The organism is Polyangium sp. y55x31, from assembly GCF_029946505.1.
In the GTDB taxonomy this organism is placed as follows: Bacteria; Myxococcota_A; Polyangia; order Polyangiales; family Polyangiaceae; genus Polyangium.
On the sequence record NZ_JARZHG010000040.1, the window covers coordinates 57,672 to 104,991 of the forward strand.

The 47,320-nt window shown below is 68.4% G+C and carries 39 protein-coding genes and 29 tRNA genes (1 of these 68 running past the window's edge); 56 read left to right on the forward strand and 12 right to left on the reverse strand.

Features of this window, described 5'->3' with window-relative positions:
• Together QHF84_RS41380 and QHF84_RS41385 are read right to left on the reverse strand one after the other, a co-directional pair.
• Positions 1 to 493 carry the 5' end (the start) of a translocation/assembly module TamB domain-containing protein gene (locus QHF84_RS41380; RefSeq protein ID WP_281319105.1) on the reverse strand. Its footprint begins 4,400 nt before the window's first position, so the window shows 493 of its 4,893 coding nt (coding positions 1–493); the start codon lies at positions 491 to 493; the stop codon falls past the left edge of the window.
• Positions 494 to 604: 111 nt separating this feature from the next.
• Positions 605 to 1,735 carry a phosphatidylinositol transfer protein gene (locus QHF84_RS41385; protein ID WP_281319106.1) on the reverse strand — a complete coding sequence of 377 codons (1,131 nt, stop codon included), beginning with the start codon at positions 1,733 to 1,735 and terminating at the stop codon, positions 605 to 607.
• Positions 1,736 to 1,865: 130 nt separating this feature from the next.
• On the opposite strand from QHF84_RS41385, the gene QHF84_RS41390 reads away from it, so the two are divergent.
• The 3 genes from QHF84_RS41390 to QHF84_RS41400 all read left to right on the forward strand — a co-directional run bounded on the left by QHF84_RS41390 (position 1,866) and on the right by QHF84_RS41400 (position 6,435).
• Entirely contained in the window at positions 1,866 to 2,525 is a 660-nt protein-coding gene (locus QHF84_RS41390; protein ID WP_281319107.1) for a hypothetical protein, read from the forward strand.
• A gap of 15 nt (positions 2,526 to 2,540) precedes the next feature.
• Entirely contained in the window at positions 2,541 to 4,847 is a 2,307-nt protein-coding gene (locus QHF84_RS41395) for a serine/threonine-protein kinase (protein ID WP_281319108.1), read from the forward strand.
• A 64-nt stretch (positions 4,848 to 4,911) separates the two neighbouring features.
• Positions 4,912 to 6,435 (forward strand): tetratricopeptide repeat protein, encoded by a 1,524-nt coding sequence (locus QHF84_RS41400; protein ID WP_281319109.1) that lies wholly within the window; start codon positions 4,912 to 4,914, stop codon positions 6,433 to 6,435.
• Between the two features lie 82 nt (positions 6,436 to 6,517).
• Here the strand turns inward: QHF84_RS41400 and QHF84_RS41405 are convergent, their stop codons facing one another.
• The 4 genes from QHF84_RS41405 to QHF84_RS41420 form a co-directional block, all read right to left on the reverse strand.
• Positions 6,518 to 6,994, reverse strand: coding sequence for a hypothetical protein (locus QHF84_RS41405; protein ID WP_281319110.1), 477 nt, complete (start codon positions 6,992 to 6,994; stop codon positions 6,518 to 6,520).
• Between the two features lie 276 nt (positions 6,995 to 7,270).
• A complete protein-coding gene (locus QHF84_RS41410; RefSeq protein ID WP_281319111.1) occupies positions 7,271 to 7,993 on the reverse strand; it encodes a hypothetical protein in 723 nt (240 codons plus the stop codon).
• Positions 7,994 to 8,183: 190 nt separating this feature from the next.
• Entirely contained in the window at positions 8,184 to 9,590 is a 1,407-nt protein-coding gene (locus QHF84_RS41415; protein WP_281319112.1) for an NAD(P)/FAD-dependent oxidoreductase, read from the reverse strand.
• A gap of 86 nt (positions 9,591 to 9,676) precedes the next feature.
• Positions 9,677 to 10,177, reverse strand: coding sequence for a DUF2505 domain-containing protein (locus QHF84_RS41420; RefSeq protein WP_281319113.1), 501 nt, complete (start codon positions 10,175 to 10,177; stop codon positions 9,677 to 9,679).
• 284 nt (positions 10,178 to 10,461) lie between these two features.
• Between QHF84_RS41420 and QHF84_RS41425 the strand changes: the two genes are divergently transcribed.
• From QHF84_RS41425 to QHF84_RS41600, 36 genes are all read left to right on the forward strand, one after another.
• Positions 10,462 to 10,653 (forward strand): hypothetical protein, encoded by a 192-nt coding sequence (locus tag QHF84_RS41425; protein WP_281319114.1) that lies wholly within the window; start codon positions 10,462 to 10,464, stop codon positions 10,651 to 10,653.
• Between the two features lie 255 nt (positions 10,654 to 10,908).
• Positions 10,909 to 11,064, forward strand: a complete 156-nt coding sequence (locus tag QHF84_RS41430; RefSeq protein ID WP_281319115.1) for a hypothetical protein — start codon at positions 10,909 to 10,911, stop codon at positions 11,062 to 11,064.
• A tRNA-Lys gene (locus QHF84_RS41435) sits at positions 11,055 to 11,127 on the forward strand. Before QHF84_RS41430 ends, QHF84_RS41435 begins: the two co-directional genes overlap by 10 nt.
• Before the next feature lie 216 nt (positions 11,128 to 11,343).
• Positions 11,344 to 11,419, forward strand: a tRNA-Gln gene (locus tag QHF84_RS41440).
• 115 nt (positions 11,420 to 11,534) lie between these two features.
• Positions 11,535 to 11,705, forward strand: coding sequence for a hypothetical protein (locus QHF84_RS41445; protein WP_281319116.1), 171 nt, complete (start codon positions 11,535 to 11,537; stop codon positions 11,703 to 11,705).
• Between the two features lie 105 nt (positions 11,706 to 11,810).
• Positions 11,811 to 11,886, forward strand: a tRNA-Gln gene (locus tag QHF84_RS41450).
• Between the two features lie 118 nt (positions 11,887 to 12,004).
• On the forward strand, positions 12,005 to 12,163 hold the full coding sequence (locus tag QHF84_RS41455; RefSeq protein ID WP_281319117.1) for a hypothetical protein: 159 nt from the start codon (positions 12,005 to 12,007) through the stop codon (positions 12,161 to 12,163).
• A gap of 95 nt (positions 12,164 to 12,258) precedes the next feature.
• Positions 12,259 to 12,337: transfer RNA gene (locus QHF84_RS41460), tRNA-Tyr, on the forward strand.
• A gap of 58 nt (positions 12,338 to 12,395) precedes the next feature.
• Positions 12,396 to 12,466, forward strand: a tRNA-Lys gene (locus QHF84_RS41465).
• Between the two features lie 96 nt (positions 12,467 to 12,562).
• Positions 12,563 to 12,638, forward strand: a tRNA-Asn gene (locus QHF84_RS41470).
• Between the two features lie 6 nt (positions 12,639 to 12,644).
• Positions 12,645 to 12,717, forward strand: a tRNA-Thr gene (locus QHF84_RS41475).
• An 82-nt stretch (positions 12,718 to 12,799) separates the two neighbouring features.
• A tRNA-His gene (locus QHF84_RS41480) sits at positions 12,800 to 12,872 on the forward strand.
• A gap of 138 nt (positions 12,873 to 13,010) precedes the next feature.
• The gene (locus QHF84_RS41485) at positions 13,011 to 14,672 is read left to right on the forward strand and encodes a TROVE domain-containing protein (protein WP_281319118.1); all 1,662 of its coding nucleotides are present in this window, start codon (positions 13,011 to 13,013) and stop codon (positions 14,670 to 14,672) included.
• A gap of 59 nt (positions 14,673 to 14,731) precedes the next feature.
• Positions 14,732 to 14,805: transfer RNA gene (locus tag QHF84_RS41490), tRNA-Asp, on the forward strand.
• 90 nt (positions 14,806 to 14,895) lie between these two features.
• Positions 14,896 to 15,020 (forward strand) — tRNA-OTHER (locus tag QHF84_RS41495).
• 15 nt (positions 15,021 to 15,035) lie between these two features.
• A tRNA-Ala gene (locus QHF84_RS41500) sits at positions 15,036 to 15,106 on the forward strand.
• Between the two features lie 78 nt (positions 15,107 to 15,184).
• Positions 15,185 to 15,258, forward strand: a tRNA-Ala gene (locus tag QHF84_RS41505).
• 9 nt (positions 15,259 to 15,267) lie between these two features.
• Positions 15,268 to 15,339, forward strand: a tRNA-Asp gene (locus tag QHF84_RS41510).
• Between the two features lie 9 nt (positions 15,340 to 15,348).
• Positions 15,349 to 15,422: transfer RNA gene (locus QHF84_RS41515), tRNA-Ala, on the forward strand.
• Between the two features lie 6 nt (positions 15,423 to 15,428).
• Positions 15,429 to 15,499 (forward strand) — tRNA-Gly (locus tag QHF84_RS41520).
• A gap of 5 nt (positions 15,500 to 15,504) precedes the next feature.
• Positions 15,505 to 15,581 (forward strand) — tRNA-Glu (locus tag QHF84_RS41525).
• 11 nt (positions 15,582 to 15,592) lie between these two features.
• A tRNA-Gly gene (locus QHF84_RS41530) sits at positions 15,593 to 15,663 on the forward strand.
• A gap of 5 nt (positions 15,664 to 15,668) precedes the next feature.
• Positions 15,669 to 15,742 (forward strand) — tRNA-Glu (locus QHF84_RS41535).
• Between the two features lie 45 nt (positions 15,743 to 15,787).
• Positions 15,788 to 15,859: transfer RNA gene (locus QHF84_RS41540), tRNA-Arg, on the forward strand.
• Positions 15,860 to 15,947: 88 nt separating this feature from the next.
• Positions 15,948 to 16,024: transfer RNA gene (locus QHF84_RS41545), tRNA-Pro, on the forward strand.
• Position 16,025: 1 nt separating this feature from the next.
• Positions 16,026 to 16,099: transfer RNA gene (locus tag QHF84_RS41550), tRNA-Leu, on the forward strand.
• Between the two features lie 5 nt (positions 16,100 to 16,104).
• Positions 16,105 to 16,189 (forward strand) — tRNA-Leu (locus QHF84_RS41555).
• A 1-nt stretch (position 16,190) separates the two neighbouring features.
• Positions 16,191 to 16,264, forward strand: a tRNA-Pro gene (locus QHF84_RS41560).
• Between the two features lie 16 nt (positions 16,265 to 16,280).
• Positions 16,281 to 16,358, forward strand: a tRNA-Pro gene (locus QHF84_RS41565).
• A 125-nt stretch (positions 16,359 to 16,483) separates the two neighbouring features.
• Positions 16,484 to 16,565, forward strand: a tRNA-Leu gene (locus tag QHF84_RS41570).
• 5 nt (positions 16,566 to 16,570) lie between these two features.
• Positions 16,571 to 16,655, forward strand: a tRNA-Leu gene (locus tag QHF84_RS41575).
• Positions 16,656 to 16,665: 10 nt separating this feature from the next.
• Positions 16,666 to 16,738, forward strand: a tRNA-Leu gene (locus QHF84_RS41580).
• Positions 16,739 to 16,797: 59 nt separating this feature from the next.
• A complete protein-coding gene (locus tag QHF84_RS41585) occupies positions 16,798 to 17,313 on the forward strand; it encodes an HNH endonuclease (RefSeq protein WP_272426726.1) in 516 nt (171 codons plus the stop codon).
• A gap of 122 nt (positions 17,314 to 17,435) precedes the next feature.
• The gene (locus QHF84_RS41590) at positions 17,436 to 17,675 is read left to right on the forward strand and encodes a hypothetical protein (protein WP_281319119.1); all 240 of its coding nucleotides are present in this window, start codon (positions 17,436 to 17,438) and stop codon (positions 17,673 to 17,675) included.
• 63 nt (positions 17,676 to 17,738) lie between these two features.
• Positions 17,739 to 17,824: transfer RNA gene (locus QHF84_RS41595), tRNA-Ser, on the forward strand.
• A 94-nt stretch (positions 17,825 to 17,918) separates the two neighbouring features.
• Positions 17,919 to 18,001 (forward strand) — tRNA-Ser (locus QHF84_RS41600).
• A gap of 102 nt (positions 18,002 to 18,103) precedes the next feature.
• On the opposite strand, the gene QHF84_RS41605 is transcribed toward QHF84_RS41600, so the two are convergent.
• Complete coding sequence (locus QHF84_RS41605; protein WP_281319142.1) at positions 18,104 to 19,099, reverse strand: hypothetical protein; 996 nt, start codon at positions 19,097 to 19,099, stop codon at positions 18,104 to 18,106.
• 95 nt (positions 19,100 to 19,194) lie between these two features.
• Here QHF84_RS41605 and QHF84_RS41610 point away from each other — a divergent pair, with 95 nt between their 5' ends.
• Entirely contained in the window at positions 19,195 to 20,259 is a 1,065-nt protein-coding gene (locus QHF84_RS41610) for a hypothetical protein (protein ID WP_281319120.1), read from the forward strand.
• 14 nt (positions 20,260 to 20,273) lie between these two features.
• On the forward strand, positions 20,274 to 21,539 hold the full coding sequence (locus QHF84_RS41615; protein ID WP_281319121.1) for a hypothetical protein: 1,266 nt from the start codon (positions 20,274 to 20,276) through the stop codon (positions 21,537 to 21,539).
• Here QHF84_RS41615 and QHF84_RS41620 read toward each other — a convergent pair.
• Complete coding sequence (locus QHF84_RS41620) at positions 21,523 to 22,821, reverse strand: pyridoxal phosphate-dependent aminotransferase (RefSeq protein WP_348652922.1); 1,299 nt, start codon at positions 22,819 to 22,821, stop codon at positions 21,523 to 21,525. The two genes, QHF84_RS41615 and QHF84_RS41620, sit on opposite strands and share 17 nt — an antisense overlap.
• A 79-nt stretch (positions 22,822 to 22,900) precedes the next feature.
• Positions 22,901 to 24,841 carry a hypothetical protein gene (locus QHF84_RS41625; RefSeq protein WP_281319123.1) on the reverse strand — a complete coding sequence of 647 codons (1,941 nt, stop codon included), beginning with the start codon at positions 24,839 to 24,841 and terminating at the stop codon, positions 22,901 to 22,903.
• Between the two features lie 353 nt (positions 24,842 to 25,194).
• On the opposite strand from QHF84_RS41625, the gene QHF84_RS41630 reads away from it, so the two are divergent.
• From QHF84_RS41630 to tssD, 6 genes are all read left to right on the forward strand, one after another.
• Positions 25,195 to 25,770, forward strand: a complete 576-nt coding sequence (locus tag QHF84_RS41630; protein ID WP_281319124.1) for a hypothetical protein — start codon at positions 25,195 to 25,197, stop codon at positions 25,768 to 25,770.
• 569 nt (positions 25,771 to 26,339) lie between these two features.
• On the forward strand, positions 26,340 to 26,885 hold the full coding sequence (locus tag QHF84_RS41635) for a hypothetical protein (RefSeq protein WP_281319125.1): 546 nt from the start codon (positions 26,340 to 26,342) through the stop codon (positions 26,883 to 26,885).
• Positions 26,885 to 27,607 (forward strand): hypothetical protein, encoded by a 723-nt coding sequence (locus QHF84_RS41640; RefSeq protein WP_281319126.1) that lies wholly within the window; start codon positions 26,885 to 26,887, stop codon positions 27,605 to 27,607. Before QHF84_RS41635 ends, QHF84_RS41640 begins: the two co-directional genes overlap by 1 nt.
• Positions 27,604 to 28,518, forward strand: coding sequence for an isoaspartyl peptidase/L-asparaginase (locus QHF84_RS41645; RefSeq protein WP_281319127.1), 915 nt, complete (start codon positions 27,604 to 27,606; stop codon positions 28,516 to 28,518). The genes QHF84_RS41640 and QHF84_RS41645 overlap by 4 nt, the downstream gene beginning before the upstream one ends.
• 439 nt (positions 28,519 to 28,957) lie before the next feature.
• Positions 28,958 to 29,461 (forward strand): Hcp family type VI secretion system effector, encoded by a 504-nt coding sequence (locus QHF84_RS41650; protein ID WP_281319128.1) that lies wholly within the window; start codon positions 28,958 to 28,960, stop codon positions 29,459 to 29,461.
• A 123-nt stretch (positions 29,462 to 29,584) separates the two neighbouring features.
• The gene (gene tssD, locus QHF84_RS41655) at positions 29,585 to 30,070 is read left to right on the forward strand and encodes a type VI secretion system tube protein TssD (RefSeq protein WP_281319129.1); all 486 of its coding nucleotides are present in this window, start codon (positions 29,585 to 29,587) and stop codon (positions 30,068 to 30,070) included.
• A 57-nt stretch (positions 30,071 to 30,127) separates the two neighbouring features.
• On the opposite strand, the gene QHF84_RS41660 is transcribed toward tssD, so the two are convergent.
• Complete coding sequence (locus QHF84_RS41660) at positions 30,128 to 30,892, reverse strand: crotonase/enoyl-CoA hydratase family protein (protein ID WP_281319130.1); 765 nt, start codon at positions 30,890 to 30,892, stop codon at positions 30,128 to 30,130.
• A 74-nt stretch (positions 30,893 to 30,966) separates the two neighbouring features.
• On the opposite strand from QHF84_RS41660, the gene QHF84_RS41665 reads away from it, so the two are divergent.
• Genes QHF84_RS41665 through QHF84_RS41675 form a run of 3 tightly spaced genes read left to right on the forward strand, consistent with a single transcriptional unit; the run spans position 30,967 to position 33,742 of the window.
• A complete protein-coding gene (locus QHF84_RS41665) occupies positions 30,967 to 32,160 on the forward strand; it encodes an acyl-CoA dehydrogenase family protein (protein WP_281319131.1) in 1,194 nt (397 codons plus the stop codon).
• 6 nt (positions 32,161 to 32,166) lie between these two features.
• On the forward strand, positions 32,167 to 32,496 hold the full coding sequence (locus QHF84_RS41670) for a hypothetical protein (RefSeq protein ID WP_281319132.1): 330 nt from the start codon (positions 32,167 to 32,169) through the stop codon (positions 32,494 to 32,496).
• Positions 32,497 to 32,539: 43 nt separating this feature from the next.
• Positions 32,540 to 33,742, forward strand: coding sequence for a hypothetical protein (locus QHF84_RS41675; protein WP_281319133.1), 1,203 nt, complete (start codon positions 32,540 to 32,542; stop codon positions 33,740 to 33,742).
• A gap of 1 nt (position 33,743) precedes the next feature.
• Here the strand turns inward: QHF84_RS41675 and QHF84_RS41680 are convergent, their stop codons facing one another.
• Positions 33,744 to 34,325 (reverse strand): hypothetical protein, encoded by a 582-nt coding sequence (locus tag QHF84_RS41680; protein WP_281319134.1) that lies wholly within the window; start codon positions 34,323 to 34,325, stop codon positions 33,744 to 33,746.
• Between the two features lie 118 nt (positions 34,326 to 34,443).
• Here QHF84_RS41680 and QHF84_RS41685 point away from each other — a divergent pair, with 118 nt between their 5' ends.
• The 5 genes from QHF84_RS41685 to QHF84_RS41705 are packed head-to-tail and all read left to right on the forward strand — an operon-like array spanning position 34,444 to position 44,953.
• Positions 34,444 to 35,688, forward strand: coding sequence for a serine/threonine-protein kinase (locus QHF84_RS41685; protein WP_281319135.1), 1,245 nt, complete (start codon positions 34,444 to 34,446; stop codon positions 35,686 to 35,688).
• Entirely contained in the window at positions 35,685 to 38,771 is a 3,087-nt protein-coding gene (locus tag QHF84_RS41690; RefSeq protein WP_281319136.1) for a hypothetical protein, read from the forward strand. The genes QHF84_RS41685 and QHF84_RS41690 overlap by 4 nt, the downstream gene beginning before the upstream one ends.
• On the forward strand, positions 38,768 to 41,074 hold the full coding sequence (locus QHF84_RS41695) for a cyclic nucleotide-binding domain-containing protein (protein WP_281319137.1): 2,307 nt from the start codon (positions 38,768 to 38,770) through the stop codon (positions 41,072 to 41,074). Before QHF84_RS41690 ends, QHF84_RS41695 begins: the two co-directional genes overlap by 4 nt.
• Positions 41,075 to 41,091: 17 nt before the next feature.
• On the forward strand, positions 41,092 to 43,347 hold the full coding sequence (locus QHF84_RS41700) for an NAD(P)-binding domain-containing protein (protein ID WP_281319138.1): 2,256 nt from the start codon (positions 41,092 to 41,094) through the stop codon (positions 43,345 to 43,347).
• A gap of 58 nt (positions 43,348 to 43,405) precedes the next feature.
• Positions 43,406 to 44,953, forward strand: a complete 1,548-nt coding sequence (locus QHF84_RS41705) for a VWA domain-containing protein (RefSeq protein WP_281319139.1) — start codon at positions 43,406 to 43,408, stop codon at positions 44,951 to 44,953.
• A 140-nt stretch (positions 44,954 to 45,093) separates the two neighbouring features.
• Here the strand turns inward: QHF84_RS41705 and QHF84_RS41710 are convergent, their stop codons facing one another.
• The gene (locus QHF84_RS41710; RefSeq protein WP_281319140.1) at positions 45,094 to 45,861 is read right to left on the reverse strand and encodes a hypothetical protein; all 768 of its coding nucleotides are present in this window, start codon (positions 45,859 to 45,861) and stop codon (positions 45,094 to 45,096) included.
• Between the two features lie 107 nt (positions 45,862 to 45,968).
• Between QHF84_RS41710 and mltG the strand changes: the two genes are divergently transcribed.
• Positions 45,969 to 47,213, forward strand: coding sequence for an endolytic transglycosylase MltG (mltG, locus tag QHF84_RS41715; protein WP_281319141.1), 1,245 nt, complete (start codon positions 45,969 to 45,971; stop codon positions 47,211 to 47,213).
• Positions 47,214 to 47,320 lie beyond the last annotated feature (107 nt).

The window sequence follows — 47,320 nt, forward strand, 5'->3', positions numbered from 1 at the left end:
GCAGCTTGAACGCCGTCTCGATCCCGAGCCGTTGATCGGGCCCGCGATCGAGCACCACCTCGGCCTCCTCGATGCGCACGTGCGGGAAGGCGAGCTTGCGTTCACCCGTACCGAAGAGCGACGCGCGGGCAAACCCGACGAGATCGAAGCTGCCGTGGATGTCGTGGGCCCGAATGATCTCCGTTCCGTGCGGATCGAGCGTGACCGCCGATCGGACGGTCACCTCGTCGAGCGCGAGGTGGTCGATCTCCGAGATGACGATCTTCCCTTCGAAGAGGGAGCCGAGCGCCTGGTTCGCCACATCGCGCGCGAGGCGTCGGAACGGGCCGACGTCGAGGTGCAGCACCACGGCGAGGGCGGCGGATCCGGTGAACACCCCGCAAAGCCCGAGCGTGGCCGCGCCCGTGGCGAGCGCGCGGCGCACCCTTCCTGGCCGCCGCGGCGGCGCGGCTTTCGGTGGGGAATCGCGATCGGCCGGCGCGCTCGGGGCCACGGCGGTTAGCATAACGAATCGGCGCCCGGATTCACGGCCGGCGCGCCCCGCAGTTTCATGCTTTCGCGGACGGGCTGAAGTTCGCGGAGAATCACGTTCCGCCCGCGGCGATCATGGGCAGAGGCTCGGCAGCGCTTCGGCCTCGTCGAGCAGCTCCGTGTAACTCTCGATCCGGCGCCCGCCGTGCACCGTATCGTCGAACTCGATGAACACGCGCCGCTCGTCGGGCTGCACCATCGCGTTGAAATAGGCCTCGGCGTCCGTGTCCGTATTGCCGAAGGCGTAGGTGGGGATCATGCCTTTTTGCGCGAGCATCAAAAGCTCGCCGGTCTTGTAGCTCGAAGCCTCGCTCCCGAGCGCGCCCGACTTCGTCAGCGTCGTGTGCACGATCCCGTGCGGAAAACCGTTTTGATCGAGGAACGCCCGCGTCCGCGCGCCGAGCCATTCGGGCCGGGCGGTCATGTAAAACGGGTGATAGCCCTTCGAAACGAGCACGTCGAAGAGCTTCGCGGCGTCTTTTCGCACCTCGGGGAGCGCTCCCTGCGCGAGCGCGACGAACTCCTCCGTCTCGTAGGTCGTCAGCGTCCCGTCGATGTCGCTTACGAAGACCGGTGTCCCTTTTGGCACGACCTCGACGAAGAGGTCCGTCGTCGAGAGGTCACCCTTGACAACGAGATGAACCCTGTGTCTGCCGAGCCCGAGGGCCTTCTCGGGCGGGATCTGGAAGTAGACGCGCCCTCCCGTGTCCTCCACGCCCTCGACCGTCGCGTGCTCGCCGTCCTCGGTCGTCGTCGCGGTCCCGAGGTGCTCCCACGTGTCTCCGCAGTCGCGCAGCACGTACACGTCGACGTACTCGCCCTTGATGTCGTCGTCGAAGGTGCCGTACGAGAACTTCGCGAGGATCCACTGCGGATCGCCGGGGTTCAGGAAGAGATCCCGCCCGCGGTGGTTCGGGTCGCCGAACGGCGGGATGATCGAGTTCCAGTCGATGGGCTCTCCCGGCGGCGGAGGAGGCGCATCACACGCCGGGATCGGCGCGCACCACGCCCCCGGCACGCCGCCCGATCCGCCGCCGCCCGTCGCGTCGCCGCCCGCGCCCCCGGAGCCGCCAGAGCCGCCCGCGGCCCCGGAGGCGCCCGCGCCCGTCGTGGCGCCGCTCGTCACGACATCGACGCCGCCGCCGGTTCCGCATGCGGCCATGCCCACGATCCCCGCCAAGAAGAAAGCGAACGTTCCACGCATGCCTCCATTGTGACCCCAATCGATCCGCAGAAGAAGCGCGTCGACGCGCTGCATCCTTCGCCGTCGCGACCCTTTCGTTCGCGCCCCTTGCGCGGACGCGCGCACCTCTGCGAAGGTTCTAACCCCTCGTATGCCCAAGCCTGATCCCCGCGTCCTCGCCCGCACCGCTGGCAACTATCTGAAAGAGCACCCCGAGGAGATCGTCCGCGCCTTGCGCAGCGCCCTCGGCCTGCGCGCTTCCATCCCCATGGATGCCCTGCGTTACCTCGCGCGCGAGTTCGTCCCGGACAACAAGAAAGCCCCGAAGGACATCGTCATCGAGGCCGCGCCGCCCGGCATCCGCGTCGCCGCGACCGTCGACGCCATGGGCACGCCGCTGCGCGCTTCGCTGATCCTTCACATCGAGGAGATCGCCATCTCGCTGACGGAGATGCGCATCGGCGTCCGCGTCGAGGGCCTCACCCTCACCGTGCTTGGCGATTCGGCCTCGCCCCTCGCCGGCCTCTTGAAGTCCGGCGCGCTCGATCTCTCGAAGCCCGGAAACCTGGTCGCTTTCATGCCCAAGCGTCCGCCCATGCTGGTCGAGGCCAAGGACGATCGCCTCACGCTCGACCTCATGAAGGTGCCCAAGATCGCGGAAAACCCCAAGGTTCGTCGTTATCTCTCGATCGTCCTGCCCGTCGCCTCGGTTCGGGCGATCCGTACCAAGGACGATCACCTCGACGTGCACCTCAAGGCAAACCTCGGCGGTATCTCGCAAGCGATCGCTGCGGCGCGGCAAACGGTTTGATACACTGACCCGCGAATGCCGCCGCCTCCTGGGCAAGACCCGTCCGCGCTCTCCTTCATGGTGCTCGCGGAGATCGCGGCCGGGGAGTCGGCGAAGGTCGATCTCTGCCGCGTGACCCACGGCCCCGCCGAGGGTCGCCTCGTCGCCGTCAAGCGTCTCCACCCACACCTCGTCAGCGATCCCGCCTTCGTCGCGCAGTTCCGCGACGAGATGTGGATGACCGCGGCGCTGCGGCATCCGAACGTGGTCGAGGTCGTGGGCTGGGGCAGCGACGATCAGGGCCTCTACCTCGCCGTCGAGCTCGTGCAGGGCGTCTCGCTCGCGCGGCTCATGAAGACGATCTTCGACACCGGCGAGGCCTTCACCGAGCGGATGGTCGTCTTCCTCGCGCGGCAGATCTGCCGCGGCCTCGGCACCGCGCACGCCCTGCGCGCGCCGAGCGGCGAGCACCTGAACCTGGTCCACCGCGATCTCACGCCCGGCAACGTGCTCTGCTCGTTCCAGGGCGACGTGAAGATCACCGACTTCGGCCTGGCCAAGGCGAAGCAACGGCTCACGAGAACGCTCACGGGCATGGTGAAAGGCCAGCTCGAGTACATCTCCCCCGAGCAGGCCACGGGCAACAACATCGACGCGCGCGCCGACATCTTCTCGCTCGGCGTCATGCTCTTCGAGCTCTTCGCGGCGCGAAGGCCCTGGGTCGCGCCGAACGACATGGAGCTCGCGCGCCTCCTCATGACCGCGCCTCCGGCCGATCTCTTCAAGCTCCGGCCGAAGATCGATCGCGAGCTCGTCAGCATCGTGAGCAAGTGCCTCGAAAAGGATCCGAAGGCGCGCTTCCAGTCCGTCTCCGAGATCCTCGCGCGGCTCGACGAGTGGCTCAGCGCGCACGGATACATGGAGGACAACGAGGAGGCCCTCGGCCGCTTCGTTCGACGGAACGCGATGCGCCAGATGGCCTGGTTCGAGCGCGTGATCGCGAGCCAGACGCCCGAGGTCAAAAAGGAAAAACCCCGCCCGCCCACGTTCACCGGCAACTCGGTCGTGGCGCCGCTCCCGAGAGATCCGCCGAAGCGGAGCGATTCGCCCCCGCCCACCGAGCGCCCGGGCACGAAACGATCGGCCGGGCTCAATGGCCCGCTGAACACCGACGCGAACGAGATCACCGAGGACACGACCGCCGAGGCCAAGGTCACGCCGCGGCGGATCGGGACGTTGCGGAACGCGCCGCGGATCGTCGATGGGCGCGGCACGGGCGAAGGCGAGGTCGACTGGGGCGAGGAGGTCCCGACCCTCGTCAAAGGCACGCCCGAGCAGCTCGCCATGCTGCGGCAGCAGTTCAAGGGGGGCAAACCCTTCGATCCGAAGCTCGTCGCCGCCGACGTCGCCGCCGCGCGCCCCGCGCCCCCGCCCGAGGCCCCGGAAGGCAAACGCGCCCCGCAGCCGAGCTTCGCGACCGTCCTCGATGGCAAACCCCCCGCTGGACCAGGCCGTCGCGACGATCCTCCCGACAGCGAGGAGCTCGACGATCCCACCGCGCCCATCGGCGACATGCTCCGCAAGGTGCGCGCCGCGACGGCCGCGCGCGCCATGCCTCCGGCGCCGCCCGGTCAGATCGTCCCCGCCGATCCGTCCGTACCCCTGCCGCCCGTCACGGCCCGCAGCGCCGGCTCGGCGCCTCCGCCCCCGCCCACCGGCGATCCGAGCGGCGAGGATCGGCTGCGCAGCGAGGCCGAGCGGCTCTCGATCGAGGCCATGCGCCTCGCGGAGGAGGCGAAAGCCGCGTACGCCCGCGCCGAGCGGAAAGCAGCGCTCGCCAAGGCCACGAGTGACGCGGCTGCGATCGCCGCGGAGGCGCTGCGAATCGGAAAGGCGCAGAGCATCACGGACGGCCTGCGCCGGCTCGAAGTCGCGCTCGCGATGGAGCGAACCGCGCGCGCGACCGAGGGCGCCGCTGCGCAAACCGTGAGCGCGCCGCCCCCGGGGCTCGTGGCCATGGCGCCGCCGCCGATCCCGCCGGCCGCGCAGCTCCCGGCGCTCGCCGCGCCGATGCCGTCCCCGTCGGCGCCTCCGATCGCGGGCCCTTCCATTCCGGCGCCGCCTCCGATTCCGCCCGCGCCACCCGTGCCGGGTCGCTCGGTGCCGCCGGGCGCGACGCGCCTGCCGGATCGGCACGCTTTGCCCGCGCCCGAGCTCGACGCCGATGCGTTCACCACGCGCCTCAGGCCGCGTGTGCTCGGTTTGCAGACCCCGGTGCTCGTCGCCATCGGCGTCGGTGTCGTCGTGATCCTGATCGTCGTGATCGTGATCAGCTTCTCCTGACGCGCCGTGGCGCGCGCCTTCGGCGCTTGATCTCGGAAGCGGCCTTTCGCTACCGTGATCCGCGATGAGCAAAGACGAAGAATGGGTCATGATTGCCCTGGACCCGAAGATGTCTCGCCGCCAGGGGATGCCGCCGCAGCTCCCCATTCCCAAGAGCGAGTTCGAGGGTCTGGCCGACAAGGGCCTGTCCATCGACAACGCCCGCAAGTGGATCAAGTCGTTCCTCAACGACTCGCCCGCGGGCAAGGATGGCAACTGGCGCAAGAAGAACAGCCAGCTCGTCTCGGCGCTGGAGGTCTTCCTCGACAAGGCGCCCTTGCTCGATCGCGCCCAGAAGGGCTTCGCCGAGAACGACTTCGAAAAGGCGCTCTCGGCGCTCAAGCGCATCGCCTCGATGGATCCCGACGATCACGCCGCGCGCCTGAACCTCGCCGCGGCGCAGACGGCCCTGCGTGATTACCCGGCCGCGCTGAAGACCTATCAGTCGCTCCGCAAGACGTTCGAGGGCGACGCGGATTATCACGTCGGCCTCGGCCAGGTCCACGCGACCATGAGCAACAAGGACGCGGCGATCGACGAGTTCGTCCTCGCGCTCGAGGCGCAGCCCGACTGCCAGCCCGCGCTCGACGCGCTCGCCAAGCTTGGCGTCCTCGTGCCCGTCTACGAGAACCCGCGCGACGCCGCCTCGCTCACGTACGTGCGCAGCGACAAGGTCGACGAGTACCTCGCCTCCGTGTGGGACGCCGAGGCGCGCGACGCCGCGTATTTCCTCGAGCAGCTCGCGTATCACGAGCGCGAGGCCCGCCCGATCGTGGTGCTCGCGATCGCCGACCGCATCATCAAGCTCGGCGATACGGCCTCCGCCGAGCGCGGCGAGCTCGCGAAGATCGCGGCCCTGCGTGATCTCGGCCGGCGCGACGAGGCCCTCGCGGCGGCGAAAGCGTACGTCGAGAAGGCGCAGTCGGCGGGCGCATACGTCGAGCTCGGGCGTTCGCTCGCGGCCGTTGGCAATGTCGACGAGGCGCGCGCGGCGCTCGACAAGGCGCTCGAGGCGGATCCGGGCGATCTCCTGGCGCTCCAGTATCGGTTCTGGCCTGCGGATGCGGCCACGAACATCCAGGGCGTCGCGAATGCGATCCCGGCGCTCGCGTCGTTCGCCGAGGCGCACCCGAACGCGGTGGGCGCGTGGCGCTCGCTCGCGCGGGCGAAGATCGCCACGGGCGCGAAGGACGAGGGCATCGACCTCCTCAAGAAGGCGGTCGCGCTCCGCCCCGAGGACGACGACCTCCGCGCCGAGCTCTGGACGCACCTCGGCAACGAGAAGCGGTACCAGGAGATCGTCGAGGACGCGGGCAAGCTCGAGAACCTGGCCAAGCGCGACTGGAAGCTCCGCTGGAACGAGGCGGAGGCCTACCTCGGCCTCGAAAAGAAGATCGAGGCGCGCGGCGCGTTCTCGGCCATCAATTTCGACGAGTCGCTGCACGTCGACATCCGCAAGCGCGCCAAGCGCGCGGTGAAATCGATTGACGAGGGCCTGACCCTCGGCGGCGTGATGTCCAATCCGGAGACGCCGCCCGCGGCGACCTGATTCTCGGCGCGAATAAGTAAAAGGCGCGAGCCCCGCGAAAAGGGCCCGCGCCTTTTTCTTTTTGTTTCCGCTTCGACGCGAATCACTTGAGCGGCGTCGTCTCTTCGGTCGTCACCGACCCGTAGAGCCCCCCCACGATCGCGCCGAACGCGAGGTGCGCGGCCACGAACGCGAGGATCCCGAGCCCGCCGTACTTCGACATGAAGAAGCCCGGCGCGGGCACGATCTCCGGCACGAGCGGGTGCATCACGCCGAGCAGGCCCACGAAGATGCCCGCGAGCGCGAGGTGCACGAGCGAGACCTGGAGGCCCGTCGCGATGCCTGCGCGCCGCGTGATGGTCTCGAACACGGCGCCGTAGGCGATGCCGATGAGACCGGATATCAGGATGGTCACGAGGAATCCGACGAGCCACGCCATGCTGCTCGGCGCATTGCCGGGGAGCGTGCCGAGCATCTGCGCGATGTCCGCCGACGCGCCGGCCGCGCGCGCGGCCGTCATGATCAGCGTCATTGCGGCGCCGCCGACGATCCCTGCGAAAAACGCTTTTCCGACCTTCATGGCCTCCCTCCTTTTCCCGTTCGGGGGCGCGGATCGGGTGAGCCGAGAGGCGGCCGAACGGGCGTCCCCGAGCATCCCAGGGCAAACCGAATGCCAGGCGGCCTCGTCCGCGCGCGGGAAGGCCATTCCCGATATCAATCGGGAAGAGCGGAGGAGGACGAAGGAAATGGGAGAGGAGGCGGGAATCGCCGGGATGTCACGAGGATTGTCCGTGCGTGGTGGACGCACGTGGGCAGGACGAGCGCACCGCGCCCTGGCGGGGCGGGCGCGCCTCGCTCAATCGGCGTGGCAAGCGGTGTGCGCGCTCGCGCAGAACTCGGCGATGCAATCGTCGCAGGTGGCTTCGACCGAGAAGCCGGAGCACAGGGTCACCTGGCAGACGTCGGCGCACGTGCCGCTACACCCGCACTCGTAGTAAGCCGAGAAGAGGGAGAGCGACGCGTCGCAGACCGGGCCCGAGGTCGGGCTCAGCGCGTAGTCGTAGCAGGCCTGGCAGGTTTGAGCGGGGCAATCGAGCGGATCGGAGCCCTCCGCGCAGAGCCCGGAGCCCTCGGGTTCGTCGCAGAACCCGTCGCCGGCCGAGGGACAGGTCGGGATCGCGCAATCCGCCGTGTCGGATCCCGAGGCGCAGAGGCCGTCGCCCTTCGGCGCGGGCTCATTGCAGACGCCGTTGTTCACGAGGTTGCAGGTCGGCGCCGGGTTCAGGCACGAGCCGAGATCGCTCTCCTCGGCGAAACACACCGACTCGTCGTAATCGCCGTCGGAGCAGGCGGCGTCGTTCGTCAGGCAGGTGAGGTAGGTCGAGTATTCGTCCTTGCAATCGGCGTCCGCGGCCTCGTCCTTCTCGTTGACCTTGTCGTCGAGGCACGACGCCCGCTCCTCGTCCGTGCACTTGTTGCAATCGCAGCGCTGATTGCAGTATTTTTCCTCGGGGGTCTGGGGATCCTCCCCGCTGCAGGCGGCGAACAGCGACGCGGCCGCCAAAAAAAGCAGGGTCATGCCTCTGGCCATGCGCTCGTGGGTCATTGATGCTCCGGCGAATGGGTTGGGGGCGCCGCGCGCCGGCGCCGCGAAAGAAAGGTGCGGCCTTCGCGTGCTGGCGGAGACCTTTGTGAACGCTATCACGGCCCCCGCCGCGCGTCCAGGGCGGCAGGGTCCTTCCTCGTTCGTTCGGAGAATCGCGCGCCCTTCAGCGCCTCGACGCCGGCTCGGGCAGGGCCGCCTTCGGGCTGGTTTCCGTGATGAGCCGCGCGCCGCGCTCGTACGTCAGGTAGGAAAAGGCCCAATCGAAGAGCACGAGGAACCGATTCCGGAACCCGATCAGGAAAAATACGTGAATCAGGAGCCACGCGAGCCACGCGACGAAACCCGAGAGCTCGAGGCGCCCGAAGTCCGCGACCGCCGCGTTCCGCCCGATCGTCGCGAGCGTACCCTTGTCGAGGTACCGGAACGGCTGCCGCTCCTGGCCCTGGATCGACCGTACGATGTTCTTCGCGGTATGGCGCGCCTCCTGGATCGCCGCGGGCGCGAGGCCCGGCACGGGCGATCCGTCCTGCTCCAGCGCGGCGAGGTCGCCGATCACGAAGACCTCCGGGTGCCCGGGCACCGACAGATCCGGCGCGACCTTCACCCGCCCGGCGCGATCGAGCGGTGCGCCGAGGACCTGCCCGAGCGGCGAGGCTTTCACGCCCGCGGCCCAGAGCACGGTCTTCGCGGCGATACGCTCCTCGCCAACCAGCACCCCTTCCGGGTCGATCTCCGTCACCTTCGCGTTCGTGCGCACCTCCACCCCGAGCCGCTGGAGCTGCCGCCCCGCGCGCGCCGAGAGCAGCGCCGAATACGTCGGCAGCACGCGATCGAGCCCCTCGACGAGCACGATGCGCGCGGCCGTCGGATCGATCACCCGGAAGTCGTTTGCCACGGTATGGTGAGCGACCTCGGCCAGCGTCCCGGCGAGCTCCACGCCCGTCGGCCCTCCGCCCACGATCACGAACGTCAGCCATGCGGCGCGCTCCTCCTGGGTAGGCGCGCAGCACTCGGCCCTCTCGAATGCGAGCAGCACGCGGCGCCGGATTTCCAGCGCGTCCTCGAGGCTCTTCAGCCCCGGGGCCAGGGGCGCCCATTCTTCGTGTCCGAAATAGGAGTGGCTCGCGCCGGTCGCGAGGATCAGGTAATCGTATCCGAACGTCCCGGCCGACGAGGTCACCGTTCGTTCTTTGGGATCGATCCCCGTGACCTCGGCGAGGAGCACCCGCGTGTTTCGTTGATCGCGCAGCACGCGCCGGATCGGCGCGGCGATCTCGGCGGGATTCAGCCCTGCGGTCGCGACCTGATAAAGAAGCGGCTGGAAGAGGTGGTGGTTCTTGCGGTCGAGCAGGGTGATGCGCACGGGCGCGTGGCGGAGCGCCTTGGCGGCGTAGAGCCCGCCGAAGCCGCCGCCCACGATGACCACGTGGGGCAGGTGCAGCGGCTCCTTGCGTGATTTCGGGGTGCGGCCCGGCTCGCCGAACGTGATGGGGCTCCCGCGTTCGTCCGCGCGGCGCTGTGCGATTCGCGCGCTGCGCGGCGTTTGCTCCGGCCTCCTCGCTCGCCCCATCGGACCTTTCATGCCCGGGCCGATGCAATCGTCGGTCCAGGCGCGGAGGCCTTGTGGCGCGAGCGAGCGTCCGGAGCTGCGTCGCCTCAGAAATGCGTCTTGATCCAGTCGTTCATGAAGACGGCGCTGTCGTCCCAGCCTTCGCGGAGCTGCTTTTCGGCCGAGCTCTCGATGAGGCCTCCGATGCCGAAGACCTTGGCCTCGATGACGAGCTCGGCGACGCGGCGGACCTTGTTCTCGCCGACGCGCTCGATGCGCATCGTGCCTTCGTTTCGCAGCTTGTCGGCCATGCTGCCGGGGGTCATCTTCCACGACCAGACCTTGGTCTTCTTGTCGAGCCGGCCTTCCTCCGTGTAGCTGAAGTTCGAGCCGAGCACCTTGGCCACGGGGCCGGGCACGCTCATCTTCGGCGTCCCGGCGACCTTGCGGGTGGTTTCGGTCTCGCTGTCGCGCTGGTCGAGGATGCGGAAGTCGGGGAAGCCGAGGCGGCCCTTGTAGAGCTTCTCGTTGAATTCCTTGTCGAAGAAGACCTTCCAGAACGTCTCTTCGTTGCCGTTGATCTCGTGCGTGATGGTGAACTTGCCCATGACGTCTCCTGGTATCCGCCCGGGGCCGGGCTCGGAAGGGCGGCGACTCTACCAGCGAGGCCCGTCGATCCATAGCCTTCCGGTGACGGCAGTTTGCTGCGCTGTCCGGGGCGGTCTCCGCCCGTGGCATCCGCGATGCAGAGCGTCATGGGGCCTCGGCTCGGGTGCGCATCACGTGCTCGGTGCGTGTCCGGGGCGGGGGCTCGAAAGAAAATGAGATAAGCGGGAACTTTTTTGTTGCAAAGTCGATCCCAGACGAGTATTTCTCGCCCGAGAGTTTCCACATGTTGATCCGCCCTGCGACCGAACGGAACCACGAACGAGCCAAGCTGATGGCAGCGGGCGTCGTGTGCGTGGCCTTCGATCGGCTGCAGAGTGCGGGACAATTCGCGCCCAAGTCCGGCAAAACCGAGTGGTTCCGCGCGTATACGCTTCGTGATTCGCGGCAGCTCGGCAACCCGGAGGAGGGCACCTAGGCGGTAGAGCAAGCGTCATTCTGACGACTGCGAAGGCCGCCTCGGGAGATCCCAGGCGGCCTTCGGCGTTTTAGGCCTCCTCCTCGGCGATTTTTGCGTCGTGGGGGTGGTGGAAGGGGAGCGTTTGTCCTCGAATGGGCCCTCTTTTTGGGGGCCTTTGCGGGGAGAGGTGTATCGAGCGGAGCTTTCTTGGGTCCTTTGTGTCTCGCGGGGCGGGGCGTGGGGCCTTCCTGGGCTTCGTGTTGAAGATCGATCGTGAGGGCGCGTGACGCGCTCCGGGGCAGGCGTGTATCGATTGCATTCGCGTCGATTGCGCGCGCGTGTCGGGGCCGTGGTGTGTCCTCGGTGGGGGATTGCATCGACGTGGATGCGATGACGCCCGAGGTGTATTCGCAGTACGCGGATCCGTAGTCTCAATGGTAGAGCAGCCGCCTTTTAAGCGGAAGTGTGGAGGTTCGAGTCCTCCCGGATCCACCTCCTTATATAGAGAGAAAGTTCGGTGGTTCATTTCGAGGCGAACGGGGTTGGAAAGATGCGAAAATAAAATCGACGAGCCATCAAAACATTTCCTTGCCTCGAACGTCGAAATGGATGTACAACGAAACGCGAGGGGACGGGGAAGGGGCAGGCGGCAGGGGGAGTGCGCTCCGCGTGAGCGCGCGGGATGAGCTCTCTCGCAGGCTGCCGAGCGGATCCGTAGCTCAATGGGCAGAGCGCCCGCCTTTGAAGCGGAAGCGTGGAGGTTCGAGACCTCCCGGATCCTCCATGGCTGCGTGAATGCGTGGCTGATGAAGTGACGAAAATATAATCGACGGGTCGACGAATAAAATGGTTGACCGAACGTCGAAATGAATGTAGAGAAGCCGGGCGAGGGAATGACGATGGGCAAGCATCTGTATCTCGAGAGCACGAAGGGCGACGCCGGCGAGCTGCCGGGCGCAGGCCTTTCCGGGTTCTCGGGCCTGCAGAGCCCTTCGCGCGATCAGGCGGCGAGCGAATCGTGCTCGACGGCGAATCGTGGTCTCGAGCCTCTCGATACGGGTGGATCTTAGGATCGTCACGGTGTGACGTGTCCGAGGAGGCCGCCCGGGAAACCTGGCGGCCTTCGTCGTTTTTGCGCATCGAGCGCGACGGCGTGGACGCGGGGGCGTGGTTTTGGATCCGTAGCTCAATGGGCAGAGCGTCCGCTTCTGAAGCGGAAGCGTGGAGGTTCGAGGCCTCCCGGATCCTCCATCTGCCGAATGCGATCGTGATGGCGGCAGACGATGAAATAAAATCGACGGGACGGCGAATAAAATGGTTGGCCCGAACGTCGAAATGAAGTAAATATAGGCGGGGCGAGGGAATGGCGATGGGCAAGCATCTGAACAACGAGGACGTGAAGGGGAACGCCGGCGAGCTGCCGGGCGCGGACCCGAGCGACCTCCTGCGGAGCCCTTCGCGGTATCATGCGGCCAAGGAATCGAGCTTGGTGCGTGGTCTCGAGCCTCTCGATACGGGTGGATCTTAGGATCGTCACGACGTGACGCGTCCGAGGAGGCCGCCCGGGAAACCCCTGGCGGCCTTCTTCGTTTTGGATCACCGGGGGGAACGAAAAGAAAGTTCGTGGACGCTGGGCATCGGCGAGCCCAAATGGCTGTAAACCATCCGCGTTTGCTTGGAGGTTCGACTCCTCCCGTCCACACCGGCGCGTGAAACCACGCGCATGAGGAGACGTGCGCGCGAAGAGCGCCGTCTGCTTCGGATTCGTAGCTCAAGGGTAGAGCAGCCGCCTCTTAAGCGGCAGGCGAGGGTTCGATCCCCTCCGGATCCACGACGCATCCCACCTCTCCGGAGGCGGGACTCGTTCTATGACAATCGATTCCGATGAAACAACGCGATGCCGCAGGGGCACGTCGCCCCTGCGCGTTTCAACGTAGCTCAACCGGAAGAGCACTCGCCTGTTAAGCGAGGAGATGGGGGTTCGAAGCCCTCCGTTGGAGCCATCGGTTGCCCTCGTTGCTCGATGGTCGAGCGCCCTGCTTCGTATCCAGGGTCTGCCCGGTTCGATTCCGGGCGAGGGCTCCGCTTCTCGCGGTGGTGGGGTCGCCGTGCTCCTTGAAACGGGCCCGGCGGCCCCACCACCCATCCCCCCGTGTTCATTGTGTGGGCGTTACTCATCTGGCTGAAGAGGGCAGGTCGTGACCCTGCGCAGGCGGGTTCGATTCCCGTACGCCCAACCGAGGGACGGGTCGGACGATCTCGGTTATCCAACTCCAAATTGGTGCAAAAGCACCGAGATCCAAACGCTCATCCGTCGCTCCATCTCTTGCTTCGTCTTTTCTTTCACTCGCCCGCAGCGCGGGCCGGAGGTTCCCATGGCCAACTACATCCAGCACTTCGCCGCGCTGTTCACCCGGCAAAAGGAAAAGGCGCGGCCCGACCAGGTCGAAAACTTCGCAGGCGGCTTCGTCTTCGAGCTCGACGACTGGGCCCGCCTCGACCGGTGGCTCGTCCTCGGCTGCGAGGGCGGCACCTACTACGCGACCGAGCGCGCCTTGACGCAGGACAATGCGCGCGCCGTGAGCCGTTGCCTCGACGCGGACGGCGAGCGGACGGTGCGGCGGATCGTCGAGATCAGCCGCTCGGGCCGCGCGCCCAAGAACGAGCCCGCGATCTTCGCCCTCGCAATGGCCGCGGGGCACGCCCGCCCCGAGGTCCGCAAGTCCGCGCTCGCGGCCTTGCCCGAGGTTTGTCGCACTGGAACGGATCTCTTCCACTTCGCGCGAGCGGTGGAGGGCTTCCGGCGCTGGGGCCGCGGCCTCCGGAGCGCGATCGGCGCATGGTACCAGGGCAAGCGCCCCGATGAATTGGCCTACCAGGCCGTGAAATACCGGCAGCGGGATGGTTGGAGCCACAAGGACCTCTTGCGGCTCTCGCACCCGACGCCCGTCACGGCCGAGCACGGCGCGATGTATCGCTGGATCGTCGGCGGTATGGATGCCGTGAAAAACGAGGGAGCCAAGGGCGGCGCGCTCGACCCCGAGAAGCTGCCGGCCCTCGTGCGGGCCTTCGAGGAGGCCAAGGACGCGCCGCGCGAGCGGCTCGTCACGCTCGTGCGCGAGCAGCGGCTCACGCACGAAATGGTGCCCACGGAGTGGAAGAACGACCCTGCCGTGTGGGAAGCGCTGCTCCCCCACATGCCGCAGACGGCGATGCTCCGGAACCTCGGCAAGATGACCGCCGTCGGATTGCTCGCGCCCATGAGCGCGGCCGCGAGGCTCGTGGCCAGCCGTCTCACGGACGTCGAGCGGCTCCGGCGGGCCCGGATTCACCCGGTGAGCGTTCTCTCCGCGCTGCGCGTTTATGCGCAAGGGCGGGGCGAGCGTGCCCAGAAGCGCGAAAACGCGCTCACCTGGGAGCCGGTGCGCGAGATCGTGGACGCCTTGGACGAGGCGTTTTACCTCGCATTCCGGTCGATCGAGCCGACGGGAAAGAAGCACCTGCTCGCCCTCGACGTATCGGGCTCGATGGATTCGGGCACGATCGCGGGGATCCCGGGCCTCACGCCCCGGGTCGCGAGCGCGGCCATGGCGATGGCGACGGCGCGTATCGAGCCGTCGTTCGGCACCCTGGCCTTCGCCTCCGCGGGCGGCGCATTCGCCTCTCGTGGTGTCTCGGGCGTCATGTCCTTGCCGCTGTCGCCGAAGCAACGCCTCGACGACGTGGTCGGCATGGTGAGTGGATTGCCCTTCGGCGGCACGGACTGCGCGCTGCCGATGATCTGGGCTCAGAAGAACAAGGTCGAGGTCGACACGTTCGTCGTCTACACGGACAGCGAGACCTGGGCGGGTGAGATTCATCCATTCCAGGCGCTCCGCGATTACCGTCAGGCGATGGGCCGTCCCGCAAAGCTCGTCGTGGTCGGCATGACCTCCACGGGCTTCACGATTGCCGATCCGCAGGACCCCGGCATGCTGGACGTCGTGGGCTTCGACGCGGCCGCACCACAGGTGATGGCCGATTTCTCGAGGGCCTGAAATTGCAGTCGAAGGGACGAAGGGGCGCGTGCCTCCACACGCGCCTCCTCGCCCGGTTTGCTCCCGAATGCACTCTGGTGATGCAGCCTGATTGTCGATCAGGTGAGGGCGGGTTCGATTCCCCCCGGGGGCGCTGGGACAATCGTCGTGTACACCCGTCATCAAACCCTCGCCCGGGGGCCGGGCCGAACGATGATGGTTATCGCAATTGTCCCACGTTTTTGCCGTCGTAGCTCAGTGGTAAGAGCACCTTGCGTCCTTTCTCGACAAACTCGCCCGGGTCGGGCCGGCAGAGAAAGGTTAACGATCTCCTCGAGGCGGTTGCGGGTTCGAGTCCCGTCGGCGGCGCAGATTTCACGGTTCGGGGTGATGGTTCAACGGAAGAACACTGCCCTTGCACGGCAGGGATCGGGGTTCGAGTCCCCGTCATTCCACTCGTTCGCAGGAGCCGTTCGGAGACACCATGGCCATGAGCGGGAGGGCCAGGCGGTATCTCTGGGCGGCTCCCCTCTGGGGTCGTAGCTCAATTGGGCAGAGCACCTGGCTGGCAGTCAGGGGGTTGCCGGTTCGAATCCGGCCTTCTCCACTCTCGTTTGCCCTCGTATGCATCTGGTGAGGCAGCCCGATTGTCGATCGGGCGAGGGGAGTTCGATCCTCCTCGGGGGCGCCTTCGAATGGGGTGATGGTTCAACCTGGGTAGAACACTGCCCTCGCACGGCAGAGATCGGGGTTCGAATCCCCGTCATTCCACGAATTGCGGTGGTGGTTCAAAGGTAGAATCCGAGTGTGCCATACTCGGGATGGGAGTTCGATTCTCCCTCACCGCGCTCATGCACCCGTATTGCTAGTGGGTCAGGCGGCTGGACTTTCACTCCAGTGACGCGGGTTCGATTCCCGCCGGGTGCGCCAGTGACGAAAATGCGGTGGTGGTTCAAAGGTAGAATCCGAGTGTCCCATACTCGGGGTGGGAGTTCGACTCTCCCTCACCGCGCTCATGCACCTGTATTGCTAGTGGGTCAGGCAGCCAGACTCTCAATCTGGTGACGCGGGTTCGATTCCCGCCGGGTGCGCAAATACGCCGAGGGGGTGAGCTGCTGACTCGCCCCCTCTTTCTTCTCCCTGTCCTGGCGGCCAGGCGTCGGTCTACGAAGCCGACTGGCGAGGTTCGACTCCTCGCAGGGAGACCATGCCCTCGTCCTGCCGGCATTGCAGGCGCGAGCCTCCGAAGCTCGACGTTCCAGGTTCGACTCCTGGCGAGGGTATGTCCGAATTCATCTGGGTGTGGCTCAACCTGGTAGAGCGCCGGCTCGGGGTGCCGGAGACCGGGGGTTCGAATCCCCCCACCCAGACCATGTCCACGTGGCGTAACGGGCAAACGCAGCGGTCTTAGAAACCGTTTCTTGGGGGTTCGAATCCCTCCGTGGATACTCATGTCATCGTGGCGGAATGGCATACGTAGCAGGCTGAGATCCTGTGCTCGCAAGGGCGTGTGGGTTCGACTCCCACCGATGACACCATCTGGGTGTGGCTCAATCTGGTAGAGCGCCGGCTTTGGGAGCCGGAGACTGAGGGTTCGAATCCCTCCACCCAGACTTGCACGCGAATCATCTGGGTGTGGCTCAATCTGGCTAGAGCACCGGCGTCGGGAGCCGGGGATTGGGGGTTCGAATCCCTCCACCCAGACCATCCTGGTTCATGGCGCTGTCCCTCCAGGAGAGACAGCAGCCATACACCGGGGTAGTCCCGAACGAAACGAAGTGGAGTGAGGGGCGTAGGGGGAGCCCCATCGAGGGCTCCCCCTCCACAAAAATGTCCATGTGGCGAAACTGGCAAACGCAGCGGTCTCAGATACCGTGCCGAGAGGCATTGAGGGTTCGATTCCCTCCGTGGACACTCATGTCGTCGTGACGGAATGGCATACGTGACAGGCTGAGGTCCTGTGCCCGCAAGGGCGTGTGGGTTCGAGTCCCACCGACGACACCAGCATCCCGCTGCTCGGGTGACGAAATGGCAAACGTGGCCAGCTCAAACCTGGTCGATTGGGGGTTCGAATCCCCCTCCGAGCACCGGACATCTGCAGTTGGAGAAAGCGATGAAGAAGAAGAGGTAGACGGAGAGGTGGATCATGACCGCGCAAACATTGCTGCTCACGCCCTGGATGGTGCCACATCAGGTCATCTCCTGGCAGACCGCCGTGACCCTGAGCTTTCTGGGTAAGGTGGAGGTGCTCGAGACGTACGACGACGAAATTCGTTCGCCCACGATGACCATTCGCGCGCCGGCCGTCGTCCGGCTCAAGCGCCATGGGAATTCGCACAAGCGTGGCGTCAAGTTCTCCCGCACGAACGTGTTCGTGCGTGACGACTTTCGCTGCCAGTACTGCGGCGTCCAGAAGGACGCGGGCGAGCTCACGTACGACCACGTCCTGCCGCGCGTGCAGGGTGGCCGGACGGTCTGGGAGAACATCGTCGCGTCTTGCCAGAGCTGCAATGCGAAGAAGCGCGGTCGCACCCCGGAGCAGGCGGGCATGAAGCTTCTGAAGAAGCCCGAGAAGCCCCGGTGGTTGCCCGCGGCCCCCGTCATCCGGCTCGGCGCTCGCAGGATCCCCGACATCTGGGTGCATTACTGCGCTGCAAGCTGAGGTTCTTCCCGCGTTTCGCGGCTGAGCCCGGGTCTCATCTGGAGCCGCTTCCCCGGGGCGCTGCCCCGGGCGAAGCGCGCCCGCGGGACCTTTTTTGACCAACCCTCACGGAGGAGATACTCGTGACGCTCGATACGAATCAATTCGAGGGCGTTCGGATTCGTTTGCCCATGGAGTCTGCAGCCGTCGCTGCAGTCGTGCTCGTTGGTGTCCTGTTGCTCGCGATCGCCTCGCGGATCGTCGAGGCGAACGGGGCTTCGTCGCCGGCAGGCGCGCGCTCGATGAGCGCGGCGCCGGCTTCCAATGAGCCCGACTCGGCGCGGTTGCTCGCGGATCGAGGACGCCCTGGGCGCCGGTTCTGAGCATGACCATCCAACCCTCTAACATCACCCCCCCGCGGCGCTGCGGCGCCGAGAGGGGGATCTGGAAGAAGATCTGGTCAGGGACCAGGCCTGTTTGGAAAACAGTGCGCGCCTTTTGCGGGCGTGAGGTTCGAGTCCTCCTTCTTCCGCCGTGGAGAGCATTCCGGGTGTGGACCCGGCGCCGTTTTGAACACGGAGGGCAGCCTCGCTGCGGGGTTCGACTCCTCTGCTCTCTACCATTCTGGAAGACGAACTGATCAGGGATCAGACCTGTTTCGAAAACAGTGGGCACCTACGGGTGTGGGGTTCGAGTCCTCCGTCTTCCGCCGATTGTATCTGGAAGCGAGAATCGGCCGTGGGGCCGAGCCCGTTTGCTACTCGGTGCGTGCCATTGGCATGGTGTTCGACTCACCCCGCTTCCGCCGAGATCACTTCGATGGCTCGAGATCCTCGAGCCCCGAGAATACGAGCACCTTCATGCCTTCCTCCCCGAACGGCTCCTCTCGGCGTTCGGCCGCGAGGCTCCACAATGCGGAGAGGCGTGGCCCCGTGCCGCCCCGCGCGTCGCGCAGGCTGGCTGCCTTCGTGATCCAACCGCCGCCGCCCGGGTTTTTCCGGACGACCTCCACGAGCGCGGGGTTGAGCGCGGAGAGGAACAGCCTGGTCGCGTCCAGCATCGGCGTCGACTCGCCGTCGTCGTCGTCCTTGTGCGCGTAGGGTTTTTCGAGATCGGAGTTCGCGAGGAGCTGGTCGACCGCCTCGATCGCCATTTGGCGCTCGTTTTCCACGATGACGGCCGGCGCGTCGAGCTCCTTCAATCGACGGAGACGGTTTCTCCGGTTCACGATACGCCGGTATGCGTCGTTGAGCGTGCGGCCGAAGCTCGCGAGGACCAGGGACTCCTTCACGGTCGCCGCGCGCAAGGGGGCGGCGATCACGGGGATCGACCACCAGACGAGCTCGTTTGGGGACCAACCATTGACCCGCCGCCCCGCGGCCTCGGCCTCGCCGACGCGCGCGAGCAGCGCGGCGGGGTCCTTGGAGCAAAGCTCGAAGAGCTCCTGCTCGGTCATATCGAGGAGCGGCGCCAGCAATCGCCGCGCGGGCCAGGGGACCACGGGATCGACCATCGCGATGTGCGCGTATCGGCGGAGATCTGGCGGGTCCCCGAAGAGCTTCGGACACAGGAGCCCGCCCACTTCGAGCTTCCGTGTGCGGAAGTTCAGCGTCTCCGGACGCTCGACGTCACCGGCCGACCACGACGGCGTGCGCTCGGAGGCCCAGGTCTCGAGGGAGAGATCGAGCGTCCGGCCGCCGAGCGTGATGCGCAGCCCGAGGACGCGTCCGAGCGCGCGGAGGCGCTGGAAGATCAGCGAAGAGGGCAGGTCCATCGACACGGTCACGGTGGCGGGTTCGTCGCGCATGAAGCTCGCTGTTTGCGTCATTCGACATCGTGCGTCAATGGCCGACGTCCGCCCGAGGCTTCCGTCGGGGGCGCTTTCCATGGTAAGAACGGCTCGTGATACGCAGCCTTCTCAGCACGGCGGCCTCGCGTTTCGATACCGCCGTGGGCGGGGCCTTGCTCCTCCGGCGCAGCCGGCCCAAGGGGCAGCCGGATCCCGAGGCGCTCGGCCACGCAGCGCGCATGGAAGCGCTCGCCGAGCTCCGGCGCATCTACGACCGGCCCGAGCATTACGATCGGGGGTTTTTCCCGACACCCGCGCCGATCACGCCGTCCATCACGCGCGTGCGACCGATGGGCGGGACCGAGCCCGGCACGGTGCTGGATCTGACGTGGCCGAGCGGGTTCACGCCGCTCGCCGCGGACGTCCGCGAACGGTATCTCTCGCACGAGGCGAATGCCACGGCGGCGGCGCGCCTCTTTCTGCATGCGGGGCCTGCGCGGCCGGCGGCCATTCTGATTCACGGATACCGTTGCGGCCAGTATCGCCTCGAAGAGCGGATCTGGCCCGTGCAATGGCTCTACGATCGCGGCCTCGACGTCGCGCTTTTCGTGCTGCCATTCCACGCCGTTCGCTCGCACGAAGCGTCGCCGCGTTTTCCCGGCAGTGATCCGCGCGTCACGAACGAAGGCTTCCGTCAGACCGTGCTCGATCTGCGCGCGCTCGTCTCGTTCCTGCGGGATCGCGGCTCCGAGGCCGTGGGCGTCATGGGCATGAGCCTCGGCGGATATTCGACGAGCTTGCTTTCGACCGTCGATGATCACGTCGCCTTCGCGGTCCCGATCATTCCGCTCGCTTCGATTGCCGACGTCGCGCGGTCGGCGGGGCGGTTCGTGGGCAGCCCCGAGGAGCAGCGCCGCCAGTACGAGGAGCTCGACGCCGTGCACCACGTCGTGAGCCCGTTCGCGCGGCCCTCGCGGGTCTCTTCGGATCGGGTGCTCGTCCTCGCGGCGAGCGAGGACAAGATCACCCCCGTGGATCACGCGCGCCGGCTCGCCGCGCATTTCAATGCGCCGCTCGAGACGTTCCATGGCGGCCACCTGCTCCAGTTTGGCCGGGCAGACGCCTTCCGCGCCGTGGGGCGCATGCTCGGGCGTCTGGGGCTCCTTTCGCGGCGGTAGGAGGGCGAAAGGCGATGAGCGATGCGCGCCCGCCCGTGGTCTTCAAGGGCGTCACCGTGTACGAGCGCAGGTTGCAGCTCGCGCGATGGTTCGGCTGGGCGGCTTTCGTATCGGCGTTCGCGCCGCCCATCGTCGCCCTGACGCTCCAGGCGTTGTTCGACGTCCTTCCCATCGTGTGGTTCCTGGAGGTCGCGCGCGTCCTCGCTTCCTCGTGGATCTACTTTCTTTTGCTCTGCCCCGCCCTGGTCGTCGTCAGTGGTACGATCGCGCGGCCCACGAGGTTCGGCTGGCGTGAACTCACCCGGATGGAGCTCGGTCCGAGCGGAATCTCGTTCCGCAACAAGGAATACGAGCGGCGCATCGCGCGCAGCGAGATCACGGACGCCTTGGTCCAATGCGACCCGAGCGACGGCATCGAAGTGCACCTCGTGGGAGGCAATGTCCTCACGATCCACCTGCTGGACGAGGAGCATGCGCGCGCCGCGGTGGATGCGCTCGGCTTCGCCGCGGGCGAGCGCCGCGTCACGATCCGGCTGGCCTCGTCGCAACGAATGGTGACGGCTGGATGCGTGGGGCTTGCCGTCAGCTTTTTCGTGGTCGGCCTGTTCATCTTCATGCTCGATATCGCCCACCTGGAGGGCCGCGTGCTCGGCTTTGCGCTCGTGATGGGCACGGCGGCGTCGACCCTGCTCACCGTGCGCGCGGGGAAGCCCCCCGAGATCGTCGTGGGCACGGACGGCGTGCTCGTGCGACGCCCGTTCTCGAAGACATACTTTCCGTATTCGTCCCTCGATCACCTGGAGGTGGACGGGGATCGATTGCGGTTGTTCCCGAAAAAACCGGATGACGCCACGCTGCAGCTGAAAGGGGAGCCCGAGCTCGTCACCGCGGCGGCAAGCCGGATCGAGGAGGCGCGCGCGGCAGGAGGGGCCAGCGCCTTGCAAACGCGCGTCCGCGAGCTTTTGGATCGAAAAGGCAGGAGCCTCGCCGAATGGCGGAACGCCCTGACCGGGCTGATCCAGGGCGGCGATTATCGAAACGCGATGATCACGGAGGACGCGCTGCTCGCCGTGCTCGAAGATCCTGCCGAGGATCGGGACCGCAGGCTCGGAGCCGCGATGCTCCTGCGTGTGGCCGCGCCCGAGGCGGCGCCGCGCATTCGTATCGCCGCCGAGACGAGCGCCGACGACGAGCTCCGCGCCGCGCTCGAGCGTGCCGCCGAGGAGGAGCTCGACGACGCCACACTCGAACGGGCGCTCCGCGTCACGCGTGGCTCTTGATCATCTTTTCGAGCCGGCCGAGCGCGCGCGTCAGCGACTCCTCGCCGGGGCCGAACGAGAATCGCACGTGGTGCCGGAACCGCGAGGCCCGATGCGCCCTTCGTTTGCCCGGGTTCACGTCGAAGAACTCGCCCGGCACCACGATCACGCGATGCTCGAGGGCGGCCCGGAAAAACGAGTGCCCGTCGTTCAGGCCCGGCGGCAGATCCGCGACCGAGCCGAAGCAATAAAACGTCCCCTCGGGCGCCACGTCGACCTGGATCCCGAGCTTCCGGAGGCCCTCCAGCATGAGGTCGCGCTTCTTCGAGAACGTCCGCTGAATGGCCGCCGTCTCGGCCCGCACGTGCTCCATGTCGAGCAGGGGCACGGCCGCGCGTTGCATCGGCTTCGAGCCGCCGCCGTCGAGGAAGCTGCCCGCGCTCGCCACCGCGTCGATCACCTCGCGCGGGCCCACGGTCCAGGTCACGCGCCAGCCCGGGTATCGCCAGTTCTTGGTCAATCCATCGAAAATGACGACCGGATCCTGATCGACGTCCTCCACGTACCGCGCCGCGCTCTCCATCGGCGCCGGCCCGCCGAGGCCGTAGACGTAATGCGAGTAGAACTCGTCGAAGAGCATCGTGCAATCGAGGTCGCGCGCGGTGCCGACCCACGCGGCGAGCTCCTCGCCCCGGACGTGCTTGCCCGTCGGATTGCACGGGTTCGACGTGAGGATCGCGCCGAGGCCGCGGCCCTGGATCTCCCGCCGGAGATCGCCGACCGAGAACGCATACCCGCGCTCGCTCTCGAGGAGGATCGGAATGGGCGAGAAGAGGCGGAAGACGTCGAGCAGCTCCTCGTACGCCGTGTAATCGGGGAGGAAATGGCCGAGGTTGATCTGGCCGAGGGCCGCGGCCGCGCGCGTGAGCGAGGCGCGCCCGCCGCCCGAGACGCTCACGTTCTCGGCGCTGTACCGCGAGGGCATGCCCCGCCGGTAGGCGCGATTGTAGAAATCGGCGATGGCCTCGCGCAATTCCCACAGGCCGGCGACGGGCGCGTATTCTTGATCGTCGCCGGCGATCGTCACGGCCTCGCAGCGCGGCGGCGCGCCCGGCAGCGGGCCGGTCTCGGGCTGGCCCTGGCCGAGGTTGCACCAGGCGTCTTCGCCCGCGTCCACGCCCGGGCGATAGCCGTGCTTCGTGGCCTCGCCCATCACGTAGATCACGCCCGTCCGCGGCACCTTGCGAAATGCGCCGAGGGATTTCTCTTCGTTCGGCCCCCGCAGAATGGGCTCGCTGCGCATCTTCGGCGCCGGAGCGGCCTCGGTTTCGGCGGGCGGGGGCGTGTCGATCGTGTCGTTCGTGCTCATGGCGATGAATCCGTCAGGCCTTGGCAGGGGGCGTCGCGTCGGGCTCGTCTTGGAGGGGGACGATCTTCGGCTCCAGCGTCTTCGGCATGAGCGCGAGGAAGAGGCCGAGGCAGAAGGCGAGCGAGATCAGGGTGAGCGCGGTGTATTTGTCGTCGTTCCAGTAAGAGCTGATCCACACGAACTGGCTCAGCGCCGCGAGGCCGAAGAGCGGGGCCTCGAAATCCCTCCGCACCTTCGTGAGCGGCGCGGTGAGGATCATGAACGAGTAGTAATAGCAGGTGAGCTGGGACAGGAGGATCATCCAGATCTGCCCGAGGCACTGCGCGACCCAGAGGTTCTTGATCCGGCGCTGCACGTAGATGCTCAGCGCGAGCGTGAGGCCGATGATCAGGTACGCGACGATCTTGTACTTCTTGTACCGCTCGTTGCGCATGTTCTTCCAGGTCTCGAAGGGGTCGATGAGCTTGACGTCCTTCGTGAACTTCATGCGCCCGGAGGCCTTGCTCGCGGCCTCCTTGTAATGGAACACGTCGCTGATCTTCTGGACCGTGTCCGGGCTCATGAGGCCCCGGGCCTTGAGCCGCTCCGAAATGGGCGTGAGCGCCTCGCCGATCTGCGAGATCGCCTGCGCCTTCATGTCGTGCGCGATGATGACGCGCAGGCCCATGTGGTTCGTGAGCGGGGTCTGGTCGTGCACCTCGAGCGTGTGCTTGTAGAAATCGTGATACGAGCGCGGGCCGGAGACCGCGAGGCTGAGCGGAATGAGCACCGCCGCCGCGGCCGTGCCGCCGAGGAGCATTTGCACCTGCTCGCCGGTCATCTTGCGCTTGCGCACGATCGTCCAGCCCACGGTCACGAGCAGGCCGACCACGCAGAGGCCGGGGAAGATACGCAGGAGCCCGGCATACACGAGCGAGGCGCCCGCGAGCTTCGGGTATTTCTTCCGGAGGAGGCAGACCGAGAGGACGAGGAAGAAGAGCCAGTCCTGCCGCAAGAACGCGCCGCCGGTCCAATAGAACGGCGCGGACGACTGGCAGCCCCAGAAGATCGCTCCCACCGCGAAGACGCGCCATCCGAACGCCCACCACAGAGCGACGAACATGGCCAGCGTGTATACGATGTCGAGGGCCGAGAGGAGCTGGCAGTACCACACGCTGGCCGGCTGCAATTCCGCGAAGAACCGGCCCATGATGGTCCACACGGGCGGCGGGTTGTACCCGTGGTCCTTCTGCATGTCCTCCCAGTAACCCTTGCCCGAGACGGCCCGGAAGAACTTCACGTCTTCCTTGAACTTCTCCCAGCGCTCCGGCGGGAAATGGTTCTTGCACGTCTCGCCGGGGTTCTCGAGGAACTGCGCGGCGGGCACGAGGAGGTTGTCGCCGCCGAGGTTCCGGATCTTCTTGTCCGGGTGGCGCACCTCCTTCGTCATGTCGATGCGCTCGACCCGGCCGTCCGTGTGCTTGTAATTGACGACGCCGAGCTCGTCCTGCGCGATGAGCGAACACTTGTAGAGGCCGTCGTACCCCATTTCTTTGAAGTACTTGGCCCCCATGTAATAATGGAATTGGTCCCATCGGTGGTAATACTGCGGGTATCCGAAGCGGAACCCGTTGAAGTAAGCCACGATGGCCGCGACGGCGAGCGTCACGCCGATGTACTTCTTCCAGCGCTCGGAGACCGGGCGCTTCATCGCAGCGCGGTGCTGCTCGTAGAAGACGCAGCCCGCCGCCCCGATGGCGAGCGCCGCCTTCATGATGTCGACGGTGCGGGCGTGGTCGTCGGTGAGCTTCGTGATCCCGAACGCGGCGAGCGCGGTCGTGCCGATCACCGCCAGGTACCGGAACCAGACGCGCACGCGCTCGTCGATGGACCGGTCCACGAACCACAGAAGGAAGAAGTAGAGGGCACTGACGAGGACGAGCAGAAATATCTGCGGGATGCTGAGCTGCTTCATTCGACGCTTCGTGCGAAAGGAGGTCCGCGCGCGCCGCCAAGGACGGCAGACGGCGAGAGCGGGCCGGACGTTCGGCGACACCTTAGGCGGACCTTGGCCGATTGCCTAGTGCGATGAGCCACGTCGTTTCACGCAGCGCGTCAGCCGCCCACGATCGCCCGCCGCAAACGGCGTTTCGCAGCGTCGTCGGGAGGCGCCCGAGGGGAGGAGCGGACAGGGCCGGAGCGCTCGCCGGAGGCCCCCGAGGAGAACCTGGAAGGGCCCGCCTTCCCGCCTCGGGCGGAGGCGAAAGAGGCGTGGAACACGCACGAAATCCCGCGCGCTCCGGTGTCTGGCTCGTGTATCGTCGGACCGTGGTCACGAAAGTGATTTCGCCATTCTTCGCGGTGGTGCCTGGGGGCAGCGGCAAGCCGTCGACGCGCGGTGATCAGAGCCCGCCGTCGCGGGTCGAGCGATCGGGTCGCGGCGAACGCGAGGAAGGGGAGATGGGCTTCGTGCTCTTGTCGGGCGACGCCGAGGGGCCGCTGCCCTGCAGGCTCGTGCTCGGCTTTCGCGAGGCGCTCTCGGCCGCCGAAGATCCGGCCGTGGCGATGCCCGCGCGGCTCGTGATCGTCGAGCCCGACGCGATGACCGACGACTGGCTCGCGCGCTGGTCCGAGGACGACGTGCAAGTGCGGCGCACGGTGACGATCTGCCGCACGCACGACGCGACGAAGGTGACGGCGGTCGTCACGCTCGCCTCGTACGGGCGTGGCACGGCGACGTCGCTCGCGGTCGAGTCGGTCACGCTCCCGCAGCGCCGTCGCATCGTGCGCAGCGGCGTGCATCCGAAGTCGTTCCTCGACGCGGTGCTGTCGCGTGTGCGGCAAGGTCAGGGCAGCGCGGGCGTCGCGAGCTTCGAGCCGACCGACCCGTCGCCCGGTGCGTAGAGCGTCGACACGAGAGAGCATCAAAGCAGCGCTCGAACGCCTGGTTTTCTCGCCATTCGCGGTTTGCGCCGCGGACGCTGAGATGGTAGGGTCGAAGCAGTACCGGAGGGATTCACGTCCGGGATTGGTCCTGCTGGGGAGCACCCTGGCGTCGGTACGAAACCACATCGTCGCGCCTCGAGCACGTCGATGCATCGAACGAACACCCACGCCTGCCGAGCGCGCGAGCGCAGGCTCGGCAACGGGGTGCCGGCAAGCCGGAGGAGGGATGGTCACCATGCAGAATACCCGTGGCTCTAACCCGGAGGCTTCGGGCTACTGACCATCACGAGGTGCTCGTAGCGGCGTAACACGTCGCGCGGCATCAGGTCCTCCGGCATGGAGGCGCCCTAGGTTGCGCCTCTTCACCGGCGGGCCGGGTCAGAGTTGGCCTCCGCCTGGATCTCGACATCGACGGGAGTCGACGCGGTATCCAGGCCAGGGATGTGGGGCCTGAGCGGGCCTGGGGTAAGACCCCTGGCCCGCTCTTTTTTTGTTCGCCGCGCGCGCGGCGCGCCACGCTCACGGCGATGTCTCTCTCCGTTGGAAAAACTCTCCTCGCCGGCCTCGCCGGGGCGCTCCTCGCCGGCTGCGGCGACGGCAAGGTCGATCCCCATCATCCCGGCGAGCTGCTCGGCACGTACGAGGTCTCGGCCACGCGCGAGACGACGACGTGCGGCGAGGGCGCGCTCGGCTCGCCCGCGACGTGGGAGTTCGAGGTGCGCCTCTCGCGCGGCGACGGCGTTCTTTACTGGGACAGCGGCGCCGAGGTCACCCCGGGGACGCTCGGCTCCGACGAACGACGTTTTTCCTTCGATACGAGCCTCGTCGTCGACATGCGCGCGGGCCAGATGCCGAGCAACTTGCCGCCCTGCACGATCGTGCGCGGCGATCGCGCCGAGGGGCTGCTCGACGAGGACGCGGGGGGTTTTTCGGGCGAGCTCGCGTATACGTTCACGCCGTCGCAAGGCTCGGACTGCGGGGATCTCGTGACGGGCCCGGCGCCGACCTTCGCCGCGCTGCCGTGCACGATGACGTACGTGCTCTTGGCCGAGCGAACCTCCGCGCCGCCCTGATGATCTCGGCCTACGACAGGAACCTCGCGCGCCGCGCGCTCGGGATCGCCGCGCTCGTCGGGTGCGTCGTGCTGCTCGTGGTGACGGCGACGGACGAGGGCGGCGGTTTTTCCAAAAGGGCGGCGCTCTGCGCGGCGCTCGCGCCGGCGGCGGGCGGGATCGGCGCGCTCGCGGCGGCGAGGATCGCACGCGCGCGGGGGGAGTCGCGCGCGCTCGAAGCGCTCGGCGCGGACCCGTTCCGCGTGATGCGCGGGGCCGTGCTCGGCGGGGCGATCGTCGCGGCGATCGGGCCCGCGCTCGTGCTCGCCGAGGTCGCCGATCTCGAACCACTCTTCCCGAGACCTGCGGCGCCGAGCGCCTGGATCGCCGAACCGGACGGGGGCATGCGCGACGCGATCCGCGGCACGAGGCTCGGGCCCGGCGGCGTGCTCGAGGTCGCTGCAAGATCTCCGGAGGCCTTTGCAGGAGCGCCGATCGGAGAGCGCCGCGCGGCCGTCGGCATTGCGCTCGTGATCCTCGCGGTCGCCGCGCCGCTCGTCGCCACGCGGGAAGGGGGTTCGTCCGGCCGCGCCGCGTTCGCCGCGCTCCTCGTCGTCGCCATGATCGCCGCGTTTCAGCTCGTCGCTGCGGGCCGCGCGCGTGCGTTCGTCGTGTGCATGCCGCCGCTCGTCCTGCTCGCGCATGCGCTCGTCTCGCGCTACCGTGCCGCCCCTCCCCGATGAGCGAACCGATCGTATCGCAGGGCGGATTCCTGGGCCGGTTCGGCGTGGTCGTGCACGGCGGCGCCGGCAACGTCAAACCCGAGCGGCGCGCGAAACACGCCGAAGGCTGCCTCCGCGCCGCGCGCGCGGGCCTCGAGGTGCTGCGGCAAGGCGGCAGCGCGCTCGACGCCGTGGAGCGCGCGGCGCGCGTGCTCGAGGACGACACGCTCTTCAACGCGGGCACGGGCGCATGCCTCGACGAGGAGGGGCGCGTCGCGCACGACGCTTCGATCATGGAGGGGCGCGGCCTCGCCGCCGGCGCGGTGTGCGATCTGCGCGGCTTTCCGAACCCGATCTCGATCGCGCGGGCCGCGCTCGACGATGGTCGCCACGTGCTTTATGCGTCCGAGGGCGCCGCGCGGTTCGCCCGCGCGCGTGGGTTCGTCCCGGTCGGGGACGAGGCGCTCGTCACGGAGGCGGCGCGCGAGGCGCTCGCGACGGCGCGAGAGGGCGCGACGCCGATGGGTTGGGCGGGCAATACGATCGGCGCGGTGGCGCTCGACGGCCATGGCCTGCTCGCGGCGGCGACGAGCACGGGCGGCATGGTGAACAAGCGCGTCGGGCGCGTCGGCGACTCGCCGATCATCGGCGCGGGCACGTATGCCGACGACGAGGCCGGCGCGGTGTCCACGACGGGCCACGGGGAGGGCATGATCCGCCTCTGCATCGCGCGCACGGCCGTCGAGCACATGCGCGGGGGCCTCGCCGCGGAGGAGGCGGTCCGCCGCTCGATCGAGCATTTGCGGACCCGGATCGGATCCACGGGCGGCGCGATCGCGATCGATCCGCGTGGAAACTACGGCCTCTCGCGCTCGACAGCGTCGATGTCGTGGGCCGCGACGTGGGCCGAAGGGGAAGCCTCGGGCTTCTAGATCCTGCGGTTCGGCGGGGCGATCGGCCCCGATGCACAACCGGCCCACGCCCGTCAATTCTTTTGCAACGAACGCCGGTCCGTCCCCTGCGTTTTCCCTGGATCCTTTGTAAATCCGAGGAGATCGACGCGGGGGCGTGGCCGGCTTTCGTTTTGTCGTCCTGGAAATATTACGCCTGTCATGCACGCGCGCCGGACGGGGGGAGAGCCGGGCAAAAAGAGGAGAGGGGGCGATTGAAGAAATGCTTGACGGCCGGGCAGAAAGACCGAACATACGGACCCACCACACGGTGACCTTCTCGGCTCCCGTGAGGTCGCGGGTTCGGCAACGGTCGAATCCGGTGAACCATCGTTCCCGAGGGGTGAGATATCTGCCAGCGCGCAATGGGGCGTAGACTGAGTCCAGGTAGATTGCCGACGAAGGAACAGGTCAGGTCAACATGGCTCTCAATGCGTATCTCCGTCTGAAGGGGCAGAAGCAGGGCGAGATCAAGGGCTCCGTGACCCAGAAGGGTCGCGAGAACAGCATCATGGTCATCGCGGTCTCGCACGAGATCATGAGCCCCCGCGACCCGGCGAGCGGCCTGCCGACCGGCAAGCGCATGCACAAGCCCTTCATCGTGACGAAGGAGCTCGATAAGTCGTCGCCGCTGCTCTACAGCGCGCTCGTGAACAACGAGAACATCTCGGAGTGGGAGCTCAAGCACTACACGCCGCAGGTGAAGGCGCAGCAGGGCGTGGGCACCGAGGTGAACCACTACACGGTGCGCCTGATCAACGCGAACATCGCGTCGGTCAACTTCCGCATGCCGAACAACCGGAACCCCGATCTCATGAAGTACGCCGAGTACGAGGAGATCGCGTTCACGTACCAGAAGATCATCTGGACGTGGACCGAGGGTGGCATCACGGCCGAGGACGACTGGGAGACGCCCCTCATGTGATGTTGGGCTAACGCCCAGCGAAATCAGCCGGGCGGCCAACGTGCCGCCCGGTTTTCGTTTGTCCGTAGGACGGGGGCAGAGTAAGCTCTTCGGGAATTGGTGCCCAGGCTGGATGGAACCCCCATGGCCCTGAACGCGCACTTGAGAATCGTCGCGGAAAAACAGGGCACAATCCTGGGCTCGGTGACGCAAAAGGGACGCGAAGGATCGATTCAGGTCATCGCGGCCATGCACGAGATCGTGAGCCCACGCGACCCGGCCAGCGGCCGTCCGACGGGCAAACGCGTGCACAAGCCGTTCGTCGTGACCAAGGTCCTCGATCGATCGTCGCCGCTGCTCTACGGCGTTCTCGCGAACAACGAGAACATCAAAAGCTTCGAGCTTCAGTTCTACACGCCGGACAAAACCGGCGTCGAGAAGCAGCACTTCACGGTGCGCCTCGAGAACGCGAACATCAGCTCGATCATCTACCGGATGCCGAACACGCGCGGCAAGGTCACGTCGCAGCTCCCCGAGCGGGAAGAGGTCGCGTTCACGTACCAGAAGATCGTTTGGACGTGGAATGAAGGCGGGATCTCAGCGGACGATGATTGGGAGACGCCTCGTTGACGATGGAGGCTCCGCTCCGCAAGCGGAGCTGTGCGCCTCATACCCCCCACGCAACGATTAGCTGACCGTGCCGCCGTGACGGCCGGCGCCCTGCGTGAAGCGGGTGGCGCCTTCGAAAGATTCTCCGCTCAATGCGTTGAGGCCGTGGCGGAGCTCGTTGCGTAATGCCTCCGCGAGGGGGAGATCGAACTGCTCATAGGCGCTCAGGCGGTCGCCGCGCATGCAGAGCTGCGGGAATGCGGCCAGCTCGTGCGCGAGCTTCTCGGCCGCCTCGCGCGCGCGGCCCTTGGGGACGACGCGGTTCGCGAGGCCGATGCGCAAAGCCTCCTCCGCGTCGATCGGCCGGCCCGTGAGGATGAGATCGAGCGCGCGGCCGAGCCCGATGAGGCGCGGCAAGCGGACCGTGCCGCCGTCGATGAGCGGTACGCCGAAGCGACGGCAAAACACGCCGAGGACTGCGTCCTCTTCGACGATCCGCAAATCACACCAGAGCGCGAGCTCGAGCCCGCCGGCGACGGCATGACCCGCGACGGAGGCGATCACCGGCTTTGGCAAAAGCATTCGCGTGGGGCCCATCGGCCCGTCGCCCTCCGCGTCGACGCGGTTCGGCGCGCCCGCGGCGATCGCCTTGAGATCCGCGCCGGCGCAGAACGTGCCGTGCTCGCCGTGCAGCACGCCGACGGACGCGTGCGGATCACGCTCGAAGGCGCGGAAGGCGTCGGCGAGCGCCTCGGCGGTGGCGCGGTCGACGGCGTTGCGGCTCAGCGGCCGGTCGAGGATGACGGTGGTGACGGGGCCCGATCGTTCGACGCGTACGCTCATGGAGCATGGTATGAAGCGAGCGGCGCGCGCCGCAAGGCCGCGGGCGAAACGCGACACGAACGGAGAAGGCGAGCATGAATTTCGATTTGGAGCCGGAAATCGCCGAGCTTCGGCAGAAGGTGCGGGCGTTCGTCGAGGCGCGCGTCGTCCCGAACGAGGCGAAGATCGTGGCCGAAGACCGCGCAGGAGCGCGCGAGACGTTGTCGCGTCTGCAAGCGGAGGCGAAGGCCGAGGGCCTGTGGGTGCCGCATTTGCCGCCGGCGTACGGCGGCCGCGGGCTCGGCATCATGGGCATGTGCGCGCTCTTCCGCGAGATGGGCCGCTCGCCCGTGGGCGCGAAGGTGTTCAACTGCGACGCGCCGAACCAGGGGAACATGGATCTCCTGCTCGGCGTGGGCACCGAGGCGATGAAGGAGCGGTACCTGCGCCCGCTCGCGGACGGCGTGATCACGAGCGCGTTTTGCATGACCGAACCCGCGCCCGGCGCCGGCGCGGATCCCTCGAATCTGCGCACGCGCGCGGAGCGCGACGGGAGCGGCTGGGTGATCACGGGACGCAAGTGGTATTCGACGGGCGGCCGGGACGCGTCGTTCCTCATCGTGATGGCGCGGACGAGCGACGATCCGAAGGGCGGGGCCACGATGTTCCTCGTGGATCGTAATGCCCCGGGTGTGGAGTACGTGCGCGACATCCCGACGATGTCCGAGCCGCTGCTCGATCACCGCGAGGGCGAGATCGCGTTCCACGGCGTGCGCGTGAGCGACGACGCGGTGCTCAAAGGCGTGGGTGACGGCTTCCGTCTCGCGCAGCAGAGGCTCGTGCCGGCGCGCCTCACCCATTGCATGCGCTGGCTCGGCCTCGCCGATCGCACGCTCTCGATGTGCAAGCAGTACCTCGTGACGCGCGAGAGCTTCGGCAAGAAGCTCGCGCAGCACCAGCTCATCCAGCAGAAGATCGCGCACCATGCGCTCGGGATCCACGCGGGCAACCTGATGACCTACCATTGCGCGTCGATGCTGGAGAAGGGGCTCGACAAGGAGTCGCGGCCGTACTCGTCGATGGCGAAGCTCCATGTGGCGCGGCTTCTCTGCGACGTGCTCGACGACGCGATCCAGATGCACGGCGGGCTCGGCTACAGCGAAGACGTGCCGTTCTCGGCCTGGTACCGGTATGCGCGGAGCGCGCGCATCGCGGACGGGCCGGACGAGGTGCACGAGGTCGTGATCGCCCGCGATTTCTTCACGCGCGGGCTCGAGCTCCTCGTGTAGGCAGGCATGACCGGCAAGAAAAAGCCTCTTTCGCCACGGGCGGCGCGCCGGGAAGCCGAGCGCGCCGCGGTCAAGCTCGCGCGGGATCGCGAGCGCCTCGCCTCGCTCGAGCCCGGCGGCTCGCCCGAGCGGCCGATCGAAATCACGAGCGCCTCCGAGGTCGAGGTCGCGGCGCGGGGGAAGCCTTGCGCGCGTTGTGGCGGCGAGGTGCGCGTCGACGAGCATCTCGCGGAGACGGTCGGGACGTCGCGGCTCCGTATCGCACGTGTCTTCTGCCCGGCGTGCGGCGCGCGGCGGTCGATTTACTTCCGTCTCGGCGCGGGTTTGCCCAATTGAGGCGCTCGGCCTGGCCTACACTCCACCGCTCGGAGGTGGGCTGATGAAAAACCGATCCTTCTCATCACTCTTGCTGGGCCTCGCGCCGCTTTTCCTCGCCGCGTGCGGGGGAGGGGAGACGGGCCCGGCGAATCCGGGCGGCGGGCCGAGCGCGGCTTGTGTCGCGCTCGGTTGCGCGGCGGATCAAAAGATCTGCGTCGAGGACGGGTCCGGCGCGCGTTGTGAGGGGTGCCCGAGCGGCGCGTATGCCGCGTCTTCCGGGAGCTGCGAAAAACTCTCCGGGACGCCGCTCGCGCATACCTTCGCCGAGTTCACGGTGGAGGCGGGCCAGGAGATCAAAGGGCTCTGCCAGAGCGTCACGCTCGGCAACGAGACCGAGATCTGGGTCAACGCGGTCGAGCTCCTGCAGAACGAGTCCTCGCACCATTCCAACTGGACGTTCGTCCCGGCGGACAAATTCGAGGGCCCGGACGGTGTCTGGAATTGCTCGACCCGGAATTACGATCAGGTCTCGGCCGCGCTCGCGGGCGGCGTCATTTACGCGCAATCGACGCAGACCGAGCGCGAGGTGCAGAAATTCCCGGACGGCGTGGCGGTCCGCATCCCGCCGTATTCACGCATCATCGGCGACGTGCACCTGCTCAACACGTCCCAGGCGCCCATCACGGGCACGCTCACGCTCACGCTGTATGGCATCCCGAAGGAGCAGGTAAAACACAAGCTCACCCCGTTCCACCTCGACTACCACGGCCTCGCGATCCCGCCGCACGCGAAATCACGCTTCTTCGGGGAATGCGCGATGGAAGGCCCGTTCGCGGCCTCGGGCAATACGTTCGACCAGAAGATCTATTACATCCTGCCGCACACCCACACGATGGCGAAGCGGTTTTTCCTGGAGATCATGGGCGGCCCGCGCGACGGCGAGACCATCCTGGAGCTTTCGGCCTACAACGGCGAGGCGCACGGCCGGGTCTACGAGAAGCCGATCGACATGACGGGCGCCGAGGGCTACCGCTTCGGCTGCGAGTACGACAATCCCCGCGACGAGACCGTGAACTGGGGTTTTGGTGATCAGGAAATGTGCGAGCTGCTCGGGTTCGCCGAATCGACCGTGGGCTTCGAGGCCGTGGTTTCATCGGCGCAGGAGGTCGGCACCGACGGTGATCTCCGGCTGTTTTCGGCCCCGTGCGTGACGTACGCCTTCCCGTGGGACCACGACAAACCGGGCGGCCCGCCGCCGCCCTGAGTCATTTCGCCGATTGCAGCATCGTCCGGAACGCGTCGCGCGCGGACTGCACGGTGTCGCTCGGGCCGGACATCTTGAAGAACCAGGTGCCACGATCCGGCGTCTTCACGGCCGCGCCGACGAGCCGGAAGTTCTCCTTCACCATCTGCATCGGCGGGCGCTTTTTCGGGCCCACCGGCGGGCCGAGCGCGATCTTGTAGGTCCCCGCGACCTCGACCGTCTCGACCTTGAGCGCGCCCACGTCGAAGCTCTCCCGTTTGGCCTCGGCCCCGACGTTCCCGTCGAACTGCTCGAACCACTCCTTGAACCGCTTCTCCGGATCCCCCGCGGCGCCCGTGCCGTAGAAGAAGACCTCGATGTCGGCCTCCTCCTTGTCGTCGCCGGTCTTCGTCACCTTGTAAGCGGCCTTTTTCGGCCCGCTCTTGGGCGGATCCTGCACCGTCCAGGCCGCGGGCGCGGTCCACGTGAGCGGGGCGATGGTGGTCGTCGCGGGACCCGCGGACGGGGGCGGGTCGGGCTCCGCGGGGCTCTTGGAGCAGGCGGCGAGCGAGAGGACGAGGAGGGTAGCGTACCGGGAAACCATGATAGACGTCGAAGGGGGCGCCTGGCCCATGGCTACACCATCCCGGGGAGATGCGCACGTCCTGTAAGTCCTCCGGGGGGGTCATCCGTAGGTAAGTCCGGCGGATCGGAGACGCGTGATGGAGCAGCTCGGTGATTACCTCGTCCGGCGCCTGGTCGGCGAGGGGGGGATGGGCAAGGTCTACGAGGGCGAGGAGCGCCTGTCGAAGCGGCGCGTGGCCCTCAAGGTCCTGCACCCCGAGCTCGCGAGGAGTGAGACGGGCCGCAAGCTCTTCGTGAACGAGATGCAGATCCTCGCGCACCTCGAACACCCGAACGTGGTGCGCAGCCTCGCCAGCATCGAGGCGAACGGCCAGCTCGCGATGGTGCTCGAGTACCTCGACGGACGCACGCTGCGCACGGTGCTCGGCGAGGAGGGGCGGCTCCCGTGGACCGAGGCGATCCGCATCATCGCGGCCGTGGCCTCGGCGCTCTCCGCGGCGCACGGGCAGGAGCCGCCGATCATCCACCGCGATCTCAAGCCGGAGAACATCATGATCCTGACCGACGGCACGGTGAAGGTCATGGACTTCGGCATCGCCAAGATGCTGCAGGCGATGAACCAGACCAACACGCAGAGCGTGGGCACGCTGCAGTACATGAGCCCCGAGCAGATCGACGCGCGCACCATCGATCACCGCGCCGACCTTTACGCGCTCGGGCTCGTGTTCTACGAGCTGCTCGCGGGCAAACCGCCGTTCTCCTCGGCCTCGCCGCGGCAGCTCCTGAACCTCCAGTGCACGGCGGAGCCGCCGCCGCTCGAAGCGGAGGTGCGGGCCGGTTTGCCGAAGGGCGTCGAGCAGCTCCTCTTCCAGCTCCTCGAAAAAGCGCCGGAGGATCGGCCCTACTTCGCGCAGGACGTGGTCGAGCGGCTCGAACCCTTCCAGGTCGCCGCGCCCGCGCCCGCGCGCACGAGCCCCGGCCGCATGAGCTCGCACGGCGCGACCACGCCGCACCAGAAATCCCCCACGCCCCGCACGATCCCCGAAGCGCCCGAGCCTTCCGACGAGGGCAGGCCCGCGACGCGATCGAGTGACCCGCGATCGGACAGGTCCAGCGACGACGCGAAGGCCACGCGGCGCGAGAGCGGCGGCGCGGGCGCGCGCAAGGACACGATCGCGCTCGTCGATCAGGTGGATCAAGGGCGCGAGGTGCCGATGAAGGTCGCGGTCGGGATCATCGTGGGGCTGTCGCTGCTCGCGGGGCTCGGCGCGTATCTCGTGCGATCGACGCAATCTCCGGAGGACTCGTCCACGGGCGCGCCGACGGCGACGGCGACAGTGACGGCGAAGAGCACGGCGACGGGGAAGGTGAGGGGACGATGATGAAACGCGCGCGCCCCGAGGCGAGCGGGATCGAGGCTGGCGCGCCGTTGCCGCCGCTCGGGCGCGCGACGCGTTTCGCCTGCGAGGGCGGGCGCGAGCTGTTTCGTCTCCCTGCCTCGGACGAGGCCGCGGCGCGGCGGCTGCTCGGGTTTGGCGAGGCTTCGATCGGCGGGTTCACGCTCGGCGGCGCCGACGACGAGGGCGTGTGGATCGTGCGCCGGAAGCTCGGGACGAACCTCGCGGAGCTCGTGCGCGAGCGGAAGGGGCCGTGGCCGTGGCGCGAGGCGCTCGGCATCACGCTCGCGGTCGCCGAGGGGCTCGCCGCGTGCGAGAAGGCGAGCCTCTTTCCGGGGCCGCTCTCGCTCGAAGGCGTGTACGTCGACGAGGAGGGCGCCGTGGTGGTCGCGGCGCCGCGGCTCGTGGGCGCGATCCTGGGCGCGCCGGAGGGCGGATCTCGCGGCGGATCGGCGGAGATCTCGCCGCGCTGGACGCCGCCCGAGCAGGCCGCGGGGGCCGTGTGGGACAGCGCCGCGAATCGGTACGTGCTCGGACTTTTGCTGTACCGACTTCTCGCGGGGGAGCACCCGTTCGCGGGCGCGGGCCTGCGTCATGCGCTCGACGAGGCGGCGCAACGCGAGGCGCCGCCGTTCGTGGACGCCGTGGCGCGCGCGCTTCCGACGGGTTTGCAGAGCCTTTCCTTGCGGCTGCTCGATCCGGATCCGGCGCGGCGGCCGGATCGCGCCGTGACGATCACGCAGGAGCTCGGGCGTTTTCTGCGTGGTGAAAGCGTCGAAGCCGCGGCCCCGCGGCCTGCGCGAGATCGCAAGCCCGCTGAAATCCGCGCGCGAAAGGCGGATGAACCCGCGGGCGTATCGGCCGAACGACCCGCGCCAGCGCAACGTGCGTCCGCGGGAAAACCGGCCTCTGCAAAGAATGCCTGGATCTCCGCGGGTTTGCCCATCGGGGCGGGCCTGCTCGTCGCGGCGCTCGCTTTCTCGCGCCTCGCGCCTGCGCCGGCGGAGGCGCCCAAGCAGGACATCTCGCCCCTCACGCCGATCTCCGTCGTCGGCACCACGAGCGAGGCCTGCGCCTCGTGCCATCCGCGCCAGGCCGCGGAGTGGCGCCGCTCGGTGATGGCGCATTCGGTGAAGAGCCCGCTCTTCAATGGCCTCGAGAGCCTCATCGAGGAGCAGGTCGGCCGCGACGAGGATTGTCCGAACGGCGCCGGCATCCTCCGCCGCGTCAATGCTTCCACGGCCTGCCGCAATCGCCAGAGTGGTTTGCCCGTGACCGGCTCGGGCGGCGAGCACTGGTGCGTCAATTGCCACAGCCCCGCCGAGAAGATCGAGCGCCCCTTGCCGGCCTGGGACGGCCGCGCCGGCGGCGATCCGACGACGCGCAAGCCCGTGCGCGACTTGCTCGGCGCGCAGGGCATCGAGGGCATTTCCTGCGTTTTTTGCCACACCGTGCACGGCCCCGTGGGGGCGCGCGGCGGCGGTCGCGGCGGCTACGAGGGCAACCCCACCTGGACCTCGTTCGTCACGGGCGCCGTTTTTCCGGCCAGACCCGAGGACAACCGCGGATTGTTCGGCATCGCGAACAGCGGCTACGAACTGCGTAGCGATGAGCTCTTCTTCGAGAGCTCTCGCGCGCCGCGCCCCATTGCTTCGGCGTCGACGGCCGCGCCCGACAGCGTCGAGCCGCTCGTGCACCGCCGCCCGAGCGAGCGCGCGAACGCTTATCTCCGCACGAGCGAGTTCTGCGGGAGCTGCCACGATGTGCGCCTCTTCGGCTCCGACGTCCTCGGCGTGCAGAAGGGCGAGCATTTCAAGCGATTGCGCAACGCCTACTCAGAGTGGGCCGCCTGGGCCCGCGACGAGGAGCGACGCGGACGAACGCCCGCGACCTGCCAGGACTGCCACATGAGCACGTATCCCGGCGTTTGCGAGCCGGGGCCATCCGCGAACGGCCAAGCCGAGCCCGAATGCCCGCCCGGCTCCCATTTCGTCGCCCGCGCGCCCGGCGTGTTCCCGACGGGGCGCTCCGCCGACAACTCGCCCAAGGCGACGAACGTCAGCACGCATTACTTCTCCGGCGTCGATCTCCCGCTCTCCGACGAGTTCCCCAATTCGCTCGTCGACGAGACGACCCTCGACGTGCACGGCATCCCGCTCGGCGCGCGCCGCCGCCGCGACCTGCTCCTGCGCCACACCTTCCGCTTCGAGATCGACGGCGCCCGCCGCGGCGGCGCGGGGCTCGAGATCCCGATCGTCGTGGAGAACGTGGGCGCCGGGCACCGCGTCCCCGCCGGATTCAGCCAGGAGCGCGAGTTCTGGGTGCACCTCGTCGTGCGGGATCGCGACGGCGGCGTCGTCTACGAGGTCGGCCGTGTGGGCCGGCCCGACGAGGATCTGCACGACAAAACGTTCGTCCGCGTGAACACGAACCCCTCGTCGCTCGACGAGCGCGGCCGCCCGATCGGCCTCTTCGGCGCCGACGTGCGCGACGGCCCCGATGTCCCGCGCTGGTCACCTCCGCCCGAGCGCGGCGGCACCTCGTTCCGCGGCAAGGGCCTCGTCAACTTCCAGAACGGCTTTCTCCGTTGCGTCCGCTGCATCGGCGTGATCGGCCCCGACGGCCGCTGCGAGCCCGGTCCGGGGCAAGGGTTTTTCCGGGCCGATCGCTTCGACGACGGCGATTACGACATCGACACGGGCGAGTGCCGCTCGAACCTCTCGCTCGATCACGCGCTCTTCGAGACGTACTTCCCCGTCGGCGCGCTCGACGCGTCGCGGGGCCAGGTGCGCGGGCCCGACGCGATCGTCGACACGCGATCACTCCCGCCGAACGTGCCGATCCGCTTCACGTACGACCTCGACGCCGGCACGCGCCGCGGGCCCTTCCGTGTCGAGGCGCGCCTGCTCTTTCGCGCGTTCCCGCCCTTCTTGATCCGGGCCTTCGCCGGGTACGAGCGTGAGCAGGCGCGGCGCGGCCTCCGCCCGAACGGGCCGAACGTGACCGAGGACATGTTGCGCCGGCTGGAGATCGTCGAGCTCGCGCGCGTCGACGTGGAGGTGCCGTGACCTCGGGTTCGCCCGCGGCCTCGGGAGAGCGCGCGGCGTGGCCTTCGGCGGTGTGGGAGACGCCGGTGTTTCGTGGCCTCGACGCGCGCGCGCGCCGCGAGATCGAGGACGCGGGGCGCATGGTATCCGTGGCCGAGGGCGAGGTCGTGTACCGCGCGGGCGAGGCGGCGGGCGCGTTTTACGTGGTCGCCGAGGGGATCGTCGCGCTCTCGGCCGTGCGTCGCGGCGAGGATCGGGAGAGCGAGCTTCGCGTGGCGGGCAAAGCCGCGTCGTTCGGCGAGGAGGCGACGGCGTTCGGGGCGCGCAGCGCGACGGCCACGGCGCGCGCCTCGTCGCGGCTCTGCGAGGTGCCGGCGCACGTCTTTCAGCGCGCGGCGGCGCGCAGCGGCAAGGCCGAGGTCGCCGAGCGGCTCGAGCGGATCCTGCGCCGCGCCGCCACGCGCGACCTGCTCCACACGATGGCCTTCGCCCGCGCCCTCGATCCCGAGGACGTCGACGTCCTGCTCGACGCGGCCCGTTACCAGCGCTTCGAGCGCGGTCAGCCCGTCTACCGCGAGGGTGATCCCTCGACGGACCTCTTCCTCGTCGCGGACGGGATGATCCAGATCCAGACCGACGACGGCGAGCGCCTGCGCGTCCGCGCCTACCTCGGCCGCGGCGATTTCTTCGGCGACGCGGAGATCGAGGCCGGATCGCCGCGCCTCACGAGCGCCGTCGCGAGCGGCCCGTCGCTGCTCATCGTCATCGACGCGCGCACGTTCCGCGGCATCACGGCGCGCCATCCGGATCTGTTTGCCGCGCTCCGCCGCATCGCGCTCGATCAGCAGGCGTCGCAGCGATCGGTGATCGGCCGCGCCGCGGAGAACGCCACGCAGCACGCGTTTCGGGACCTCTACCGGCTCAAGGTCGCGCGCTCGCTGCTCGTCATCGACCTCGAGACCTGCGTGCGTTGCGGGCATTGCGCGTGGGGCTGCGCGGAGCTCCACGGCGAGGCGCGGATCGTGCGGCGCGGCGACAAGATGGTGGCGCGGGTCGAGGCACGATCCGAAGCGCCGCGCAGCTTGCTCTTGCCGAACTCGTGCCAGCACTGCGCGAACCCGAGCTGCATGATCGACTGCCCCACGGGCGCGATCGGCCGCGAGCCGGACGGCGAGGTCTTCATCCGCGAGGCGCTCTGCACGGGCTGCGGCGCCTGCGCCAAGGCCTGCCCCTGGGACAACATCCAGATGGCGGCCCGCCCCGCCGATTCGCCGCGCCCAGCGGGCGGCGCCTACCCCGACGTCGCCGTGAAATGCGACCTTTGCCGCGGCTACGAAGGCCCCGCGTGCGTGCAGGTCTGTCCCACCGGCTCGATCTTCCGCATGAACCCGAGCGAGGAGCTCGCCGACGTGCGCGACCTCGTCCTCGGCGGATCCACGGCCCGCGCCGAGGTCCAGAAGCAAGGCGCGAGCGCGACCGGCCTCGTCGCGGGCGGCGCGATCGCGGGTGCGGCGATCGCGGTCGTCGGCGCGATCATGCACGCGCGAGGCCTCTGGCGCGCGGACGCGGGGCTCGGCGGCGCGGCGGGCATCCTCGCGGCCGTGGGGTTCGTCCTGCTCGTCCTGTACGCCGTGCCGAAACGCCTCGTGCGCCTGTGGATGCGAAAGCGCGCGGGCGAGGAGAACGCCGAGCCACGCACGCCGGTCGCATCCCGCGTTCGTCCGCAGCTCGCGATTCACCTCGCGCTCGGCCTCGTCACGACGGGCCTCGTCTTCGCGCACGCGCCGATGCACCCGATCGCCCCGTCCACGGCCGGCGGCGCGCTCCGGCTCGTCTTCCTCGTGAGCGCGCTCGTGGGAGGCCTCTCGGCGCTCGCGTACGCCTTCGTCCCGCGCCGCATGGCCCGCATCGAGCGCTCGGCCGCGCTGCCCGAAGACTTCGCCGCCGCGCGCCGGGACCTCGTCGACAGGCTCTATCGCGAGGTGAGCGGCAAGAGTGATCTCGTGAAAAAGATCTTCGAGAAGATCCTCGTGCCGTTCGCGATGAGCTCCGCGGGACCGCTTCTCTTGCTCGCCTCGGGCAGGACGCTGCGTCAGGAGGAAGAGGTCTTGCGCGCGCGGATCGAGCGGGTCCTCGAAGGCCGCGGCAAAGAGCGGCTCGCGGGGCTCGACGGGCTCGTGCGGATCGTCGTGGAGCTCCGCGCGCTGCCGGCACAGAGGCTCCTTTTGCGGCTGCTCCGCGTGGGGCTGCCCCTTCACATCCTGACGTTCGGCATGGCGATGGCGCTGCTCGTGGTCCACGTGGCGGCCGTGATGAAGCGGTGAGGGGAGGCGATCGTTCCATGGCAGATCGCGATCGTCGGGACGAACCATCCGCGGGCAAACCTCCGGCGGCGTTGCCCACGCTTTACGCCTCGCCCCTCGGCGACGCGCGCGATCGTGCCGCCGTCCCGCGCGAGCTCCCTCGCGGCCGCGCGGCCAAGCGAGCCGAAAAGACCTCCGACGTCACCCGCTTCCGCGGCGTCCTCACCGCGACGGTCGTCGCGGCCGCCGCAGCGGGCCTCTCCGCGTTCCTCTTCCCACCCCCTGGCGGACACGCCTCGCCCGGCCCCCTCTCGCGCCCGCACGCGCGCGCCGCGAGCGTCACCTGCGCGAGTTGCCACGGCACCGCAGGAGCCGAAAAACGCCCCGACGAAGCCTGCGCCTCCTGCCACGGTGCCCACGCGCCGCGACGCCGTCCGCACGAGCGCCTCTTCAAATCCGGCGCCCTCCGCTGCTCGACCTGCCATCCCATCCACCAGGCCGATCAGGGCGTCGCCTTCGTCCCTGGCGAGCCGCCGATCCGCTTCGCTCCCGGCGTCGAGCGCGCCCTCGACGACGCGACGCCCGCGCGCCTCCAAGCCACGGTCCCCATCGTCACCGCCGCGAGCTGCAAGGGATGCCACGACCCGCGCTCGCCGCGGGATCCCATCTCCCGCTGCTTCGCCCCCGGCACCGAGAAGCTCGGCCCCGACAAACCGTCCCTCTGCTTCGACGAACATCAGACCGCACTGCCGCCGGACGCGCCCGATCGCCCCGGCGCGCAGGCCCGCGGCCGCGTCTGCGCCGCGCAGCACGGCGACGATCGCCCCGTCGCCTGGGACGCCGCGCGCGACGTCGCCCTCGCCGTCCCGAAGCTCGATCGACCCGCGACGAGCGCCCTCTCGTGGCTCTGGCTCGGCACGGGCACGCTCGCGTTTGCGCTCACGCTCGGCCTCGTCCGCGGCTCGGGCGCCCTCCGCGCGCGCCGCCGCAGATCCCAGGACAAACCCCAGACCACCGAAGCGCGGCTCAAGCCCCAGACCCGCATTCGCCTCCCGCAGATCGACACCCAGACCTGCCTCGGCTGTTACGCCTGCGTCGACGCTTGCCCCTACGACGTGCTCGAAGTGCAGAAGTACGTCGCCGTCGTCGTGCGCCCCGAGGCCTGCTGCGGCCTCACGCTCTGCGAGCAACGTTGCCCGAACGGCTCGCTCCGCATCACCGACGGCGACACCATCGGCGACAGGCCACGCATCGACGACGCCCTCCAGAGCGAGGACACCCCCGGCCTTTTCCTCGCCGGCGACGTGACGGGCCTGCCGCTCATCAAAAACGCGATCCTCCAGGGCGCACACGCCGTCGAGAAGATCGCCGCGAGCCTCGAAGCGGAAGGGCCGCTTCCGGGCTCCGGCGAACGGCCGAAGGACCTCGTCATCGTGGGTGCGGGCCCCGCGGGCATCAGCGCGGCGCTCCGCGCGAAGGAGCTCGGCCTCTCGTTCGAGGTCATCGAGCAAGGCTCGGTCGCCCAGAGCATCCGCAGCTTCCCCCGCGGCAAGCTCGTCTTCGATCAACCCCTCGACCTGCCCCTCACGGGCAAGCTCTGGCTGAAAGAATCCACGAAGGAAGAGCTCCTCTCGCACTGGATGCGCATCATCCGCAAGGAAGAGCTCCCCATCCGGCAAGACACGCGCATGACGGCCGTCTCGCGCGAGGCCGAGGGCAAGCTCTTCCGCATCGCGATGGAGCCGCGTGAGGGTGGCCCGCCGCGCGACGTCCTCGCCCGCCGCGTGCTGCTCGCGATCGGCCAGCGCGGCACGCCTCGCCGCCTCCCCATCGAGCTCTCGCCCGACGTCGAGGCCCGCGTCCATTACCACCTCGCCGACGCCCGAAGTTTTGAGGGCAAACGGGTCGTCGTGGTCGGGCTCGGCGACGTGGCCATGGAGATCGCCGTCGCCCTCGCCCGGCAGCCCGGCACCACCGTCACCGTCGTCCACCGCGGCCCGACCTTCACGCGTGGCAAGTCGCGCAACATCGACGAGGTCAAGCGCATGCACGCCGCCGGCCGCCTGAGCCTGCGCTTCGAGACCGAAATCGCCGCCCTCGCCCCGGACGCCGCCACCCTCCGCACCCGCGGCCGCGACGAGCGTGTCCCTTACGACGCCGTCTTCGTCCTCATCGGATCCATCCCCCCCTGGGACACCTTGAAAGCCTGCGGGGTCCGTGTGGCCGCGGAAGCGCACATGGGAGCAGATCGTTCCGCCTCGATCTTCGTCCAAGGACCCACCGGCGCACCGTAAGCTCGTGCTCGCGAGCACCGTTGTTGCAGGCGCCGATGCTCGAGACCCGGAGAGAGCCATGAAATCGTCCCGTGTCGCCGTCCTCGCCTTCGCAGGCATGCTGCTCACGAGCCTTTCCGTCTATTCGTTCACCCCTCCCGGCGGCCTGCCGTCCTCGCCCGAGCCCACCATCGGCGCCGAAGCGATCGAAGACGACGGGACGACCGAGAAGACGACGGACCCGACGAACCAAGTCGAGCTCGCCCACTTCACCGCGGGCTCGACCGTGATGATCGACGGGCGCATGGGTCACCCGAAGATCCTCAAGAACCAGCGCGGCGAGACGTTCCTCATGCTCGAAGCCCGCGCGAACGGAGGCGATCGCGCGAAAGCCGCGCCCCAGGTGAACCTCTCCATCGTCATCGACCGCTCCGGCTCGATGAAGGGCACCCGCCTCCGCAACGCGATCAACGCTGCGATCGGCGCCGTCGAGCGCCTCCACGACGGCGACATGGTCTCGGTCGTCACGTTCGACACGCGCACCGAGGTCGTCGTTCCAGCCGTCGTCATCGGGCCCTCGACCCGCAGCTCGGTCGTCTCGTCGATCTCCGGCATCACGCTCGGCGGCGACACCTGCATCTCCTGCGGCATCGAGACCGCCATGGCCGAGATGAACCGCGCAAGCGACGGCCGCATCAGCCGCATGATCGTCCTCAGCGACGGCGACGCAAACCATGGCTTGAAGGACGTCCCCGGCTTCCGCAGCCTCGCACAGCGCGCCCGGGACCGCGCCATCGGCATCTCCACCGTGGGCGTCGACGTCGATTACAACGAAAAAATCCTCTCGGCGATCGCCGTCGAATCGAACGGCCGGCATTACTTCGTGGAGAACGACGCCGCGCTCGCCCGCGTCTTCGAGGGCGAAGCCGAGGCCCTCACGCAAGCCGTCGCGAGCGGCGCCGAGGTCGACATCGATCTCGCCCCCGGCGTCGAGCTCGATCGCGTCTTCGATCGCTCCTTCCGCCGCAGCGGGAGTCGCATCACCGTCCCACTCGGCACGTTCAGCGGCGGCGACGTGAAGACCGTGCTCGTCAAGCTGCGCGTCCCCGCAGGTTCGAACGGCGAGCTCCCCGTCGCGACCGTCGACATGCGTTACAAAGACCTCGTCAAGAACGAGGACGGCCGCTGCAGCGGCAAGCTCGGCGTCGAGGTCGTGGACGAGAACGCGAGTGATCTCGACGCCGTCGTCGCCGGCCGCATGAACCGGAGCGAGACCGCCTCCGCCCTCGAAGAGGCGAACCGTCTGTTCGAGCAAGGCAAGGTCGCCGAGGCCCGTCGCCGCATCGAGAGCCGCGAGCAAGCCCTGCGCGACTCGGCCGCGAAGGCAAAGACCAGCGCCCCCGCAGCCCGCGCCGCCGACGTCGCCTCGGACTTCGACCGTCAGCTCGCCGTCGTGCAGCAAGCGCAATCCGGCTTCGCCGAGCCGCCCATCGCCGCCGCGCCGCAGCCCGCCGCAGGCCCGTTCGCCACGCCGCCGCCCACAGCCGCGCCCCAGCCCACAGAGACCCGTCAAGGGCGCAAGGCCGTTCGGTCGAACCAGGAAGCGGCGACGAACATGGGATTCTGACGAGGGGGAGTTACTTGCAGCGTTGCGCCGGGGTTTCACCCCGGGCCCGACCAGGGGCTGTTCGCCCCTGGACCCGAACCAGGGCGCAGCCCTGGACCTCGGGTGCATCGACCGCGATGCGGTCGATGCAAGAGAGAGTTTCAGCCGTCCGCGCCCGTTTCCGCCCTCGTCGCCGCCAGTTCGAACTCGTTCGTCTCGCCCGGTTGTCGCTGCGAAGGCTTGAGCTTCCCCGCCAGCTCCTCCAGGCCCGCCAGCGCGAACGCCGACGACAGGACCGCCGCCCCACGGCTGAACGCGCGATCGTTCGCCTCCATCGCCGCCCGCTTCTGCCGGAGCGTCGCCTCGGCCTCACGCGCCTCGCGCGCCACCGCCGCGAGCGCCTTTTCCAGCGGCGGAAGCTCGAGCTCGAGCTCCTCGGCAAACGCCTCCCGATCGAGCGACAACCCCCGTCGCCGCGGCGCCGGCAGCCGCACCGACTCGTCGCGCAGCGCATCGAGCACCGAGCGCCCGATCGTCGCGAGCACCGAAGGATCCGTCGGCACCGCTTCGAGCAGGTGCAGCCGCGGCAAACCCGCCATCCCGCACGTCGTCTCCACCGCCGCGCGCAGATCCACCAGGATCCGCCGCACCTTCTCCACCGCCTCGTCCCGCGCCTTGCGCGGCGCCGCGTCGTCCGCGAGCTCCCGCTCGTGGGCCGCGTCGGCGCGCACGAGCGCCTCGTTCTCCGTCGCGATGAGGCGTCCCACGAGGCGCAAGAAGAGCGACACGTCCGGCATCTCCTCGTCGGGGCGGAGGTGCGGCGAGAGCAGCTCGGCGACGCGCATCGCGACTTCGTTGGCATGCGTGTGCGCTGCCGCGGCCACGGCGCGCGCGGACTTCTGCCGATCGGTGACGGCCTTGGATGCCATGCAGGGAAAGGACCTCCTCGACCGAGGCATCATCACCCTCGGACCCGCCCCGTGGCAACGTTCGGCTTGACGCCCTTCGGCGTTTGATGCTTTGCACCCTACCTGCCGTGCCCACGAGAGCCCCGTCTTCCCCCGGGCGTCGCCGCCGCCGCGCGTCGCCCCAAGCGCCCTCCGAGGCCGGCGCGCTCCCCTCGTCGTCGCCGCCGCCGCCTTCGCCGAGGAAGCCCCGCCCACGCCTCTCGCGGCGCGCCCGCGCGGCCCTCTTCGCGCTCGCGGGCGCGGCCGCCGCCGTGGGCCTTTCGCTGCTCGCCCTCGTTCTCGGCTACGGCCACCTTCACGCGCCCGACGCGGGCACCACGGTCGAGATCGACTGGCCGGCCGGACTCGACAGCGATGAGGCCGCAGCGCTGCTCGCCCGGCACGACCTCGTCCGCAGCGAGGGCGCGATGGCCATGTTCCTGCGCACGACCGGCGGCACGAGCGCGTTCGTCCCGGGCCCGCACCTGCTCGCGCAGGGCCTCGATCCCTGGGATCTCCGCCACCTCCTCGAACGTTCGCCCAAGCGACCCACCACGCGCGTCACCATCCCCGAGGGCTTTCATCGGTTCGACATCGCGACGCGCCTCGAAAAACTCCGCGTCGCTGGCAAGAACGCCTTCCTCCGCGCGAGCGCCGATCCGCTCCTGCTCGACGAGCTCGGCATCGAGCGCAAGGGCGCGCTCGGGATCGAGAGCGCCGAGGGATACCTCTTTCCCGCGACGTACGATTTCCCGCTCGACACCGATCCCCGAGAGATCGTCCGCCGCCTCGTCACGGAGGCCGATCGCCGCTGGGCTGCGCTCGCGGTGCAGCATGCCGCAGGCTTCGCGTCGCTCCGCAATACGCTCGGGTTTGGCCGCCGCGAGGTCCTGATCCTCGCCTCGATCGTCGAGAAAGAGGCGGTCCAGCCCGACGAACGACCGCTCATCGCGAGCGTCTTTCTGAACCGGCTGCTCGATCCCACGTTCAAGCCGAAGCGTCTGCAATCGGATCCCACCGCGGCTTACGCTTGTTTTTCCGAGCCCGACGTCGTCCCGGCCTGCGCCGGCTTCGCGGGCAAGATCACCCCGGCCATCAACCGCGATTCGAAGAATCGATACAGCACGTACGTGAACGACGGATTGCCGCCCGGTCCCATCGCGAACCCCGGCGCTCCGTCCATCGAGGCCGTGCTCGCGCCGGCGGCGACGAAATACCTCTATTTCGTGGCCAAGGGAGGCGGCCGGCACACCTTCAGCGAGGCGCTCGACCAGCACAACGAGGCCGTCCGCAAGCTGCGCGCGACCACGACGAGCGCCGAGAGACCCGAATGAACCCCCCCGATCGAAAGCGACAAACGTTCGTCTCGAAAAACACCCTGCGGCTCGCCGGCCTCTTGGCCGCGCCGCTCCTCGTGGCCTGCTCGGGCGCCACCGCGCCC

Excerpts from the sequence above, each read along its gene's own strand:
- QHF84_RS41385 (WP_281319106.1), bottom strand. The coding sequence starts at position 1,735 with ATGCGTGGAACGTTCGCTTTCTTCTTGGCGGGGATCGTGGGCATGGCC.
- QHF84_RS41390 (WP_281319107.1), top strand. The coding sequence starts at position 1,866 with ATGCCCAAGCCTGATCCCCGCGTCCTCGCCCGCACCGCTGGCAACTAT.
- QHF84_RS41395 (WP_281319108.1), top strand. The coding sequence starts at position 2,541 with ATGCCGCCGCCTCCTGGGCAAGACCCGTCCGCGCTCTCCTTCATGGTG.
- QHF84_RS41400 (WP_281319109.1), top strand. The coding sequence starts at position 4,912 with ATGAGCAAAGACGAAGAATGGGTCATGATTGCCCTGGACCCGAAGATG.
- QHF84_RS41405 (WP_281319110.1), bottom strand. The coding sequence starts at position 6,994 with ATGAAGGTCGGAAAAGCGTTTTTCGCAGGGATCGTCGGCGGCGCCGCA.
- QHF84_RS41410 (WP_281319111.1), bottom strand. The coding sequence starts at position 7,993 with ATGACCCTGCTTTTTTTGGCGGCCGCGTCGCTGTTCGCCGCCTGCAGC.
- QHF84_RS41415 (WP_281319112.1), bottom strand. The coding sequence starts at position 9,590 with ATGGGGCGAGCGAGGAGGCCGGAGCAAACGCCGCGCAGCGCGCGAATC.
- QHF84_RS41420 (WP_281319113.1), bottom strand. The coding sequence starts at position 10,177 with ATGGGCAAGTTCACCATCACGCACGAGATCAACGGCAACGAAGAGACG.
- QHF84_RS41425 (WP_281319114.1), top strand. The coding sequence starts at position 10,462 with ATGTTGATCCGCCCTGCGACCGAACGGAACCACGAACGAGCCAAGCTG.
- QHF84_RS41445 (WP_281319116.1), top strand. The coding sequence starts at position 11,535 with ATGGGCAAGCATCTGTATCTCGAGAGCACGAAGGGCGACGCCGGCGAG.
- QHF84_RS41455 (WP_281319117.1), top strand. The coding sequence starts at position 12,005 with ATGGGCAAGCATCTGAACAACGAGGACGTGAAGGGGAACGCCGGCGAG.
- QHF84_RS41485 (WP_281319118.1), top strand. The coding sequence starts at position 13,011 with ATGGCCAACTACATCCAGCACTTCGCCGCGCTGTTCACCCGGCAAAAG.
- QHF84_RS41585 (WP_272426726.1), top strand. The coding sequence starts at position 16,798 with ATGACCGCGCAAACATTGCTGCTCACGCCCTGGATGGTGCCACATCAG.
- QHF84_RS41605 (WP_281319142.1), bottom strand. The coding sequence starts at position 19,099 with ATGCGCGACGAACCCGCCACCGTGACCGTGTCGATGGACCTGCCCTCT.
- QHF84_RS41615 (WP_281319121.1), top strand. The coding sequence starts at position 20,274 with ATGAGCGATGCGCGCCCGCCCGTGGTCTTCAAGGGCGTCACCGTGTAC.
- QHF84_RS41620 (WP_348652922.1), bottom strand. The coding sequence starts at position 22,821 with ATGCGCAGCGAGCCCATTCTGCGGGGGCCGAACGAAGAGAAATCCCTC.
- QHF84_RS41625 (WP_281319123.1), bottom strand. The coding sequence starts at position 24,841 with ATGAAGCAGCTCAGCATCCCGCAGATATTTCTGCTCGTCCTCGTCAGT.
- QHF84_RS41635 (WP_281319125.1), top strand. The coding sequence starts at position 26,340 with ATGTCTCTCTCCGTTGGAAAAACTCTCCTCGCCGGCCTCGCCGGGGCG.
- QHF84_RS41640 (WP_281319126.1), top strand. The coding sequence starts at position 26,885 with ATGATCTCGGCCTACGACAGGAACCTCGCGCGCCGCGCGCTCGGGATC.
- QHF84_RS41645 (WP_281319127.1), top strand. The coding sequence starts at position 27,604 with ATGAGCGAACCGATCGTATCGCAGGGCGGATTCCTGGGCCGGTTCGGC.
- QHF84_RS41650 (WP_281319128.1), top strand. The coding sequence starts at position 28,958 with ATGGCTCTCAATGCGTATCTCCGTCTGAAGGGGCAGAAGCAGGGCGAG.
- tssD (WP_281319129.1), top strand. The coding sequence starts at position 29,585 with ATGGCCCTGAACGCGCACTTGAGAATCGTCGCGGAAAAACAGGGCACA.
- QHF84_RS41660 (WP_281319130.1), bottom strand. The coding sequence starts at position 30,892 with ATGAGCGTACGCGTCGAACGATCGGGCCCCGTCACCACCGTCATCCTC.
- QHF84_RS41665 (WP_281319131.1), top strand. The coding sequence starts at position 30,967 with ATGAATTTCGATTTGGAGCCGGAAATCGCCGAGCTTCGGCAGAAGGTG.
- QHF84_RS41670 (WP_281319132.1), top strand. The coding sequence starts at position 32,167 with ATGACCGGCAAGAAAAAGCCTCTTTCGCCACGGGCGGCGCGCCGGGAA.
- QHF84_RS41675 (WP_281319133.1), top strand. The coding sequence starts at position 32,540 with ATGAAAAACCGATCCTTCTCATCACTCTTGCTGGGCCTCGCGCCGCTT.
- QHF84_RS41680 (WP_281319134.1), bottom strand. The coding sequence starts at position 34,325 with ATGGTTTCCCGGTACGCTACCCTCCTCGTCCTCTCGCTCGCCGCCTGC.
- QHF84_RS41685 (WP_281319135.1), top strand. The coding sequence starts at position 34,444 with ATGGAGCAGCTCGGTGATTACCTCGTCCGGCGCCTGGTCGGCGAGGGG.
- QHF84_RS41690 (WP_281319136.1), top strand. The coding sequence starts at position 35,685 with ATGATGAAACGCGCGCGCCCCGAGGCGAGCGGGATCGAGGCTGGCGCG.
- QHF84_RS41700 (WP_281319138.1), top strand. The coding sequence starts at position 41,092 with ATGGCAGATCGCGATCGTCGGGACGAACCATCCGCGGGCAAACCTCCG.
- QHF84_RS41705 (WP_281319139.1), top strand. The coding sequence starts at position 43,406 with ATGAAATCGTCCCGTGTCGCCGTCCTCGCCTTCGCAGGCATGCTGCTC.
- QHF84_RS41710 (WP_281319140.1), bottom strand. The coding sequence starts at position 45,861 with ATGGCATCCAAGGCCGTCACCGATCGGCAGAAGTCCGCGCGCGCCGTG.